Raw genomic sequence first — 57,671 nt, forward strand, 5'->3', positions numbered from 1 at the left:
GCGTGAGCGATATGGCGAGTCCGACCAAGAACTTCTTCGCAATCGTGCTGAAGAAGATCGGTGTCGATCCGGAGCGCGATGTGAACTGGCGCCAGTATCCGGCGAACCTGCTCGGCGAAGCGCTGAAGAAGGGCGAAGTGCAGGCGATCGCGGATGGCGACCCGACCATCTGGTCGATCCGCGAATCCGATCATCTGTATGAAGTGTCGAACAATCTGTGCGGTGAATATCAGACGCGTTCGTGCTGCGTGCTCGGCGTGCGCGGCACGCTGGTGCGAAAAGATCGCGCCACCGCGCAGGCGTTGACGCAGGCGCTGCTCGAAGCGACCGAATGGACTGCGAATCATCCTGCGGATGCCGCCGCGATTTTCTCGGTCTATACGCCGTCCGCCGATGTGGGCCAACTGGCGGCGATGCTCAAGAGCCATACTGATCGCCATCATCCGGTTGGGGATGCGTTCAAGAAGGAGATCTCGCTCTATGCCGACGATCTGAAGGCGGTGGGCGTGCTCAATAGCGGCACCGATTCCAGTCGTCTCGCGGATCGGGTGTTCTCGAACGTGCTGGCCTAACTAACGGCGCGCCGTATCTGCCTGATATGCGGTCTGCGTCGAACGATAGTCGAATTTATCGTTTGGCCATGACAGTCGGCATCGTTACGCTAATCGGCTTGCCTATGATGCGCCGACGCCATGATGAACCCGCACAACTCTCCGCCGTCTCGCGGCCGCCGTCGACTGCTGGGTCGTCTGGCGGCCGGCGGTCTCGCCGTTTCACACGCTGCGGCCGCTAGCGAACTGCTCCGGCCGCTCGAGGTCGCGTCGTCGAGCCGGGTGCCCGGCGCGCCTGTCCTCGAGCATCCGTACGGTGTGCCGTCGCCGTATGAGGCGAATGTCGTGCGGCGGAGTGCGCGCACTTGGCCACTGCCCGGTGCGGCTTCGTCGATGACGCCACTCGCCGATCTGCACGGTACGCTCACACCCAACGGTCTGGTCTACGAACGTCATCACGGCGGCGTGCCGGACATCGACCCCGATCAGCATCAGCTGGCCATTCATGGCCTCGTACGCACGCCCAAACTGTTCACGATGGACGATCTGCTGCGTCTGCCGTCCGAATCGCGGATTCATTTTCTCGAATGCTCCGGTAATACCGGCAATGAATGGAATGGGCCGAGCGGCATGCCGGTGCAACTCACGCATGGTTTGCTGTCGTGCTGTGAATGGACCGGTGTGCGTTTGTCGACTTTGCTGGAAGAGGTGGGTGGTGTCACGGCATCTGGCAATAGAGGTGGCGGCTGGTTGCTGGCGGAAGGCGCGGACGCCGCTGCGATGACCCGCAGTTTGCCACTCGATCGGATACTCGACCGCGCGCTCGTGGTCTACGCGCAAAACGGCGAACGCTTGCGCCCCGAGAACGGCTATCCGTTGCGTCTGATCGTTCCCGGCTTCGAGGGCAATACGAACGTCAAGTGGCTGCGCCGGTTGAAGGTGGTCGATGCGCCGTTGCAAACGCGCGAGGAAACCTCGAAGTACACCAGCCTGCTCGCGAACGGTACCGCGCGTCAGTTTGCGTTCGAGATGGATGCGAAGTCGGTGATCACACGGCCGTCGCCAGGACATCGCCTTACCACGCACGGTTTTTACCCGATCACCGGTCTGGCCTGGTCCGGACGCGGGACGATCCGCAAAGTGGAGATGTCGACCGACGGCGGTGCAACGTGGCGTCCCGCGCGTCTGGACGGTGCGATCCTGGATCGTGCGCTTACGCGTTTCCAGGCGGACTGGCGCTGGGATGGCGGTGCGACTGCGATTCTTTCACGCGCCACCGATTCGACCGGCTACGTGCAACCGACGCGTGCCGAACTCGTCGCCGCGCGCGGCCTGAATTCGCAGTACCACTACAACGCGATCCAGCAATGGCGAGTGGATGCGAGCGGGGAGGTGCGTAATGCGTGATGGCTGCCGTTTGACCGACGTGGGTGCGCGAACGGCACGAACCGCGCTGGCCGCGTTGCTGTCGCTCTCGGCGCTGGCATCGTGCTCATCGATCGCGCCGGGTGACCAGAGCACCAGAGCGGGCCACGATATCGGCACGCCACTCACGGATCAGGACCTGGCGGCCTGGAACATTGACGTCGCGCCGGATGGCCGCGGCCTGCCTGTGGACAGCGGCGACGTCGCCACCGGCGCGCACCTATTCGCCGCGAAATGCGCGGCGTGTCACGGGGCGCAGGGGCAGGGCGGTCTCGGCGATCAACTGATAGGTGGGCAAGGTACGCTGACCAGCGCGAAGCCGAAGCGCACCGTGGGCAGCTACTGGCCCTACGCGACGACGCTGTTCGACTATATTCGCCGCGCGATGCCCTACAACGCGCCCGAATCGCTTTCCGCCGACGAGGTGTACGCGCTCAGCGCATTTCTGCTCAACCAGAACGGCATCGTGCCGGCGAATACGCGGCTCGACGCGGCCTCGTTGCCGCGTGTGGCGATGCCCAATCGCGGCGGTTTTGTGGCTGATCCGCGTCCGGGGCAGCTATGAGGCGCTTGCGTTGATCGGATGGCTCGGGAGCCGGCCCGAAGCGACGCTAACCGACATTGCCGGCTCGCTCATGCAGTCGCTTCATGCGCTGTCTTCAGGCAGCCGGCGCAGCAGGCGCATTCGGCGTGTATTTCCGCAATCGCTGGGAAATCAGATGCGAAGGTTTTTCGATCATCCGGTAAAACGCGTAGCTGATGGCGAACGCCAACGCCACCTGTACGAACCAGGCGAATCGGGACGTCTCGTCGAATCGGGTCATTTCCAGCAGGGCGAGCGCCATCTTGTGGCAAAGATAGAGGCTATAGGACCACGCGCCAAAAGTTGCCAGCCTGGACCAGACGCTGCTTCTGGAAGGCGTGGCTGTCTCGGCCGCGATCCAGACTGCCGCCAGGAACTGAAATAGCGGAAGCGTGATATCAGGCGTAATCAACGGCACAACGGCCGGTTTGAGATTCGATTCGGACAGCAGAATCATAATGGCTGCGCCGGACGCGACAATCACCACTCTCAAGGCAATCAGGTGATTCGCGAGAAAACGGGTGCTGCGATCAAGGCCGCGCTTGATTATCAGGGTAAGCGGCGAATAAGCGCCACAAACGTGAAACTGCTCCGCATTGCGCTGAGTCTCCGCGATCAGGCAGCCGAAAATCCACCCGGCCGCATACAGTAAAGCCGTGCCCGGAACGCCATACGTCTCAATCACGCAGCCATGGCAAACCGGATGCCCGATCAGACGAACCACGGCCACCATCACGCCTGCCGTAACCGCGCAGCCCACGATCATTTCGCCGATATAGCGAAAGCGGGCGCGCAGGAGCGGATAAACGGCGTAATACACCATCTCGCAGTAGAGCGACCACAGCACGGATTCCAGATAGTTCTGCCCCGTCGGCAACGGTTGAACGAGGCACAGCAGGATGACCAGCGGCAAGCCAATGCGGATGAATCTGGACGCGTAATAGTTGATCGGCTTAAGCGTCACATCCTTTTGATATGCGTTGTGGATGCAATAGCCGGAAATGACAAAGAAGACGATAACGGCGGCAGGGCCCGCGAACAGCGCCGTCGAACCTGACCACAATGCGCCGCCGAGGAAGGCGAGTTGGTGAGGCAGAAGCTCTTTAAACGCGGGTGGCTTGAAGTGATACATCAAAACCCAGACAGCCGCGAGGAATCGAATCGCGTCGATCTTTAGCGACTTGTTCAGATTCGTGGACGCTGACAGATTCAAGGTGATCGCCATTTTTTGCCCCTTCTTCTATTCAGGCTGCGGCGATCTTACGTCTGCCGTGACCAACAAAAATCGAAAAAAATGGGGAAATAAATGTCTCGTGAGGCCTCAGTAAAATGCAATGTTGAGCGGCAGTTTTTGTCGGCGGCAGGGGCGGGTTTACAGCAATACCAATGCGGTATTGGCGCTGGTTTTGGCTCGAATAGATTGATGCGGGCACAATTCAAAGCTAGGCTCTGTCGAAACCGAACAATAATTCGAGGCACAAGGATCCAATGACTCCATCGGAAAACATTGACCAGCTGATCGCGGGCATCACGGACTGGCGCGGCAAAACGTTCGCCAGCATTCGCAAAGCCATCCTTGAAGCCGACCCGGAGATCATCGAGGAATGGAAATGGATGGGAAGCCCGGTGTGGTCCCGCGACGGAATGATCGCGGTCGCCAACGCTCATAAAGGAAAGGTGAAGCTGACCTTTGCCCACGGGGCGAATCTCGCCGATCCCGACAAGCTTTTCAACGCGGGCCTCGACGGTAACGCGAGACGGGCGATCGATTTTTTCGAGGGCGATAAGCTCAATGGGCCCGCTTTAAAGAAACTCGTGCGTGCCGCTATCGAGTACAACCAGACCAAGTTGAAGAAAAATGCGCCTGCGAGTACTCGAGCGAAAGCACATAAAGCTAAAGAGACGTGAAGCGATAGCGCTATCTGGGCGAAGCGCGTGGGTCGATCAGGCTGGTTGGAATATCTACGGTTTTCAGCGCGCCAGCAACGAAACGGTCGCGATGCCGAGGATCGTCATGATGAGCGAAGCCGCCACGTGAATGACGATCTCGCCTGCCGCCCAGCCGAGCCGGCCGTCCTGCAAACGCTGCACGACTTCCGCTGAGAACGTCGAGAAGGTCGACAGGCCGCCCATCAAGCCCGTGATGATGAAGAGCCGCCATTCGGGCGCGATCTGCGGAGCCCGTGCAAACCCCGCAACCGCGACGCCGATGACATAGCCGGCGATTACGTTAGCGGCGAAGGTGCCGAGCGGCATGCCCGTGAACAGGCCGTTCAGACGGATACCGAGAAACCAGCGGAACAGCGAACCGAGCGCGCCGCCAATGCCGACCGCGAGAATGGACAAATACATGCAAAAGTACTCTGGCGAAGCCAAAAGGTCGACAAACCGGGCTTAAGCGGAAGGCGTGATGCCGCGTCCGCGGTCGTCCGGGCGAAGCAGGCATCATCAGCCATCGAGGGCGGTTAACAGAAAATGCCGTCGAGAGAATGCCATCGGAGAATGCCATCTCCAGCGCGCCAGTCTAGCATTGGCAGGGCATTGGGGACAGGTGGGCGCCGTCGCGGCGCGCGCGTGCAGTCCGCATGGTCTGGCGCGTGATCTAGAATAAATGGAGGGCCCGCGAGCGTCTGCCGCGGTCCACTGCAACACCGCAACTGCGTGGGAGGCCGACATGATGAAGGGCTACCAGCTAACGTTCTATACCGAGCAGAACCGGCATCACGGCCATCAAACGGTCGTGGAATGTCTGCTGTCGATCGCGAAGCTCGTCGGCATTCACGGCGCGACCGTCATGGCGGCGGCCGAGGGTGTCGGCCACGCGGGGGCGCGGCACGCAGCGCGCTTCTTCGAACTGGCGGATCAGCCGCAGCAGGTGATTTTCGCGGTTACCGAAGGGGAGGCGGAAGCCCTGCTCGAGGCGGTGCGCGCGGGCAACATCCCGGTGTTCTACACGCGTTGCCCGATCGAATTCGGCCTGCTCGGCGAGCACGCGCACGCGAAACATCCGGCGCGCCGCTAAACCTGGTTTGCGGCTAATTTGCAGTTAACCCGTCAGCCGACGCTTTCGCGCTCCGGCGTCGCCGAAATCTTGTGGATCGACAGGTCCGCGCCGTTGTATTCGTCTTCCTGATCGAGCCGCAGGCCGACCGTCAGACGAATGGCCCCATACACAAGCGTGCCGCCGAGCGACGCCACCACGATGCCGCCCAGCGTGCCGATCAGTTGCGCACCGAACGACACGCCGCCGAGGCCTCCGAGCGCATGCAAGCCGAAGATGCCGGCCGCGAGGCCGCCCCACGCACCGCACAGACCGTGTAATGGCCACACGCCGAGCACGTCGTCGATACGCCAGCGGTTCTGCACGCAAGTGAACATGGTGACGAACAGCACGCCCGCAATGCCGCCCGTTACCAGCGCGCCGAGCGGATGCATCACGTCGGAGCCGGCGCATACCGCCACTAGCCCGGCAAGCGGGCCGTTGTACGTGAAGCCGGGGTCGTTGCGGCCCGCGAGCCAGGCGCTCAGCGTGCCGCCGACCATCGCCATCAGCGAATTGACCGCCACGAGGCCGCTGATCTTGTCGACAGTCTGCGCGCTCATCACGTTAAAGCCGAACCAGCCAACCGCGAGCACCCACGCGCCCAGCGCGAGAAACGGAATATTCGACGGCGGATGCGCGGCGATGCCGCCGTCGCGGTGATAGCGGCCATGGCGCGCGCCGAGCAGCAGCACGGCCGGCAATGCAACCCAGCCGCCGAACGCATGCACCACCACCGAGCCGGCGAAGTCGTGAAACGGCACGCCGAACACGTGGGTGAGCCAGTCCTGAATACCGAAGCGGTTGTTCCACGCGATCCCTTCGAAGAACGGATAGACGAAGCCGACCAGCACGAAGGTGGCAAACAGTTGCGGATTGAATTTCGAGCGCTCGGCGATGCCGCCCGATACGATCGCGGGAATCGCCGCCGCGAAGGTCAGCAGGAAGAAGAAGCGCACCAGCGCATAGCCGTTGTGCGCGGCCAGCGACTCGGCGCTGCCGAAGAACTGCACGCCATAGGCGATCGTGTAACCGATGAAGAAATACGCGATGGTCGAGACCGAGAAGTCCACCAGAATCTTGACCAGCGCATTGACCTGATTCTTTTTGCGGACCGTGCCGAGTTCGAGAAACGCGAACCCCGCATGCATGGCCAGCACCATCGCGGCACCCAGCAAAAGGAAGAGGGTGTCGGTGCCGGTTTTCAGACTTTCCATCGATGTGTCCCGCTTATGACAAAAAGCGGGCATGGAATGCAAGAAGCGGGCCAAACTTGTGCCGGTAAGCGTCGAATAGGTGCAAAGCCGCACCGAGATGGGATTCGTACCGATCGCTATCGACCCAGCTATGCACCAGTTTTCGCACCCCGGACGACGATAAAAGCACAACATAAGTGCATAACGGCTTCATATCGGTCGGCGTGATCCAAATCAGGGCGTAATGTTCGATTTGATTTACGTTTCATTCAAAAGCCTGACGTTTTATGCGGATTCGTTGCGCCCGGGTTCGTATTTGGCGGTAGATGCCTGGTTAGTGGCGTGTCCTCTTTGTCTTCCTGCGCAAACGCCGACATAATGTGCCGTCCCGCGCACGATCTGCCGGCCATCGACTTCCAATGCGCACGCATGAGACTGACCACTAAGGGCCTGTTGCTGATCGCAATTCCGGCCGTCCTCGAATTGGCGTTGCTGTCCGGCCTGGTTATGGCGCAGGCCGACGCGACCCAAGCCGAACGGTGGGCCATCCATAGCGAAGACGTGCTGCGCCAGACCACCGCGATTCTCGATCCGGTGCTGGGTGAGTCCGTGGCGCTGCGCGGCGCGGTGCTCGCCAACGACACCCGCTTTACGACGCCTGTCGCCGTGTGGGTGGACGTCGACCGCCGTATCGATCAACTGGCCGAGCTGGTTGCCGACAACCCTGCGCAAGTCGAGCGCGTAGTGCAGGTGCGCCAGGCCGTGCAGGGGTATCGGCAATGGTCCGACCGCGTTCAGGACATGCTGCATTCGGGGCGGCGGCGTGATCTGCTCGATCGCTTCCGCGACCTGGCCTCAGCCGACGTGCTCGATCGTTTCCGTCAGCAGGTGGTGGCTTTCCAGGCGGAGGAGCGGCGCCTCGACACCTTGCGCTCGAATGCCGCCGACGCCGCGCGTGAACGGCAGCAGATGCTGGTCGTCGCGGCCGTGTTCGGCTCCTTGCTTTTCGTTGCGCTGGCCGTGTGGTTGTTCACGCGTGGTGTGCGCGGCCGGCTTGCGCTGCTGTCCGATAATGCCGGGCGCCTTGCGGGCAACGAGCCGCTGGCGCCGATCGGCCCGGGGCGCGATGAAATCGCCCGGCTCGATCTGACCTTGCATGAAACCAGCCGGCGCCTGCTCGAAGCCGAGCGCATCCAGGCGCGTTTCCAGTCCGATCTGGCGCGGCGCACCAGCGAACTGGCGCGCATCAACGAGACCTTGCGGCAACAGACTCAGGAAAACGAAATGTTCATCTACAGCGTGTCGCACGACCTGCGCGCGCCGTTGGTGAATCTGCAAGGTTTCTCGAAAGAACTGATTCGCGCGTGTGACGAACTGCGCGTGATGCTGCGCCAGTCGTCGCTCGCAGCAGAATCGCGGCAGCGCATCGAACGGGTCGTGGACGAGGATATCGGCGAGGCACTGCATTTCCTGCAGACGGCCGTGCTGCGAGCATCTCATATCATCGACGCGCTATTGCGGCTCTCGCGTGTAGGCCGTGTGGAGTACCGGCAGCAAAAGGTCGAAGTGCGCGATATCGTGCCGCGCGTGGTCGATGCGATGCAAGCGTCGATCCGGGGGCGCCGGGCGCATGTCATCGTCGAGGATTTGCCGGCGGTGTGGGGCGACCCGACCGCACTCGAACAGGTGTTCGCGAATCTGATCGGCAATGCGATCAATTATCTGGACCCCTCGCGCGAAGGCCGGGTCGAGATCGGGACGACGCCGGCGCCGCCGGGTGTGCATTCGCTACGGATTTTCTACGTCCGGGACAATGGCCTGGGCATTCCAACCGTCGCGCTGCCGCGGCTTTTCAATGCCTTTCAGCGGCTGCATGGCAATGTGGCGGCGGGTGAGGGCATCGGCCTTGCGCTCGTGCGGCGCGTGGTGGAACGGCACGGCGGGCGCGTGTGGGCGGAGTCGAAAGAGGGCGTCGGCACGACGTTTTATCTGTCGCTGCCCGAAGCCGAGGTGCGGACGGCGCAACCGGCGGTCGAAACGCGGGCCACGCAGGCGGATGGTGTTCAGGCGATTCGTGGTGTGCGCGAAGCACGCGCGGGCCTCGGCGATCGTGACGGCCAAGGCCCGCGCGGCAGCGCACCGGCGCATGCCGCCAATGCCGCCCCCGGTATCAGTACGCGGTAAAGAGCCGGCGCGGCTTGAGGAGTTTGCTGCCGCGTATCGACCAGTAGCAGCCGCAGACGAGCAGAATCGCCACGCCAGTCAGCGCCTCTCGCGGCGCAGGGTGCAGGCCGGGCAGGCCATCCAGCGCGAACAGTCCGCGTGCGGCGATCAACAGCGGCGCCCACAGCGAACATGCGGCTTGCACCAGCATGCGTGTGCCGGCCAGACGCCGCGCGCGGTTTTCTCGCGACCAGTTGGCCGGTGTACGTGCGCAGAAAAAAGCAATCGCCATCAACGTGAAGGCGAGCATGATGATCCAGTCAGTCAGTTCCATCGAAAAGGGTTCCTAAGTCAACCGGCGACTATAGGAAAACCTTGCGTTGCGAACTATCGGACGAGTCTCAAAAGTGGGAGTGTTCTGGCGAGCGCGCAGTGCCGCGAGTGCAAGGCGCTCGCCTGGGGATCAGAGTTCGATCCGGGTGCCGAGCAGCACGAGGAACTGACGCAGCCACTCAGGGTGAGCGGGCCATGCAGGGGCGGTGACGAAATTGGCGTCCGTGATTGCCGCGTCGACCGGAATGTCGGCGTACTCGCCGCCGGCCAGCTTCACTTCGGGGGCGCAGGCCGGGTAGGCGGAAATGCGTTTGCCGCGGATCACGTCGGCGGCGGCCAGCAGTTGCGCGGCGTGGCAGATCGCGGCGATCGGCTTGCCTGCTTCGGCGAACTGCCGCACGAGTTCGATCACCTTGTGGTTGAGTCGCAGGTATTCCGGCGCGCGGCCGCCTGCAATCGCCAGCGCGTCGTATTGGCGTGGATCGGCGTCCTCGAACGTTGCGTTGAGCGTGAATTGATGGCCGGGCTTTTCGGTGTAGGTCTGGTCACCTTCGAAATCATGAATCGCGGTCTTGATCTTGTCGCCCGCTTTCTTGTTCGGGCAGACCGCGTCGACTACGTGGCCGACCGCCTGCAGTGCCTGGAACGGCACCATCGTTTCGTAATCCTCGGCGAAGTCGCCGGTGAGGAACAGAATCTTCTTTGCTGCCATCGCATGCCTCCTATTGATCAACGGAACACATCGAACGCTCAGGCAGTCTACTCCAACACGTTTGACAGAACCGCGACGGAGTGTGCAACGAAGTATTTCGAAGGGCGCGCCGCACGCTGACGATACGTCGGCACCGGTCCAATTGTTTCGAGCCGTAGCCGGGCAGCTTCGGGTCTGCGGGCTTCAAGATGCTCGCCGAGGAGACCGTGCCGCGCAACGGCGTATCATTGGCGCGTTTTCGCATGCGGAAAGCCGTTCAACGCGGCTCACACTTAAATATGACTTTATCCATTCGTTCGCCGCTATTGCGCCGCGTCGCGGTCGTTGCCCTCGTGTTCGGCGGCCTCACGGCTTGTCAGAAGAACGACGCGTCGGCACAGGTTGCAGGCAAGCTCAACGATGCGGCGCAAGCCGCCGGTCAGAAGCTCGATCAGGCGGCCAGCTATGTCGGCCAGCAGGTCGATGCGACCAAGGCCGCCGCGCAGCAGAACCTCTCGTCGGCGTCCGCGCCGTCGATCACGATCGATCCGGCCTCGCTGGCGTCGAGCGCGCAAGCCAACCTGCAAGGCGCAGCGAGCGCGACCAATGCGCAACTCGGCAAGGCGGCGGCGCTGACGGGCCAGGGCCTCGAGACGGCGGGGCGCAAGCTGCAGGAATGGTCGGCGCAGAGTTCGGCGGCGGGTGTTTCGGCTTCGGCGTCGACATCGAGCGATTCCAGCGATGCGCAAAAGCAGATGGACAAGTGAGAGGGCAGGCCGCTCGTTCGTCCATTTGACAGCCGGATTAAATGTAATTACTATGGTTACACATTGTCGTCGCCGGGCAGGTTTGCTGTGAATACGAGTAGCCGGTTTGCATTTGCAGTGCACGTGCTCGCGCTGCTGTCATTGCAGGAGGGCGTGCCGCTCTCGTCGGAGATGATCGCGGGCAGCGTGAATACAAATCCTGCGTTGATCCGGCGTTTGTTGAGCATGCTGGCCGACGCGGGCCTCACGACTTCGCAGCTCGGCGCGGGCGGCGGCGCGCTGCTCGCCCGCGCACCTGACGAGATCACCCTGCTTCAGGTGTATCGTGCGGTAGACGACGCGCAATTGTTCGCCATGCATCGTGAGGAGCCGAATCCGGCGTGCATGGTGGGACGGCATATCCAGGTCGTGCTGCGCGGCATTATCGACGAAGCGCAGCAGGCCATGGAAGCGTCGCTCGGTGCACGCACGCTGGCTGATGCCACTGCCGATCTGATGCGCGCTGAACGGGCGCTGGAACGCAAACGGCGTTCGCATGGGTGATGCGGCAACGAAGGTGACAGAGACGGTAGCAATAAAGCGGTACCGAAGGTCGCGCACGGTGTAGCTGGAACCTGCGCACCTGAGAACGGACGGGGGCTTACGCCCCTCTTTTTTCCACTTGATATGTAATCAACGTAGTTACAGATAAGCTAATCACAGGAGCATTGAAATGAGCAAACAGTTGAAGATCGCGTTGTTCGGCGCCACCGGCACGATTGGTTCGCGGATCGCCGCGGAAGCTGCTCGCCGCGGACATCAGGTGACAGCGCTGGCGCGCAATCCGGCGCGCGTGCCGGCCGACGTGGCGAATCTGAAAGCGGCGCAGGCCGATCTGCTCGACGCCGCGAGCGTCGGCGCCGCGGTGCGTGGCCACGACGTGGTGGCGAGCGCTTATGCGCCGCCGCATGACGATCCCGCGGCGGTGTCCAAGGCGACCCATGCGCTCGTCGAAGGCGTGCGCGCGGCTGGCTTGAAACGCCTCGTGGTGGTGGGCGGCGCGGGTTCGCTCGAAGTGGCGCCGGGCAAGCAGCTGGTCGACACGGATGGTTTCCCTGACGCCTACAAAGCGGTCGCATTGGCCCATCGCGATGCACTCAATTATTACCGCGGCGTCACCGACCTCGACTGGACGTTCTTTTCGCCGGCCGCACTGATCGCGCCGGGCGAGCGCACCGGCACGTTCCGCACGGGCGCGGACACGCTTCTGTCCGACGCCGAGGGCAATAGCCGCATTTCCGCGGAAGACTATGCGATCGCCTTCGTCGACGAACTGGAGCAGGGTCGTTTCGTCCGTCAGATTGCAACCGTGGCTTATTGAGCCTTGACGGAGCGGGGTGGGGGCGCGTGCGGCCGTTGCGTACCCCCTGGCGGCGGTTCGAGGGGATGACGGCAGCCCGTGGTCCCTCGAACTTGCGCAAGCGTCCTAACAATCGGTTACGCATGTTAAGGCGCTGATGCTGCAACTGCGGCTACACTGGCGTCTCCCGTTTTCTTACGGATCGCCATGCAGTCATGCCCGTTGCGGCGTGAGTCCGGGGCCGCGCCGTCTAACGGCGGGCAACCGGCGACTCGCGCCGTCTTTCATTTTCCTTCCAGCGGTATCGGGCGCGGCATTCGCGCTCATGTTGCGGCGTGGTTCGGCGCGTGGGCGGCCGCGGTCTGCCTCGTACTGACCCTCGGCATCGGTTGGATGCCCGTCACGGCCCATGCCGCGGGCGCCGCCACGCCGGTCATTCCGGCCTTGCAAAGCCTGATCAATAGCGCGACGGCAACGGCGACGCCGGCGTCTGCCGCATCGGGCGCCTCGGCTGCGGAAGCGGCCTCGGCGCCGTCGCCCGCGAGCCAGGCGGAACTGGCGCGCTCGCTCGACAGCGTGATCGCCACGCTCGACAACGACAAGCAGCGCACCGCGCTCGTCGCCCAGCTTAAAAAGCTGCGTGACGTGTCGCAAAACGTTGCGCCAGCCGCGCCCCCGTCCGCCCAAACGAGTGCTGGCTTGCTCGGCGCGATCGCGTCGGGCATCGCGTCGTTCGAATCCAATGTGCATCAGGGCCGCACGCCGGTGCGCTATTGGGGCGGGCGCTTCAACGCGGCCGGCAACGAGCTCTACACGATCATTTCGGGTCAGGGGCAGGAGAGCTTCGGGCGCATCGTATTCTCGATGATTGCGATGCTGGCCGGCTGGGGCGCGTGTGCTGGCGCGTTGATCTACGTGCAGCACCGGCTATACCGGCGCTTCGGTATCCTCATGGGGCTCAAACCAAATCCCACCACGCGCGAGCTGCTGATCTTCGCGCTGCGCCGGGTCGGCCCGTGGATCATCGCCTTTCTCGCCGCCTTGCTGTTTGTGCGCGCGATGCCCGATGCGCTCGGCCGCACGCTCGGCCTGGTGGTCGCCTATGCGATCGTTGCGGGTGCGGTGTTCTCGGCGATCTGTCTGATCATGTTTTCGCTGTTCGGCTCAGGGCATCGGCGGGTTGCGGTGCACCTGCTGATCGAACACGCGCGGCGCGTGCTGTTCGTGGTGGGCATATGCGCCGCGCTCGGCGATGCGGCGGTCAACTATGACGTCGAGCATCAACTCGGACCGAATCTTGCCGCGCTGATTTCGACAGCCGCCAACATGACGGCCGCCGTGCTCACCGGCTATTTCGCGCTGGCGTTCCGCCGGCCGGTCGCGCATCTGATTCGCAACCGGCCTTACGAGCAGCGCCACGATCACCGGGCCGCGACCGACGCGTTCGACGTGCTCGCCTCGCTCTGGCATGTGCCGGTGCTGGTGCTTGCCGCCGCGTCGGTAGTGGCCACACTCGGCGGCTCGGGCTCCAGCGAAAACGTGCTGCAGATTTCGGTGGTCACCGCACTATTGCTGGTGTTCGCCTTCTTCCTGTCGGCCGTCGTACTGCGCGTGACGCGCCCGCGCAGCCTGCGCGCGCGGCGCCGCTCACCGTATCTGACGCGCTTGCTGCGCTTTTGCGGCACGCTGCTGACGCTTTTCATCTGGCTGTTCTTCTTCGAACTGGCGGCGCGTTTGTGGGGGGTGTCGCTCGCGGCGGTCGTCGAGGAAAACGTTGCAGCGCGCGGGATTGCGCATGCCGTGACGGCGATTATCGCGACGGTGTTCATTTCATGGCTGCTGTGGATTCTGGTCGACACGGCAATTACCGAGGCCCTCAATCCGGGGGGGCCGCGCAACAAGTCGCGCAATCCGAGCATGCGGGCGCGCACGATGCTGCCGCTGCTGCGCAACGTGCTGCTGGTGACGATCATGACGATTGCCGGCATCGTGACCGCGGCGAACCTGGGCATCAATGTCACGCCGCTCCTGGCCGGCGCCGGGGTGATCGGCCTCGCGATCGGTTTCGGCGCGCAGTCGCTCGTGACCGACCTGATCACGGGGCTGTTCATCATCATCGAAGATACGATTTCGGTCGGCGACTGGATCGACGTGGACGGTGGCCACGCGGGTACTGTCGAGCATCTGTCGATCCGCACCGTCCGTCTGCGCGATGGGCAAGGCGCGATTCACGCCATTCCGTTCTCGCAGATCAAGATCGTCAAGAACCTGTCGCGCGACTTCGCCTATGCGGTGTTCGAAGTGCGCATGTCGTTCTCGACCGATGTCGATCAGATCACGCAACTGATTCGCGAAGTCGGCGCGGATCTGATGGCCGATTTCCGCTACCGGCGTGAAATGCTCGGCCCGATCGAGGTGTGGGGGCTCGACCGCTTTGATCCGAACTGGATGGTCGTGAAAGGGCAGATCAAGACGCGGCCCTTGCAGCAATGGAGCGTGGCGCGCGCCTTCAATCTGAGGCTCAAACGCAAGATGGACGAAGCCGGCATCGAGATTCCGGTGCCGCAGATGCGGGTGTACACATCGTCGAAGGATAGCGAGGGACAGCCTTTGCCGGACGATGAACTGCCTGAGCTTGGCCCGCATGGCCATGGGCAGGCGCATGCCGAGGCGGCGGCTGCCACGCGGAGCGCGCACGCCGCTATGGCGGTGGCGCGCGATGTGTCGCACGAACCGCGTCCGGCGCCGCCGCCGACCGGGCAGACCGCGCCGATTCCGCCGCAGATTCCGACGGCCGGAGAAGCGGGTGGTAAAAGCTGATTGGGCTGGATGCGAGGCTGGCGGACCTTGGTGCGGTTTGTGTCCGTGGTTCGCGTTCGCGTCCGCGGTTTCCGTCCGCAGTTTCCGTCTTTATGTAGGACCTACCCGTTTCAGACGAGCGCCGGCGTGTCGGCGGCGCGCACGATGTCGTTGACGTGCGTGGCGATCTGCTCGCCCGCCACACCATAGATATGCAGCGAGACGGCGGCCGCGTCGCTGCAATTGCCGAGGCGATGAATGCCGCCCTTGCCGCCACGTACAAACGATACAGCTCCGGCCTTGCGCGCCTGGGTACGCGTGGCGCTTGCACAGTGCTGCGCGCCGTTCCATTCGAAGACCGTTTCGCTCAATGTGCCGTCGACTACCGCGTAGCCGCACCATGTGTGGTGCGCATGCACCGGGCTTGCCTGGTGCGGCTGCCACACCAGCGCGGCGATCGCATAACGGCCGTGCGGATCGGCGGCCAGCAGATGGCGCCGGTAGTTTTCAGCGGAGCCTTCGCGTTGCGACGATGTAAGCAAATCGGGATTCGCCGCGGCTTCGGCCAGCGCGATGCGCATGCTGCGCGCAAAGAAGGTCGAATCCGACGGTTCGGGAAATTTCGCGCAGGCTTCGAACATGGCGTCGAGTGCGTCGCACAGGTTCGCGAGCGGCGCGGTGTGGTGCGCGCGCGAGGGTGTTTCAATCGCTCCGGCAAACCGTGCGGCATGGGCTGAGGAACGGGCGATGGGTGTAGAACGGAGGTCTTGGCTCATGATCGCGGTGCAGCGGCATGGCTGCTTATCGGCTATTTTTGGATAGACATATTTATACCGGTTTGCCCGGAGAAAGAGTTTCCATATAATTCCCCTTGAGGTCTTAAAAGTAGAATAATTTCCTATAGGGGTTTGAAGATGGGAATGGATATCATCGATCGGAAGCTGCTTGAGCTGTTGCAGGAAGACGCAACCATGCCGATCGCCGAGCTGGCGCAGCGCGTGAATCTGTCGCAAACGCCGTGCTGGAAGCGGCTGCAGCGTCTGAAAGAGACGGGCGTGATTCGCGCGCAGGTGGCGCTGTGCGATGCGCGCAAGCTCGGCGTGGGTACCACCGTATTCGTCGCGGTGCGCACTAACCAGCACACCGAGGCCTGGGCGCAGACCTTTACACGCGCGGTGCAGGAGATCCCGGAGGTGGTGGAGGTGTACCGGATGAGCGGCGAAACCGACTACCTGCTGCGCGTGGTGGTGTCCGATATCGACGACTACGATCGCGTCTACAAGCTGTTGATCGCCGCCGTGCCGCTGTACGACGTGAGTTCGAGTTTCGCGATGGAACAGATCAAGTATTCGACGGCGCTGCCGGTGCGCCCTTCGGCGGTGGTGGAGGGGCGCTGACTGCAAGCCGTGTGCAAGCTCAGTGGGCGTAGAATGCCGCCTTCCCAGACACTATCCGCGACTGCCTCGCGAACCGAGCCCGCCTCATGAACAAACCGCCGCGCAAGAAGAACCCGACCTTTGGCATTGCTGTTTTCATCGTGGTCGCGGTACTGCTGGTGATCGCCACGCTCTTCTATAACGCCATCACGGAAAAGCGCGAATTCGATCGCCAGAATGCGCCGGCGCCGACGATTTCATCGGACGCGGCGGCTGCAGCGGCTGCGGCTACCGTAGCGAAGCCAGCAAGCGGCGCCGCGCAATAAGACGACCCGAGCGCGTCACTCGTCCGGCAGGCGAATGACGCTCGCATCCTTGCGAATCTGCGCCGACGCCGTCAGCATCTGCTTGCATTGATGGGCGAGCAATTTCATGTCATGCACGGCATCCGCCGGGTGGTCCGGCGATTTCTCCGTCTCGACCACCATCGCATCCAACTCACGCGACAATTGTTTGATCTGCTCGGCCTGATCGGCGGGCAGGGCGCTGCCGGCCTCGGCTTCAGTCAGATTGTCGCGGACGGCACTCAGAGCGCGTTGCAAGGGCTGCAGTGAGACGTTGTCGGCCCGTTGAGCGGACGTGCGCAGCAACGGCGCCGCCACGGTGATCTGTGATGCGAGCACGTGGCTGCGCACCAGCAGGTCGTTCAATTCCGGCACGAACTTCTGCGCGGATTTCGGTTCGAGCATCATGCGCTGGAACGCCTGGCCCAGATTGGCGAACGCCACGTGGACGTTCTTGCGCGCGAGCCGGTAGCGATAGTCGCGATCGAGCGCCGTTGCGGCGGCTGCGGCGGCAGGGGATGCGCCGCCGACCGGCTTGGCGGTCGGGTTGCTGACTGTGGTGGTGCCGGCGGCGCTTGCACTGGTGGTCGCTCCTGCGTTTGCCACCGCGAGCGCCGGCGTGCCGGGGTCGATCGCCGGATCCGCCATCGCCGCGGCGGGCGCAAACGCAGCGGCCTCCGTCACCGTTGCGACCACCGCGGCGGCCGGCTTGCCGCTCCACCACCAGCTCGCTTCCAGGTATTGCCGCGTTGCATTGATCATGTTGTTGACGAGCTTGCCCATCAACCGGTATTCCCAGTAGGGGAACAGGTGGCTCGCCGCAATCGCGATCGCGCAACCCACCACCGTATCGATTGCGCGTTCGCCGATGATGCGCATGCTGCCCGGCGCGAGCAGATGGAACATGAGCAGCACATACGAGGACGTGAACACCACGCTCGCCGTGTAATTGAACAGCAGCAGGCTGTAGCTCATCACCATCGAGGCGAACATCACTACTAGCAGGATGTGCGGTTCCTTGACGAAGATCATCAACGCGATGCTTGCCGCGCAGCCGATCAGCGTGCCGACTATCCGCTGTCCGTTGCGCTGCTTGGTCAGCGAATAGCCGGGCTTCAGGATGATGACGGTCGTCATCACGATCCAGTATGCGTTGGTGAGCGGCAGCAGGCGGCCGAGCCAGAAACCCACGGCGACCGCGATCGTCACGCGCAGCGCATGGCGGAAGCTCGGCGAGGCCATCGTCAGATTCGAGAAGATCTGCCCGAATGGCACGCGGCGGCTCGATACGAAGCGGGAGAGCGCCTTGTCGAGCCGCAGTTCGGTCTCGGTCGCACTTGGATCGCTCGACAGGCTTTGATGCATCCTGTCGATCAGGCGCGTGGCGCTCCAGATGCGCCGGAAGGTGGACGAGACCGCCGAGTAAGCCTCAGGATTTTTGGTAGCCAGATCCTGCTTGCGCATCAGTTCGATTTCGAACTCGATGGCGCGCAATTCGGCCTTTACATTGATGCGCGTACGCGGCGGCTGGTTTTGCAGTACCGCGAGTCCGATTTCTTCGAGATCGGCGGCGGATTTGCGAATCAGATCGCGGTAGAACACCAGCAGGTCGGAGCCGCCAAACGTGCTGCGCACCAGCGAGTAGTCCACGTGCGTGCCGACAAACAGCTCGTGCAGATCGACGGTATTGATGAACAGATTGAACAGCATGGCCCGGCGCGGCTCGAGCCGGCCGGCTTTCAGCTTGGGCAGATTGCGCAGCACGATATCGCGTGCGGCATCCTGACGTTCGACGGCGGTGATCTGCTTGTCGACCAGATTGCGATAGCACTCGTCGAGATCGTTATTTAGATCGTAGAAGGCGGCGCGCGCGAGCAGATAGTCCGCGCACGCGAACACGCTTTCGGCAAGTGCCTGCTGTTCGATGCGATGCATCATCCAGCGGCTCACGAAGGTCGACCAGTACGTGTACCAGAGACCGCCCACCAGAATCCACGACGCATTGACGAGCGCCTGCATCGGCGTGAAATGCTCTTCCAGCGTCATGATCATCATGAACAGCGTGGCGAAGCTGATCTGCGGCCAGCGGTTGCCATACACGACGATCAACGAGAGCACGAACGTGAGCGGCACGACCGTGCACCACAGCGCCACCGGGTTGACCGTGGCGATGCCGGTGGCGAGCGCGGACAGGAAGCCGATCACCGTGCACGCCAGCATCTCGTTGTGCTTGTACTTGAGCGGGCCCGGCATATCGACCACACAGGCGCCGAGTGCGCCGGTCGCGATCGTGAAGCCGAGTTCGCGGTCGTGAAATACGATCAAACACAATATGGCCGGTAATGACACGCCGACTGCGATGCGCAGGCCGCCATAGAAGTACTGGCTGTAGAGGAATTTTTTTATTTCAACCGAATAGCGCATCGACTGCCTGGATTCCATTCACTGAGAAAACGCGGTTGAACAGGCTGACCCGGGCCGACCCAGGGGCCAACCCGGGGCAGCCCCAAACTGCCGTCGAGTCTAACTGATTTTGAGCCTGATCTGACCTCGTCCATTCGGCCAGGTTCTGCCCTGGGAGCGCGTTTGTTATGCTGTCGCTTCAATGTCTGTCGCGGCCTGGGCGTTCCGCTCGCGTCGCCTGCTTTCCCAGGATCCATGCTCCAACTCTTCTACTCGAACCGCTACGAAACCCTTGTCGGCGCGCTGCTCGACGACCTGGCAGAAGCGCCGTCCGATCCCTGGACCGCGCAGCCCGTGATCGTCCCGAGCGCGGCGGTGCGGCGGCGGCTCGAGCTCGACATCGCGGCGCGTCAGGGGATCTGCGCGAATGTCAATTTTGGTTACCTCGCGCAATGGTTGTGGGCGCAAATCGGCGGTGTGATCGAAGTACCCAGGCATTCGCCGTTCGCGCCGGACCGGCTCGTCTGGCGCTGCTACCGGTTGCTGGGGGAGGCGGATGAAGCATTGCCGTGGAATGCCTCGCCGCGTCTGCGGACTTATCTCGATGCGGCGGATGCGTCGATGCGCTACGAACTGGCGCGGCGCGTGGCCACCGTGCTTGACCACTATCTGACCTATCGCCCGGAGTGGTTGCTGCAATGGCAGAAGGGCGGTTCGATTTTTGCGAGCGGCGCGGCGGACGACAAAGGTCCGCGTCTCGTTGGCGCAAGTGAAGCGGCGCGTGAGGACGAGCGTTGGCAAGCCGCTCTGTGGCGTGCCGTGCTGGCAGAAGTGGCGGGTGACGCGCAAACGCCCGCAGCCGCCTTGCCGCCCGCTTATCGCTTTCTTGAGGAAATCGGCACGCTCGATCTCGAAGCCATCTCGAACGCGCAGTGGCCTGAAGCGGTCAGCGTGTTCGCGCTGCCGACCATGCCGCCGCTGCACGTTGCCTTGCTGCGCGCTCTGTCGCGCTGGGTCGACGTGCGTCTGTACGTGATGAACCCATGCCGCGAATTCTGGTTCGACGTTGTCAGTGCGGGCCGCGTCGAAGCGCTCGATGTCGCCGGTCAGCTCGATTATCAGGAAGTGGGTCATCCGCTCCTCGCTGAATGGGGCCGTCAGACGCAGGCGCAACTGCATATGCTGCATGAACTGACCGAGAGCGCTGCATCAGGTGAGACGGGCGACTTCACCGAGAATCCGGAGCCGAGCTGGCTCGCCGCCGTGCAGAACGGCATCCTCGATCTGCGGGCGGAAGTGGGAACAGGTGCGGGAACAGACGCGGACACGGACGAACTGCCGATCGAGAACGGCATTGAGGTCCATGTGTGTCATAGCCTGTCGCGACAGCTCGAAGTGCTGCACGACCGTCTGCTTGGTTGGTTCGATGAGTTCGACGATCTGCAGCCGTCCGACGTGCTGGTTGCCGTGTCTGATCTCGCCGCTGCCGGGCCGTTGATCGATGCGGTATTTGGCACCGCGCCGCCGGGAGACACTCGCCGCATTCCGTATCGGATCACCGGTTTGCCGCCTTCGCAGGCCAATCCGGTCGCGCGTTTGCTGCTCGATTGGCTGGCCTTGCCTGAGCGTAGCGTGGGCGCACCGGATCTGATCGAGTGGCTGCGGGTCGATGCGATCGCCGCGCGTTACGGGATCGATGCGAGCGCGCTCGAAGCCGCGCAGGAATGGCTTGCAGCAGCCGGCGCGCGGCGCGGGCTGGCACCTGGCGAGCCGACGGGCGAGCACGTGCCAGTCGAGCGTCATACGTTTGCCGATGCGCTGACCCGTCTGTACCTTGGCTACGCGATGCCGGATGGCGGCGAGCCGGTCGACGCCTGGTTGCCCGTTGAAGGCGCCGACGGATCGGACGCTGAGCTTCTCGGCCGCCTCTCGCGTTTCGTCGACGATGTTGAAACCTTCGCTCAGCGCTGCTCGGTCGAACAGACGCCTGCCGAATGGACGCAACTCCTGCTCGAAACGCTCGCGCAGTGTTTCGATGGCGGCGTGGCGTTTGCCGATTCGCTGGCGGCAGTGCGCGACGCGATCGACAAGATGGGCGAGGCGATGCAGGCGGGCGCGGAAGACGTCGTGCTGCCGGCCGCCGTAGTGCGCGGCGCGCTGACCGAGGCGCTCGACGACCCGGCGCGCGGCGGCGTGCCTTGGGGCAGCGTGACGTTTTCGTCGCTGACCAGCTTGCGCGGTTTGCCGTATCGCATCGTGTGCCTGCTCGGCATGGATGACGGCGTGTTGCCGAGCCTCGCCCGCGCCGATGAATTCGATCTGATGGCCGCGTTCGGTAAAGCCGGTGACCGGCAGCGCCGCGACGACGAACGCAATCTGTTCCTCGATCTTCTGCTGGCCGCGCGCGACCGGCTGTTTATCGCCTATACGGGCCGCAGCATTCGCGACAATGCGCCGTTGCCGCCGGCGGCGCTGGTCGACGAACTGCTCGATCACCTCGCACAAGTGTCGGCGGGGGAAGGGGCGAGCCCCGCCGAAGTCGAAGCCGCGCGGCATGCGTTCATCGTCGATCATCCGCTGCAGGCGTTCGCGTCGGATTATTTCTCCTCGCAGCGGGACCTCTTCACCTACGACGTGGATCGCGCGGAGCTGGCCAGTTTGCTGGCCGCGCCGCAGCATCCGGCTGCCGCGCCGTTCTTCGATCAACCGCTGCCGCCCGAAGATACGGCCTCCGTCGCGTTCGACGAATTCGTGCGCTTCTGGCGTCATCCGGCGCGTGCGTTGTTGCGCGACCGTTTGGGGATCGTGCTGTCGGATGCGCAGGGCGAATTGCTCGACACGGAACCGTTCGAACTTGATTGGGCCGGACGGGACGCGTTAGCGGAGCGGCTCCTGCCGGTACTGCTGGACAGCGATACCGAAGACGACAGCATGTTCGAGCGCGTGCGCCGCGTTGCCGCGGCCAGTCCCGAACTGCCAGGCGGCGCGACCGGCGCGGTATGGCGCTCGCGCGAACTCGGCGCGCTGCGCCAGCTCGCCGACAGCGTGCGCCGCGAAGTCGCGTCGGGTGTCGAGCGCTTGCCGTTCGTGCTCGATATCGCGCCGCGCTGGCCCGATCGTGCCGACATCGCCGATACGCTCTTCGGCCCTCATGACGCGGCGCTGCGCAAAGCGGCCGAAACACCGCTGCAACTGCATGGCACCTTGAATTTGCTGACCGAAACAGGACAAGTGATCTTCCGCTACGCCAAGCCTACTGCGCGCGACTATCTGTCGGCGTGGCTAGCGCATCTCGTCTATTGCGCGGCGCTGCCGAACGGCCCACGCCGTACGGTTTGGCATGGCAGCGGCGAGAGCTTCGAGCTCACGCCCGTCGCCGCGCCGCTCGATGAACTGGCGCCGCTAGCGGCGTTGTTCAGAGCAGGGCGCATGCTGCCGCTGCGCTTTTTCCCGAAGAGTGCATGGGTGAAAGTCAGCGAGAGCGATTCCGCGGCGCAGGGCGTGTGGATCAATGATCGGGTGCGCGGCGAATCAGATGACCCCGCCTTGCGCATCGCGCTGCGCGGCACGCCGCTTTCGCTCGACGAACCGTTCGGCAGTCTTGCCTCGATCGTGTTCAAGCCGCTCGTTCAGCATCTGCGGAGCGCGTCATGAGCGGCGCCGTTCACCATCACGCGCTGGTCGCTGAAGAGCTCGACGTCTTCGCCTGTTCGCTCGACGGCGTCAACCAGATCGAGGCGTCGGCGGGAACCGGCAAGACCTGGAACATCTGCGCGTTGTACGTGCGGCTGCTGCTCGAAAAGAACCTGAACGCCGATCAGATTCTCGTCGTGACATTTACCAAGGCGGCGACCGCGGAGTTGCACGAGCGGATTCGCGGGCGACTCGCGGAACTGGACCGGGCTATCGATACGGACGACGACGGCGGCGATCCGTTCATCCAGCGTCTCTTTGAAACGACGCTGGCGCCGGAGCGCGGCATCGATCGTGAGACCGCGCTGAAGGTCGTGCGCCGTGCGCTGCGCACGTTCGACCAGGCCGCGATTCACACCATCCACGCGTTCTGTCAGCGTGCGTTGCAGGAGGCGCCGTTCGCCGCAGCCATGCCGTTTGCCTTCGAAATGGAAGCCGACGACGCGGCCTTGCGTTTCGAAATGGCGGCCGATTTCTGGCGTGAGCAGGTGGAACCGGTGGCCTATGCGCATCCTGCTTTCGCTGCCTGGCTGGTGGCCAAACGGGCAGGTCCCGCGTCGCTTGATGAGCAACTCGCGCGGCGCTTGAAGAAGCCGTTGGCGCAGTTGCGCTGGGGCAAGGTCGATGCAGGTGGAAGCGATGCCGATCCGCAAGCGGGTTTCGATGCTGCCTGCGCGATGTGGCAGGCGGAGCGCGACGCGATCGTCGGTCTGCTTGGACAGGCGCAGGACCGTCTGAGCAAGACCTCGCACAAGCCAGAACTCGTGAGCGCCGCGATTGCCGCGTGGACCGAATACTTTGCTCAGGGCGACTGCCATGCGCCGCCGCCCAAGGCTGCCTTGAAGCTGACGGCGTCGGCGCTGAAGAAGGCGACCAAGGTCAAGTTCGAACCACCTGAGCATCCGTTCTTCGAGCACGCCGAAGCGCTGTCCGCCGCCGTGATCGCGGCCGAAGCCTCGCAACGCGCGCGCTGGCTCTCGCTCGTGGAAACCTGGCTCGACTACGCGCCCGCAGAACTGATAGCGCGCAAACGCACGCGCAGGGTGGTGTCGTTCGACGATCTGCTGTCCAACCTGTATCGCGCGCTTGCGGCCAACCCCTGGCTTGCCGATGCTTTGCGCGCGCGTTATCCGGCCGCACTGATCGACGAGTTTCAGGATACCGATCCGTTGCAGTTCGCGATCTTCAGCCGCATTTTCGCGCCGGCCGGTCCGCTGTTTCTGGTTGGCGATCCGAAGCAGGCGATCTACAGTTTCCGCGCGGCGGATCTGCATACCTATCTGGCGGCGCGCGAGGCGGCTTCGGCGTGCTATACGCTCGCGGTCAATCAGCGTTCGACTGCGCCGATCGTCGAGGCCTGCAACCGGCTATTCGAGGCTAATCCGCAGGCGTTCGTGCTCGACGGGCTCGACTATCAGCCGGTGCGGGCTGGTGAGCGGCGTCGTCCGTCGTTCTCAGAACCCGATGCAAACGCGGGGGATTTCCGCATCTGGACTTTGCCGCAAGGCGACGCCGCGTTGACGAAACGCGAAGCGCAGCGCGCGGCGAGCGAAGCCTGCGCCGCTGAGATTGTGCGGCTCCTGCGCGGCGCCCGAGAAGGTTCGGTGACGATCGGTGATGTGCCGCTCGCCCCAGGCAATATCGCAGTGCTTGTGCAAACGCATAAGCAGGGCAGTCTGATCAAGCGCGTGCTGGCGTCGTGGGGCGTGGGCAGCGTAGAACTGGCCCAGGCCTCAGTGTTCGCGACGCTCGACGCCGAGCAGATCGAACGTGTGCTGGCCGCCGTCGATACGCCCGGCGATCTGCGCCGTTTGCGCGCCGCGCTCGCCACCGATTGGCTCGGTCTCGACGCCGCCGCGCTGTGGCGCCTCGAGCAGGTCGCGGACGCACCGGCACCAGCCGACGATCCCGCGCATGCCGCGGACGCGATGGGTTGGGTCGAGCGTTTCTCGCGCTATCGCATGCTGTGGCACGAGCGTGGCTTCGCCTTGATGTGGCGCACGCTGATGCGCGAACTGCGCGTCGCACAGCGCCTGGTGGCCGGGCCGGACGGCGAGCGCCGTCTGACGAATGTGAATCATCTGGCCGAACTCGTGCAGGCGCGTGCCGCCACGCAGCCCGGCATCGCGCCGACCTTGCGCTGGCTCGCCGCGCAACGCACGCAAGGTGGCGGCGAAGATGCGCAGTTGCGGCTCGAGTCGGATCGCAACCTTGTGCAGATCGTCACCGTGCACAAATCGAAAGGGCTGGAATATGCGGTCGTATTCTGTCCGTTTCTGAACGACGGTGCGCTGCGCGAGCCGCCGTCCTCTGGCTTGCCCGATGCACGCGAGTATCACGACGAAACAGGTGATGCGGTGCTGCACTACGGTTGCGATGACGAGGAAGCCGAACGCGCATCACGTTACGCGGCGCGCGAACAGGCCGCGGAACGGGCCCGGCTCGTCTACGTGGCGCTGACGCGCGCGGTGTACCGCTGCTATCTGGTCGCCGGTACTTATGTTTCGTCGCGCTCCACCAAGGAGTCGCGACGCAGCGTGCTGAACTGGCTGGTGGGTGGCAGCGGTCACAGCTTCGACGATTGGCTGACCGACCCACCCGACGAAGCCGCTTTGTCATCATCGTGGCAAGCGCTGGCGGGCGGCCCGATCACGTTGCAGGCATTGCCGAAGGTCGAACGCCGTGTGCCCCTGGAAAGCCTCCAGGACAGCGGTGCGCGGATGCAGGCGCGCGTCAGTCGGCGGCCGTTGCGCGATCAGTGGCGCATGGCCAGCTTCAGCGGCCTGATCGCCGCCGGCAGCAAAGCCGAGGAGGCGCACACGCCGGTGGAAGAGGTGCGTCCCGATCACGACGAGATCGCCGACGCGCTCGCGCCAACGCCGTTAGCGGTGCCGCAAGCGCCGTCCTACGCCGAGGACGACATTCTCGCGTTTCCACGCGGCGCGGCGGCGGGCGAGTGTCTGCACCGCATGTTCGAGCTCGCGGATTTCACCGATCCGCAGACATGGCCGGATGCCATCCGCGGCGCGCTACGCGAGCGCCCGGCGCCGGCAGTGCCCGAACTCGCGGCACGCTTGCCCGCCATGATGCATAACCTGATCGCGGACGTGGTGAGCACCGAGCTCGTGCCCGGCATGGCGCTCGCCAGCTTGAATCCGCGGCATCGGTTGAACGAACTCGAATTTCTGTTTGCCGCGCCTTCGCTCGATTTCCCAGCGCTGCGCGAGCTGCTGATCGAACACGGCTATCCCGACGTTGCACTGGAACCGGGCATGTTGCGTGGTTTCGTCAAAGGATTTATCGACATGATCGTCGAGCATGACGGGCGCTTCTGGATCGTCGACTGGAAGTCGAACCATCTGGGCGACACTGCCGCCGATTACGCCGCGGCGCCGCTCGAAGCGGCCATGGCGAGCCACGCGTATCACCTGCAGGCGCTGCTTTATACGGTGGCGCTGCATCGTTATCTGAAAACGCGGGTGCGCGATTATGCGTACGACACGCACATTGGCGGCTATCTCTACCTGTTCGTGCGCGGGGTTCGTCCGCAGTGGCGCGATGCCGATGGGGCGGCCGGCGTTCACATGCGGCGGCCTGCATTCGAACTGGTGGCGCTGCTCGACGCGGCAATGATTGGAGGTGTCGCATGAGCACGTTCGAGCGGAACTCTTCCGCGCCGCCGGAGCTCGACGACATCGGCGTGAATTTGCCCGCGCCGGCCGATTTCAGCACCGCGCTTGCCGAAGGGTTCGCGCGCCGCATCGGCACGTTGGCGCGGCGCGGCGGCGCGTCGGGCGAGGCGGTGAAGTGGGCCGCACGGGCCGCCTTTGCCGCGAGCCGCGCGACTGCCGAAGGGCACGTGTGCCTGCCGCTTGCCGTGCTGGCGCGACGCTTCGATGCATCGAGCGCGGAAGTGCGCGCGGCGCTGTTTGCAAGCGGCATGGCTAGCGACGGGTCGCAAAGTACGGCGGCGTTGCGGCCGCTCGTGATCGATGGGCAAGGGCGGCTGTATCTTGCGCGCTACTACGACTACGAGCGGCGTCTCGCACGCTCGCTGGTTGCGCATGCGGGTATAAATACAGACGCCAGTGCAGGCTTAAATGCGGACGCTACCGCCCAAACGTTGCATGAACGTCTGTTGCGTTATTTCGGCCCCCCGCAGGACGATGAAATCGATTGGCAACGTGTCGCTGCAGTCATGGCGCTGTCCGGGCGCTTGACTATCGTCAGCGGCGGCCCGGGTACTGGCAAGACAACTACAGTGGTCGGCGTGCTTGCCTGTTTGCTGGATGCGCGGGCCGATCTGCGAATTGCATTGGCGGCGCCCACTGGCAAAGCCGCGCAACGCATGCAGGAAGCCTTGCTCGCCCGTGCCGGCGAATTGCCGCCCGAACTCGCAGCGCGCTTGCCGCAGACCTCGTACACCTTGCATCGGCTGCTTGGTTCAGGGCCGGGTGGGCGCTTCCGGCATCATCGCGACAATCCGCTTCCTTACGACGTCGTCGTGATCGACGAGGCGTCGATGATTGACGTCGCGATGGCGGCGCATCTGCTCGACGCCATCGCGCCCCAGACGCGTCTCGTGATGCTGGGTGACAAGGATCAGCTCGCCGCCGTCGAGGCTGGTGCGGTGTTCGCCGAGCTCAGCGCGCGGCCTGCTTTTACTCAGAGCGGACTGCAGCGGATCGCTGAGGCGCTGGGCATCGAAGCGGCGCGGTTGTCGGAAGCACTGCCGGATGTGTCGAGCGACTTCGACCAGGGGGCTGACGATTTTTTCGCTCAAACGGGTGCGCCGGACGATTCCGATACGCCGCTTGCCGACTGCGTCGTCTGGCTCGAACGCAACTATCGATTCGGCCTCGAATCGCCGATCGGCCGTTTGTCGCTCGCGATTCGCAACGGTGCCGCCGGCGCGGCGCTCGAAGTCCTGCGCATCGATCCGGCCGAACCCTGCGCAGCGGCACTGTACGAAGATACGCATGTGACGCTCGCCGATCGCACAGTCATGCGGCTCGCCGCAGGTTTTGCCCCGTACGCGGATGCGCTCGCCGAGGCACTAGCCGCCGATACACCGGACCCATTGCCGCTCTTCGACGCGCTGAACCGCTTTCGAATTCTGTGCGCGACCCGCTCGGGGCCGCGCGGGGTCGATCAGGTGAATGCCGCGATGGCCGCACAGGTGCGGCGTGCGGCGGGCGTGACGCTGGCTGTAGGCGCGCAATGGTTTGCCGGACGCCCCGTCATGGTGACGCGCAACGATTACGCGCTCGGTCTGTTCAACGGCGACATCGGCATTGCGCTGCCGGGTGCGGGCGGTGCGTTGCGCGTGTATTTCCGTACCGGCGACGGTGGTCTGCGTGCCGTATCGCCCGCTGCACTGCCGCCGCACGACACGGCATTCGCGCTCACGGTTCATAAGTCGCAAGGCTCGGAATTTCAGCATGCGGTGTTGATGTTGCCGTCGGTGTTCAGCCGCGTGCTGTCGCGTGAACTCGTCTACACGGCAATTACCCGCGCACGTGAGCGGGTGGAGGTGATCGGCGCGCGCGCCGTGCTGGCGCAGGCCATCGCGACGCCGACGCAGCGTGATTCAGGTCTGGCCGCGCGAATTGCGGAGGCGTGTCGCGTCGTTTAGATGTTCAGCTTGCGATCCCGCCCGGTTGCACGCGCGCATCAACCCGGCTGCGCATGGTCTTGCGATACCACAGCGTCCACAGCGCCAGGGCGCTGTAAATGCCATAGCCGATGAACGGCGAGACCACCAGAAAGCGTTCGATCGGCCAGGTGAGCGCCATCCAGGCGCGCAACGCCGTTTCACCGGTCAGGCCGACGCCCCACACGAGCGTCATCAGCCGCATCGCGCTGACGAGAGCAGGCCGCTCGCGCCACAAGGTTTCGAAGCGCTCGGCGCCGCCTTCCATTTCACGGGCGACGGTGGCGCGCGCGAGATAGAAGATTAGTGGACGGCGCATCGGCAACGACAGCAGAAACACCACGCCCACCGCGCCGGACACGAGCGACTCCCGCAGCAACAGCATGCGAGGACTGCCGCCCAGCGCCATTGCGGCAACCGACAGCACGATGCCCACCACGACCATGATGCTGAGGGCGTCGACGCGTCGAAAGCGCACCAGTTCGATCAGGCTCCAGACGATCGGCGGCACGGCCGACGCGATCAGCGCGCCGGTCTCGCCCAGGTGCGGCAGCGTGAACCGGTAAGCGAGCCATGGCAGCAGAAAGTTGACGGCCAGTTCCAGCACAAAACCCGGACGGAGTTTCATATGAATTTACGCTGTAAGCGAAAACCGCAGTATCGGCGAACCGGCTGGGTCGATGCAAATAGTTTTTCGCATCGGCAGCCGCGGCCGATAGTCCGTAGTCGGTAATCGACTGTGCTCTGTGTACACTTGCGTCTCCAGCTCAATCCCACCATGACATCCCGTTATCCGATCCCGCCGAACGAAATCGAATTGACCGCAGTGCGCGCGCAAGGAGCGGGCGGCCAGAACGTCAACAAGGTCTCGAGTGCCATCCATCTGCGTTTCGACGTGCACGCTTCGTCGTTACCGGAAGTGCTGAAGATGCGCTTGCTCGCGCTGTCCGATCATCGGCTTACGCGCGACGGCGTGGTGATCATCAAGGCGCAGCAGCATCGCACTCAGGAGATGAACCGGGCGGCGGCGCTGGCGCGGCTCGACGAGCTGATCGAAAGCGTCAGCGTGACGCGCAAGCCGCGGGTCGCGACCCGGCCGACGCGCGCGTCGAACCGGCGTCGGCTCGACAGCAAGGCCAAGCGCAGTGAGATCAAATCCGGCCGTGGGCGGGTGGAGGATTGACGGGATTACGGGCTGCGGGGCCGGGGCGCTAAATTCCGGCTGAGCGGCAGAAGTTCCCGCAGAGGTACGCCAGGAATCTCAAGACGACGCGCGTCAATCTACGGCCGCTCGCATTCAGCGTTTGCCCCCGCGCCGGGCGGAACGCGTATCGGCGGGCGACGTCATCGGGACGAAATCGACGCACAGCACATTCGTGCCGTCACGCTCGAATGCGAGTGCCGCGGTGTAGCAGTCCTGGCCGTCCGCGAGCGAGTAGTGCGGCCCCATCATGGCGACGCGCCCTGGCGCAGCGAGCGCGTGCTTGAAATACGCGCGCCGCGACCAGTTGCTGCGCGTATCGGTGTAGAGCGGCGCGAGCCGCAGCGGAGGCGGCGGCAGCGAGGCGGCCGAGACCGACGCTTGCGTCTGTTCGCCTTGACCGTCGGTGACGAACACACGGCGTGCTTCGGGCAGATGCCACACTTTTTGCGCGGCCTGCCGCAGATCGCCGGTGGCTTTGAAGGTGTCGGCCGCGGCGAGCACGGCTTCGGCGAAGCCTTCGAAACCGAGCCGCTGGTGGCCGGCATGAGCCTGTTCGTAGGCGGCAAATTTGCTCCACATCGACTCGATCAGCGCCGGCACTTTGGCGCACGCCGCCTGCACCGAACCCTTCGGCTGGCCGAGCCAGAAACCTTGCACGAAATCGACGTCGGCCTGCATCAGAATCATCAACTCTTCGTCGGTTTCGACGCCTTCGGCCAGCACCAGCGTACCTGACTGATGCAGCATCGCGATCAGGTGGCTGATCATCGAATCGTCGCCTTCACGCTTGCCCGCGCGCGCAACCAGCGAGCGGTCGAGTTTGACGATGTCGGGGCGAAAGCGCCACACGCGGTCGAAGTTCGAAAAACCGGTGCCGAAGTCGTCGATCGCAATCAGGAAGTCGCGCGGCTGCGACGCCGCGAGCATGCTGGCGACGGCGGATTCATCGTCGGCGGGTTGTTCGAGTACTTCGATGACAATGCGCTCCTGCGGCAAGCCGAAATGCGCCGAGAGCTCATCGATGAAGGTGCGCTGCGGCCAGCCGGTTTCGAATACCTGCGGACGCGTATTCAGAAACAGCCAGCCAGTGCTGATGCCCTGTTCCATGAAATTCGCCACGTGCAGGCAGCGCGCGATGCGATCGAGTTCGCGTGCGTCGGCGGCGGAGCGCGTGCCGGAGAAAAGCACTTCCGGCGATACCGGCAAGCCGACGGGATCGAACGCACGCAGCAGGCCCTCGTAGCCGACCACGCACTGATGCGTGACGGACAGTACCGGCTGGAACACGCTGTGCAGGGTCAGCGCGCGCCACGTCGCAGTCCAGCCGGACTCGTCCCGGACCAGATGCGGGAGCAGGCCGCTGAGGGTCAATTCGCTGACGGTCGGCATAAGGGCAGGCATGAGTGCGGGCATAGTGACATCGCGGCAAGCGGGTGACGGGGCGCGCAGACAGATTTAACGCGCAACGGATGCACTGCCCAGGCGCCGGCAGGGTAAGGCGGGTACAGCCCGGGAACGCGGAGAGCAATGCCAGCCATGCTGGGCTCCGGCGGGATTGGTCAAAACCAGTCTAGCAGTTCGAACTTCGCGTGAATGTGCGGGTTATCACAGACGCGGGATGTGGCCGGGCGCCCGGCAAACCGGCCGTAGCGCGGTGGCCGGCCCCGGTCTCGTGGGCGTTTCGCGTGGGTTTCGCACTCGTTTGCCGCGCGCAGGATCGACCGTTCGAATGCAATCAATCATGCGTATGAAACCGAGGGTAGCAGGGCGGTGAGTGACCGCCCGCCAAACTCCAGGCAAGGACGGTGCTCAGACTTTTGCGTCCGCGAAATGCGCTGCATCAGGGTAATCCCGGCGCGGCTGCAGAAGCTTGCCCGGTGCGTGTGAGCGCCTGCAGGATTGACGGGCGGCGGGTATGCTGCTGCTTTTCCTGAACAAACGGAGTACAGGCATGACGGAAATAGCGGTGGTCGCAATCTCGGTGGCAAAGCCGGGTTATGAAGAGCAATTGCGCGAAGCGGCAGAAGGCATCGTCGGGCCGACGCGCAAAGAGCAGGGTGCGCTTCAATACGATCTGCACCGCGACGTGCAGGAGCCGCGCCGGTTTGTGTTTGTCGAGCGTTGGGAAAGCCAGGAAGCGCTGGCGGCGCATGCAAAATCCGCGCACATTGCGGCTTATAAGAAAGCGGTGGCGGATTGGGTCGAACACGCGGAAATTCGCGTCTTGTCGAAGATCGCGTAAGCGTTTGAAGGGCGAAAAGCGGGGGCGGACGACGGGGACGAACAACGGGGGAACTCGAAGGTCGAACCCCGAAAGTCGAACGACGGCGAGTGAGCTGCCAGGCCGGACACGGCCTGCGCGGCGCTCGCCGTTTATCTTCAGTGCGTGGCTTGCGGGACGTCGAGGATCAGGATGATGGTCCAGTCGGCATCGCCGTCGTGGTGATACTGACGTTCCGCGACAATGAACGGCTGCTGCTTGCCGTCCGGGCCAAGAAACAGCACGTCACCTTCCATCGGCAGGCACTCGACGGGCGGCAGCGCAAGGAACGCTTCCTGACCGCCGCGCGGCATCAGTTTTTCGATTTTGCGAGATGCTGCTTCAGTCCATTCGATGTCTAGCTGGATGTTGCTCATGCTGTCCTCCGCACCAAGGTGCGCACAGGTTAGGGGGAGTCCGGCCGGGCGACGGTCGCAGGGCGCCGGTCGGTGCGCGACTTTAGCATAACGTCGGCCGGCCGCAGCAGGCCTGCAGCAAGTCCATTAGACAACAAAAAAGCCGAAACCGGCGGTGCCGGCTTCGGCTTTTCACCTTCGCGGCGAGGCCGCAGGTGATGCTGTCAAATTGCGCTTACGAACTGGCGGCTTCGGCCTTCGCGGCCTTCTTGTGATGGTGCGGGGCCATCTTGTGATGTTTCTCCGGCATAGGCGCGCTTTCCATTGCTTGCTGGCGGTTTTGCAAATCTTGCGCGCGCTGCTCGACGTCGGCGGCCTTGGCCGGATCGGTGCTCATCATGACGCCGTTGTCCTGCGCATAGGCCGCGCCTGTTACGGCACTGAGGGAAACCAGGATCGCCAGGGACACTTTCTTCATTGTTACCTCCGCAGAGTGGTAATGGACCCGAGTATTTGCCTGTCCAATCGGAAAGACAATGCATTCTAGCCAGCAATATCCGCTCCAGCGGACGTTTTGTAACCACAGTGACAATTGGTTACACCTTGTTACGTTCGGCCCAGAGTCACTGTCGATGACGATCCCACTTCAAGCGCGATAATGCGTTGCCGGCACAAAGAACATTCGCATTTCTAAATAAATTACTACGCCAGGAAGCGCGAGATTCAGAACCATCCAATTGCACGATAGACGTGAAATTGCGCGATTCCAATCAGTTCGTGCAGCGCAGTCTCCGCGTTCACCAGATTGTCATAGCGCGGCAGTACACCGGGATCTGTATGCAGCGCGCTCGAGATCAGCGGCTGCGGCGTGAGGCCGAAACGATGGAAGTCGAGTAATGCGCGCGGCATCTGATAGGCGGACGTGACGAGTATCAGCGAATCGTAATGTGACCGGTCGAGAATAGCCGAGACGTTGCGCGCGTTTTCGTAAGTTGTGCGGCTGCTGTTTTCCAGCACGATGTCCGCACGCGACACCTGACGGCGCAGCAGGTAGGGCAGATAGGTATCGGCTTCAGTTGAGCTATGCCGCTGCGGATTGCCGCCGCTCACGATAACCTGACACGTGGCGGCCGTACGCTTGCAGGCTGCATAGTTTTCCGCGCTCACGGCGATGCGCGCGAGCACGTCACGCGGCGGCACGAGCACGTCGTCATCGTCGTAAATGGTGCCTCCGCCGAGCATGATTATCGCGGTGCGCGGCGCGAAGCGGGCGGGCGTGTCGGTCTGCCGATGCGGCTGCGCCAGTTCCAGCAATGGCGCCGTGAGCCAGCCGGCGGCGAGCAGCCAGAACAGGGCGATCGCACCGATGGCGAGAGGCCGGCGGGCGCGTTTCCAAAGCACGATTGCTGCAAAAAAAAGCGCTAATAAAGTGAATAGAATCAATTTAAATGGGGTAACGTATGACTTTCGGGACAAATCTATGGGCCTGCTATCGCGCCGCAGCGGTTGCATCGTCGGCCCGTAGACAGAACGCTAACATGGTGTTCAGACGGGGGTTCCGAAAACGAGACCAGAGCAGCACCTGGCGGAATTCGACTGCATGAAAGCGGCCAGTTTCCAGCCAAGGGCGGGTGCTATGCGCGTCACTGGTGGCGCGGTGACGTGTTGGGCATAGATGTGTCATAGCTGCACTTTAAGAAAGAAGTGAGATGACCACGTATTCCAACGAAGCGGTACTTGAAGCGCTGCGGCGGGCGCAATATCGCCAGGTCCCATGGGCCAGACGACCGGGTGTCTTCCAATATCTTCGCGCGCTAGGCTTGATGGACACTGTTCGGCAGCGCACCGTCGCACCGGCTCCGGGCTTTCACGCACCGGTCGATATTGCCGTGCTCACCGACCGAGGCAGAGCCGAGTTCGCGAGGCTTGCGCACGACGAACGCCTGTTGAGCTGGACCGCACAGCGAATGAACGACTACGTCGTCGCGACAGCCGAAGCGCGGCCCACAGCCGCTCTCGAAGCCCGGCCTTAAGGGCGCGGGCAAAAGGCGCTGGCGCTGTATTTCCCGGCCGCTCCACGCGGCTGGTGGTGATTTCATTGCTTCGCTTTATTGCCCGGCTGATGCACCTGGTTCAGTGCGCGCCGCCCGCCTGCTCGCGCAAAAAAAAGCCCGTATCGCAAGGATACGGGCGTACCGGAATTACTACTGCCACGCTGTGCTAATGGCGTTGAATCAGACTGGCGCATTGGCTGGTGGTTCCCTGATAGTTCAATTCGCCGTGTAGCGCGTTGCGTTGCCGTTAAGGTGGACGCCCGCTACAGCGAACAATGGCGGCTAACACCGCGGCGATCTCATATGGGTTCACACGTACCGACTCCAGTCGTCGGCGGGTCGGCGCATCTCCAGGTCTAGCGGCGGCGAGCAGGATCTTCGCGCGGCGGTTCAGGACGCGTGCGTACATTGCTCGCGATATCGCCGCGCAGGTCGCCACGGGGCGCAGGCGGCGTGAAGTCGCGGTTGCGTGTTTCGCTTTGCTGCCAGGCTTCGATAGTGGCCGTATGATCCGGCCGCCAGTTCCAGCCTTGTTGGCGCTGCTGTGCGAGCGCCGGTGCGGCCATTGATGAAACGACAATGCCGCACAGAAGCAGTGACATTGGTTTCATGCTGAGCTCCCGTCAAGCCGATCGACTCAAGGCCTGTTTGCATACACATAAGGTATGCCGAGTGGCGAAAGCACGCTGTAAGCAATAGTAAATGGATGTTTCAACAGCAATCATCGGCTCGCTTCAGGCGTCTGAGGCGAGCTGAAAATGACATTGGAGAAACGCAAGGGGACGACACAGCTGGGCGCGCCGAAGAGCGGTGCCCATTGCAGGTCGGGCGGGCGTCGAAAGACGGCGCACGGCGGCCCAGATACACGCCGGGCGCCCGTAGGCGCCCGGAGGCAAAACAATTCGCGTCAGGCCATCTTGACCGGCGCGCGCCACGATTCCGGATTGGTCCAGAATGCGCCACGCAGACGGTCGCGGCTCGGCGGTGCCGGCGGTTTCGCGGCGGTCGCGCCAATGCGGCCGCGCAGCGAAATTTCACGGCCGCTCGTGCCGAGTCGCTTAACTATTTCGGCGAGCGTACCATCGGCTTGCCATTCGTCGAAGCGACGGCGGCAAGTCGGCGGCGACGGATAGCGGCCCGGCAGTTTGGACCAGCCTTCTCCAGTCGACAGCACCCAAAGCACCGCATTGACTACTGCGCGCGCTTCCACGCGTGGTCGACCACGACGTTCGCTCCGTGCTGGCTCCGCACAGAACAACGCCTCGACCAGCGCCCACTCGTTGTCTCTCAAATCGTCGAACAGCATCATGTTTCACCTCAGCGAAGCTAACTCCGGTGCGCTGCCCCGCGCCGCGCACTCTCCATGCACTCGATAGGCGAGTGCCAAGGGGGGTCGGGCTTGCCACGATCTGCTATTCAGTCAGAAGTCATGGCGCCGACCCTGTGTGCATGTAAATGCAGGAAGTGTGCCAAGTTGATCCGACTACCTGAAAGCCCTGTGACAGCGGGCCAGCGCGGGCGCTAGCTAGGGGCGTATAAGAATCCAAAAAACCCATCTCGCAAATCGGGACAATCACCAATCTTGTGCAATCAGGCCCGACCAGCGTGCGTTTGCGCCTTATTGCTGCGCTGCAACGATCGCACTAAATGCGAATGTGGTGCGGCATTTCGCCATACAATGCGCATTAAACTGGGTTATTGATGAGGTTGGTAAATGAATGTGACGCTGCGTCAGCTAAGGGTTTTCATTGAGGTCGCCCGTTTGCAGAGCTTCAGCCGGGCTGGCGATGAAATCGGTCTGACGCAATCGGCGGTCAGCCGCTGTGTACGCGAACTGGAGGGAGAGATCGGTCTGAAGCTGATCGACCGCACCACGCGCGAGGTGCAGCTCACGGACGTTGGCGGCAACCTGGTGTCGAGCGTGTCGCGGTTGCTGACGGATCTGGACGACGCCTTGCGCGAGATCCGCGAAATCGGCGAGCAGCGCCGCGGACGGGTGGTGGTGGCCGCAAGCCCGACGGTCGCCTGCCGGTTGATGCCGGGCGTGGTGGCGTCGTGCGGACGGCAGTTTCCCTACATCACCTTGGGTCTGCGCGACGACGTGCAAAGCGACGTGGTGCGCAAGGTGAAGTCGGGAGAAGTCGATTTCGGCGTAATCATCGGCCCGTTTTCCGCTGACGACCTGCTGAGCGAATCGCTGATGACCGATTCGTTCTGCGTCGTTTCGCGCGACGACCACCCGCTGGCGGCACACAAGCAGGTGGCATGGACAGACCTCGAAGGCCAGCAGCTCGTCATGCTCGATTACGCGTCAGGCAGCCGGCCGATCATCGATGCCGTGATGCAGGAATACGGCGTAAGCGCCACCGTGGTGCAGGAGCTGGGGCATTCCGCGACCGTTTTTGGGCTCGTCGAGGCGGGCGTGGGCGTAAGCGTGCTGCCGTGGCTGGCCTTGCCGCTGCCTGCGGGCGCCTCGCTGGTGGCGCGGCCACTCGTGCCGCGCGCTGAGCGCACCGTCGAACTGGTGCGGCGTCGCGACCGCTCGCTGTCGCCGGCGGCGGAGGCGGTGTGGAGTCTGATTCGCCAATTGCCGGCGCGGGCCGAGGATTTGGGCTGATGACTTTGGCCGCGCCGCTTCACGTGGTGACTTCGCCGTCCCAAAAGCAGGCGCCGCGCTAAACTGTCGCCTCCCTTGGCGTCAGCCTTGACCCATTTATTACCCGTCCATCACTGTCTGGAAGCCTCGATGAGCGAAACGGATCTGCCCGTGCCCTCCGTCCCCAATGCCCGCGACGCCGTGCGCGCACTGCGTCCTTCACAGATCCGGGAAGTCGCGAACGCCGGTTTCGGCGTTGCGGACGTGTTGCCGTTCTGGTTCGGCGAGTCCGATCGGGTTACGCCCACCTTCATCCGCGACGCCGCTAGCGCCGCACTGGCTGCCGGCGCCACCTTCTATACGCATAACCTGGGCATTGCGCCGCTGCGCGCGGCGCTCGCGGATTACGTCAGCGCGTTGCACGGAACAACATCGTCCGATCACATTGCGGTGACGAGCGCCGGCGTCAACGCGCTGATGCTGGCCGCGCAGCTGGTGGTGGGTGCGGGTGATCGCGTTGTCGCGGTCACGCCGCTGTGGCCGAATCTGGTCGAGATTCCCAAGATTCTGGGCGCACATGTGGAAACCGTCGCGCTGGGCTACGGTGAGCACGGCTGGCAGCTCGATCTCGAGCAATTGCTGGCCGCGCTGACGCCGGACACGAAGATGCTGCTGGTCAACTCGCCGAACAATCCGACCGGCTGGGTGATGAGCCGGGAAGAGCAGCGCGCCGTGCTGGCGCATTGCCGCCGCCACGGCATCTGGATCGTCGCCGACGAAGTCTACGAGCGTCTTTATTACGCGCACGCCGAAGCTGACGCCGGCAGCACCCATTCGCGCACGGCGCCGTCGTTTCTCGATCTGGCCACGCGCGACGAGCGCGTGATCTGCGTGAATTCGTTTTCCAAGGCGTGGCTGATGACCGGCTGGCGGCTCGGCTGGATCGTCGCACCGGCCTCGCTGATGGACGATCTTGGCAAACTGGTCGAATACAATACCTCGTGTGCACCGGCTTTCGTCCAGCAGGCGGGCATCGCGGCCGTCCAGCAGGGCGAGCGCTTCACGCAGGACCTGGTGCTCGACCTGAAGGCATCGCGTGACCACCTGGTGCGGGCGCTGTCGGCCGTGCCGGGCGTCGATGTGAAGGCGCCGCCCGGGGCGATGTATGTGTTTTTCTCGATGCCGGGTGCGGCGCGCAGCCTCGAACTATGCAAGGCTATGGTGCGCGAAGTGGGCTTGGGTGTGGCGCCTGGCAGCGCGTTTGGTCCACAAGGCGAGGGTTTCGTGCGCTGGTGCTATGCCTGCGACACGGCGCGGCTGGACGCGGGCGTCGGGCGTCTGAGGCGTTTCCTCGCGCAGCACGGCACGCACTGATGCGCGGCGGAAAGGGCGCCTGGCGAGACTGAAGGGTCTGTAAGGTCGCAATTAAGGCCCCATTTCAGTCCGATTCTTGTGCATTTCCGCCTGGTTTTCCGCGAAAGCACGCGGCTTGGGGTGCTGCTGAAAAATGCGCCGGGGATTTCGTCTTTACGCACTGGTTGTTTTTGCGTAATATGGCGCTCAGTCACGCGATTCCTTTCAGGAATATCGCTGCTCCGTCCGGCTGGGTTTGGCTCGATTGCCTGTTTCGCCTCCCCCCGGTGCGTGCTCCCATCAATATGACCGATCAGAATCGGGCGAGCGCGTCTTCAGTTCCACATCGTCTGTTTGATCCGGTTCTTTGACCACAGGGTCTGACCTAGCTGCATGAATACCCAAGAGGCGAAGATCGTCCTCGAGACTGCCTTGATCTGCGCGCAGGAGCCGTTAAAGCTCGTCGATTTGCGCAAGCTCTTTGCCGACGGCGTGTCGGCAGACACTGTTCGGAATTTGCTCGAAGACCTGAAGCAGGACTGGTCCGGGCGCGGTGTAGAGCTGGTCGGGCTGGCGTCGGGCTGGCGATTTCAAAGCAAGCCCGCGATGCGTTCGTACCTGGATCGTTTGCATCCTGAGAAGCCGCCGAAATATTCGCGCGCGGTGCTCGAGACGCTCGCGATCATTGCGTACAGGCAACCGGTCACGCGCGGCGATATCGAAGAGATTCGCGGCGTCACGGTGAATACGCAGGTCGTCAAGCAACTCGAGGATCGCGGCTGGATTGAAGTGATCGGCCATCGCGATGTGCCGGGGCGTCCGGCGCTGTACGCGACGACGCGGCAATTTCTCGACGACCTCGGTTTGAAGGCGCTCGACGAATTACCGCCGCTCGCGGATCCGTCGGCGCAGCTGAACGCAGATCTGCTCGGTCAGCATGCGATCGAATTTTCCGAGGCCGCGGCCGTGCAGACATTGGCATCGGACGAAGAGAGCCCGCTTGAAGGGCCGTCGGAATCTGCCGTCGGCGAGGCAGGCGCTGAAGCAGGCGAACACGCTGAAGCGCATCAAACGCCGGTCGCTGAGACTCTGCACGCGGAGCCGGCTGAGGCGAGCGGGGCAGTCGAAGCAGGCGAAACTGAACTTGCCGAGGCAAGGCATGATCCGACGGACGCCGCACCGGCGCCTGAGCTCCATCAGGACGCTGCAGTAGCGCCGAATGGGCAAGAGCATGCCGAAGCGGCGAACGTTGAACCGCAGGCCGGCGCCGCCGAGCCCGCACTGAATCACGATCCGGTCTCCCAGGCCGATCCGGCAATACCCGCGCACGACTCGGGCGTACTCCGCAATACGGAGCACGCCGCCGAGCCGAACCCGACCACGGCGGCGCACGGCGATCCTGAGGATCGCCGCGATGCTGCACAGGACGCAGGCATTCTGACCGACGACGAACCCGAGTCGCGCAGCGCCTGACGTAACCGAACTTTTTTTGCCGCGCCCGCAATGGGCGCGCGCGACCTGACATTTTGAGGTTGTTTTGACACATACCCACGACACCGATTCGTCCGAATCCGAGCGCGCCGTGCCGTCGGCACGCGCCGACGAAGCGCGTACCACGCAAGCGTCGGCAGGCGAGGGCGAGCGCCCGGCGCCGGCCACGGAAGCCGACGGTGAAGACCGTCCGCGCCGCGGCCTGCGTCGCGGACCGCGCAGCCTGATCGCGCGGCGCCGCGCCGGAGCGAAGACGAAGGGCGCCGAAGGCGCGCCCGCGCAAGGAGCGCCGGTCGTCACCGAAGCGCCGCCGGACGGCGAGGTGGTCGCGCAGGTGCGCATGCCGCGCAAGGATGGCGGCGCCAAGGGCCAGGGCCCGCGCCGCAATGCGGGCGGCGCGAAGCGCGAGGGTGGTCAACGTGAAGGTGCGCCCCGCGAGGGCGGCCCCCGCGAAGGCGGGCGCGGCGAAGGCGGGCGCGGCGAACGCCAGCCGCGCGAAGGCGGGCAGCGTCAGAATCGCCGTGGCGGCGAAGCGCCGGTGGCAATCGCAGCCGAAGCGAACCCGGACGATCTGTTCTCGTACGTCACCTCGCCCGCATTCGATGCGGACAACAGCGCCACCGGCGGCGTACGCGCCCCGATGCTGCGCCGTGGCAAGCCGGCCGCGCCCAAGCGCGTCCTCGCCGCGGACGACGACGCGCCGAAGCTGCACAAAGTGCTGGCCGAAGCCGGCATGGGTTCGCGCCGGGACATGGAAGAACTGATCGTCGCCGGCCGCGTATCGGTGAACGGCGAGCCGGCTCACATCGGTCAACGCATCATGCCGACCGACCAGGTCCGCATCAACGGCAAGCCGGTCAAGCGCAAGCTGGCCAACAAGCCGCCGCGCGTGCTGCTGTATCACAAACCGACCGGCGAAATCGTCAGTCACGCTGATCCGGAAGGCCGCCCGTCGGTGTTCGACAAGCTGCCGCCCATGAAGACCGCCAAGTGGCTCGCGGTCGGCCGCCTCGACTTCAACACCGAAGGTCTGCTGATGCTGACCACCTCGGGCGATCTGGCGAACCGTTTCATGCATCCGCGTTACAGCGTCGAGCGTGAATATGCGGTGCGCGTGGTCGGCGAGCTGGCGGAAGGCATGCGTCAGAAGCTGCTGCACGGCGTCGAGCTGGAAGACGGCCCGGCGAATTTCCTGCGCATCCGCGATGGCGGCGGCGAAGGCACCAATCATTGGTATCACGTCGCGCTCGCCGAAGGGCGTAATCGGGAAGTGCGCCGCATGTTCGAAGCGGCCGGCTTGATGGTCAGCCGCCTGATCCGCACGCGTCATGGCCCGATCTCGCTGCCGAAGGGCCTGAAGCGCGGTCGCTGGGAAGAGCTCGAAGACAATCAGGTGCGTGCGCTGATGGCGTCGGTTGGCCTGAAGGCGCCGTCGGAAGAAAAGGGCGGCCGCAGAGAGGCGCCGGAGCGCAAGCAGCCGGATCCGATGCAGACGTCGATGGGCTTCATCAGCCGGGAACCGGTGTTGATGTCGCATGGTCGTTTCGACCAGCAGCAGCCGCGCGGTCAAGGCCGTCGCGGTGCGGCAGGCGGCGGCTTCGGCGGTGGCGCGGGTGGTGGTTTTGGCGGCGGCAGCGGCGGCGGTTACGGCAATCGCGGCGCTGGCCGCAGCGCCGGTGGCTTCAGCGGCCCGATGGGCGGCGGTGCGCCGGGCCCGCGTGGCGGCCGTGGTGACGTCGACGGCAATCGCGCGCCGTCGGGCAATGGCAACCGCGCAGCTGGCGGCGGTAAGCGCGCCGGCGGTCCTGGCGGCGGCAATCCGGGCGGCGGCAGCCGCGGGCCGGCCGGCAATCGCGGCGGTAACGCCAACCGCGCCGGTGGCGGTGGCAACCCCAACGCGGGTGGTGCCAATCGTGGCGGTGGCGCACCGCGCGGCCGCTCGCGTGGCCGTTAAACGGCAAGCAACTTAAGCATGACGGTTGGCTGCTGATCGTTCATCAACGATTTACGCTTCGCCACTGTCAGAATTGATCGACGAGCGCCGCGGGTTTCATCTGATGCATAAAACCGCGGCGTGCGCATAAGTAGGGGCAGAGTTTCGTGGTCCCGCTTGTCCGGCGCAGGTTCGAGGCGGCGCAAGCCGCCTTGCAAAAGGCCCGGAGCGCCGCCATATCGTTGAAAGATTCCCATGAAATCAAGCGGAAATGCGCTTCGTACGGCGTTCTGCGGTTTGCGTTTGTCCCGAAAAATGGCTACAATCGCGGAGTCGCTGGGCGTGCGGCTTTTCATGTGCGGCTCAGGTGCGACCACCGGTAATAAGATGATGGGCGTTTAGCCCATTTTTTTTTGCCGCGCAGTTCTAAGTGGTTCGGCATCTCGGGTAGCACGAACGTGCGCCGGCTTGGCGCGCGGCCCGCATTGGTGTTTGCAGACAAACCCGGCAGGTCTCGCCGCGCGAACATCTTAGAGGGCACTGTGCAACTGACGGAACTGATTGAAACCACGGTCGTGGGACTCGGCTACGAGCTCGTCGATCTCGAGCGCACCGGGCGCGGCAGTTTGTGTATTTACATTGACCAGCCGGCCGGCATCGCGATCGAAGACTGCGAGAAAGTCACGCGTCAGCTCCAGCACGTTCTGACGGTCGAAAATATCGATTACGAGCGGCTTGAAGTGTCGTCGCCGGGTCTCGACCGCCCGCTGAAAAAACTGGCGGATTTTGAACGCTTCGCAGGCAGCGAAGTGGTAATCACATTGAAAAAGCCATTGGACGGACGGAAATCGTACCGGGGCATCCTGCATGCTCCGCAAGGCGAGACGATCGGTCTGGAATTTGAAGGGAAGGAAGGCGCCGCGATGCTCGATTTCACCGTCGCGGATATCGATAAGGCACGCCTCGTTCCGAAAGTTGACTTTAGGAGCCGCAAACAATGAGTCGCGAAGTGTTGATGCTGGTGGATGCGCTGGCACGCGAGAAGAACGTCGATAAAGACGTGGTATTTGCCGCGCTCGAGGCGGCCCTCGCTTCGGCCTCCAAGAAACTCTTCGAAGAAGATGCGGATATTCGCGTCCAGATCGACCGTGAAAGCGGCGAGCACGAAACGTTTCGCCGCTGGAAAGTGGTGCCGGACGAAGCTGGCCTGCAAGAGCCGGATCAGGAAATCCTGCTGTTCGAAGCACGTGAACAGAAGCCGGAAATCCAGCTCGACGAATACATCGAAGAACCGGTGCCGTCGATCGAATTCGGCCGTATCGGCGCGCAGGCTGCCAAGCAGGTGATCCTGCAAAAGGTGCGCGACGCGGAACGCGAGCAGATCCTGAACGACTTCCTCGAGCGCGGCGAGCACATCATGACCGGCTCGGTGAAGCGTCTGGATAAGGGCAACTTCATCGTCGAAACCGGCCGTGTCGAAGCGCTGCTGCGTCGCGACCAGCTGATTCCGAAGGAAAATCTGCGCGTGGGTGACCGCGTGCGTGCCTATATCGCCAAGGTCGATCGCACCGCTCGCGGTCCGCAGATCGAACTGTCGCGTACGGCGCCCGAATTCTTGATGAAGCTGTTCGAAATGGAAGTGCCTGAAATCGAACAGGGTCTGCTGGAAATCAAGGCGGCGGCCCGCGATCCGGGCGTGCGCGCCAAGATCGGCGTGATCGCTTATGACAAGCGCATCGACCCGATCGGCACCTGCGTCGGTATCCGCGGTTCGCGTGTCCAGGCCGTGCGTAACGAGCTTGGTGGCGAAAACGTCGACATCGTGCTATGGTCGGAAGATCCCGCACAGTTTGTGATCGGCGCGCTCGCGCCGGCAGCCGTCCAGTCGATCGTCGTCGATGAAGAAAAGCATTCGATGGACGTCGTCGTAGACGAAAACGAACTGGCGGTCGCGATCGGCCGCAGCGGCCAGAACGTGCGTCTTGCCAGCGAACTCACCGGCTGGCAGATCAACATCATGACGCCGGACGAATCTGCGCAAAAGCAGAATCAGGAACGCGGTGTACTGCGTGACCTGTTCATGGCGCGTCTCGATGTCGACGAAGAAGTTGCCGACATCCTGATCGACGAAGGCTTTACGAGCCTCGAAGAGATCGCTTATGTGCCGCTCAACGAGATGCTCGAAATCGAAGCATTCGACGAAGACACCGTTCACGAACTGCGTAATCGCTCGCGCGATGCGTTGTTGACGTTGGCGATCGCGAATGAAGAAAAGGTCGAGAATGTTGCACTCGACCTGAAGAGCCTGGACGGCATGGATGCCGACCTGCTCGCCAAGCTTGCTGAACACCAGATCCAGACGCGCGACGAACTCGCCGAACTGGCTGTGGATGAACTGGTCGAGATGACCGGAATGGAAGAGGATGCCGCTAAGGCGTTGATCATGAAAGCACGTGAACATTGGTTCCAGTGAGAAATGACCATGGCGCACTAAATTGAACGCGGCCGTTAGGCCGCATGACAAGATGCTAACCGCAAGGAATCGGTCCTTGCATTAAGAGGAATGAATGGCGAGTAACAACGTAGCCCAATTTGCCGCGGAACTGAAAATGCCTGCAGGCGTGCTCCTTGAGCAGCTTCAGGCAGCAGGCGTCACGAAAGCGAGCGAAGACGACAGCTTGTCCGAAACGGACAAGGCGCGTCTGCTCGACCACTTGCGCAAGTCTCACGGCTCGACTGATGCGGACAAGCGCAAGATCACGCTGACGAAACGGCATACGTCGGAGATCAAGCAATCCGACGCGACGGGCAAAGCTCGCACCATTCAGGTCGAGGTGCGTAAGAAGCGCACTTTCGTCCGCCGCGACGAATCCGCCGCTGAAGGCGGGGATGCATCGAATCATGTGGCCGAAGCTGATGTAGACGATCTGGAACTCCAGCGTCGTGAAGAGGAGGCTCGTCACGAAGCCGAGCTGCTCGAAAAGCAGGCTCAGGAGTTGAAGGCGCGTCAGGAACAGCTCGAACGCGAAGAAGCCGAACGTCAGGCGCGCGAACAGGCTGCTGAAGCCGAGCGCCGTCGTGCGGAAGAAGAAGCAGCGAAGAAGCGCGCTGCGGCTGCGGCCGAAGCGGCGGCTCGCGAACAGGCTCAGGCTGCACAGCCGGCGCAGGCCGCCAAGGCGGCGAAGGCTGAACCGGTTGCGGCCAAGGCTGCGGAACCGGCGGCTGCCAAGGAAAGCGAGCAGGACGACGAGCGCGCTGCGGCAGAACGCGCGGCACAACGCGAAGCAGCGAAGAAAGCGGAAGACGCAGCGCGTCAGGCCGCTGAGAAAACGCGCGCCGAGCAGGAAGAAGTCAGCAAGCGCCGTGCGGCGGCAGAAGCCGAAGCACGTGCGATTCGCGAAATGATGAACACGCCGCGCAAGGCGCAGGTCAAGGCGCCGGAACCGGCACCGAAGCCCGCTGAGCCGGCCAAGCCCGTGGAAGCCAAGGGCACGCTGCACAAGCCGGCGCGTCCGGCGGGTGAAGCACCGGCACGTCCGGCAGCCAAGAAGCCGGCCGCTGCGGCTCCGGCTGCAACGACCACGCCGTCGGCTGGCGACAAGAAGAAGCCGGGCGGTGGCAAGGGCGGCTGGCAGGACGACGCAGCGAAGCGCCGCGGTATCAAGACGCGTGGCGATTCGAGCGGCGGTGTCGATCGCGGCTGGCGCGGCGGCCCGAAGGGTCGCGGCAAGCATCAGGATCAGAACACCACGTTCCAGGCGCCGACCGAACCGATCGTGCGTGAAGTACACGTGCCGGAAACCATCACGGTCGCCGATCTGGCGCACAAGATGGCGGTGAAGGCATCGGAAGTCATCAAGTCGATGATGAAGCTCGGCCAGATGGTCACGATCAACCAGATGCTGGACCAGGAAACGGCGATGATCATCGTCGAGGAACTGGGCCACCACGCGGTTGCGGCCAAGCTGGACGATCCGGAAGCCATGCTGGTCGAAGGCGAAATCACGGACGCAGAAGCACTGCCGCGTCCGCCGGTCGTCACGGTCATGGGTCACGTCGACCACGGCAAGACCTCGCTGCTCGACTACATCCGCCGCGCCAAGGTTGCAGCGGGTGAAGCGGGCGGGATTACGCAGCATATCGGCGCGTATCACGTCGAAACGCCGCGCGGCGTCATCACGTTCCTCGATACGCCGGGCCACGAAGCATTTACGGCCATGCGTGCTCGTGGTGCGAAGGCAACCGACATCGTGATTCTGGTGGTCGCAGCCGACGACGGCGTGATGCCGCAAACGAAGGAAGCGATTGCCCACGCGAAGGCAGGCGGCGTGCCGCTCGTCGTCGCGATCAACAAGATCGACAAGCCGGATGCGAATCCGGAGCGCGTCAAGCAGGAACTCGTCGCGGAAGGCGTCGTGCCGGAAGAGTACGGTGGCGATTCGCCGTTCGTGTCGGTGTCGGCTAAGACCGGCGCGGGCATCGACGACCTGCTCGAAAACGTGCTGCTGCAAGCCGAAGTGCTGGAACTGAAGGCACCGGTCGAAGCGCCCGCCAAGGGTCTCGTTATTGAAGCGAAGCTCGATAAGGGTAAGGGTCCGGTTGCAACGATCCTGGTCCAGTCGGGTACGCTGAACCGCGGCGACGTGGTGCTGGCAGGTAGCGCTTACGGTCGTGTGCGAGCCATGCTCGACGAAACCGGTAAGCCGACCAAGTCGGCAGGCCCGTCGATCCCGGTCGAGATTCAAGGTCTGTCGGAAGTCCCGCAAGCTGGCGAAGAAGTCATCGTCATGCCGGACGACCGCAAGGCGCGTGAAGTCGCGTTGTTCCGTCAAGGCAAGTTCCGCGACGTCAAGCTGGCCAAGCAACAGGCCGCGAAGCTCGAGAACATGCTGGAACAGATGGGCGAAGGCGAAGTGGCGTACATGCCGCTTATCGTCAAGGCCGACGTGCAAGGTTCGCAGGAAGCTCTGGTGCAGTCGCTGCTCAAGCTGTCGACCGACGAAGTTCGTGTGCAGATCGTGCACGGCGCAGTGGGCGGCATCAGCGAGTCGGACGTCAACCTGGCTACGGCTTCGAAGGCGGTCATCATCGGCTTCAACACCCGTGCGGATGCACAGGCGCGCAAGCTGGCGGAAACCAACGGCGTCGATATTCGCTACTACAACATCATCTATGACGCAGTGGATGAAGTGAAGGCTGCGATGTCGGGCATGCTGGCACCGGAGAAGCGCGAAGTCGTGACGGGTACCGTCGAAGTGCGTCAGGTCTTCAAGGTACCGAAGATCGGTGCGGTGGCCGGCTGTATGGTCACGGACGGTTTCGTCAAGCGCTCGTCGTCGGTGCGCGTGCTGCGCAACAACGTCGTCATCTTCACGGGCGAGCTCGATTCGCTCAAGCGCTTCAAGGACGACGTCAAGGAAGTCCGTCAGGGCTTCGAGTGCGGTATGTCGATCAAGAACTTCAACGATATCGTCGAAGGCGATCAGTTCGAAGTCTTCGAAGTTACCGAAGTCGCGCGTACGCTGTAATTCACGCGGCATTGGCTCAACGGGCGGAGCGGGCTTAAGCGCCCGCTCCGCCCGTTGTCTTTGGGCCCGCGCATTTTGTCGCGTATCGCGCCCCGCGGTGGCTTGCAGTCGCTATCAGGCCGCTCATTGCCGTCCGGGCAATCACCACCTCGGTTCGCGCGAACAACTTTATTTGCATCCGTCAGAACGGAGCACACAAACACCATGCCTAAAAAACGTTCTTCCCCCAATCGCAACGTGCAGATCGCCGATCAGATCCAGCGCGACCTGTCCGAGCTGCTGCGCGAGGTCAAGGATCCGCGCATCGGCCTCGTCACGATTCAAAGCGTCGAGCTGACGCCCGACTACGCGCACGCGAAGGTCTACTTCACGACGCTAACCGGCGATCCGCAACAGACGCTCGAAGCGCTCAACCACGCGGCCGGCCATCTGCACAATCAGCTGTTCAAGCGCCTGCACATTCATACCGTGCCGACGCTGCATTTCCATTACGACCAGACGATCGAACGAGCCGTTGAAATGTCCCGTCTGATCGACGAGGCGAACGCCAATCGCGCGAAAGAAGACTGAGCGCGCGGGTTGAACGTTGTTATCCGCGTTCCGGGCCGCACTGCGCCAGTTGTAGCTCATTTAGCGCTGTTTCCGACCACTTCGAAGACCTTGTCTTTCTGACATGACCGCACCTCAACGCCCCCGCGTGCCGCGTCGCGCGCTCGACGGCGTACTGCTGCTCGACAAGCCGCTCGGCCTGTCGAGCAACGACGCGCTGATTCGCGCGAAGCGTCTCTATCTGGCAAAAAAGGCGGGCCACACCGGCACGCTCGATCCACTCGCCACAGGTCTGTTGCCGCTGTGTTTTGGCGAGGCGACCAAGTTTTCGCAAGACCTGCTCGAAGCTGACAAGACCTATGAGGCGACCATGCGCCTCGGTATCCGCACGACCACCGGCGACGCCGAAGGCGAAGCCATCGACACGCGCGACGTGGCATGCGATCCGGCCGCGGTAGAGGCGGCCATGGAGAAATTTATCGGCGACATCGTCCAGATCCCGCCGATGTATTCGGCGCTCAAGCGCGATGGTAAGCCGCTATACGAATACGCGCGCGCCGGGCAGACGGTGGAGCGGGAAGGGCGTCAAGTGACGATTCACGCGCTCAAGATGCTTGCCTGTGCGTTGCCCGACGTGACGTTTCGCGTGACGTGCAGCAAAGGCACGTATGTGCGCACGCTCGCCGAGGATATCGGCGAAGCGCTCGGCTGTGGTGCGCATCTGGTTGCGCTGCGGCGTACCGGTGTCGGCGCGCTGACACTGGAGAATTCGGTGACGCTCGACGCGTTGTCCGATGCGACGGAGAGCGAGCGCGATACGTGGCTGCAACCGGTTGATGCATTGCTGTCCACGTTCCCGCTTGTCACACTGGACGAAGACGCGACTCGTCGCTTCCTGCATGGGCAGCGGCTGAAGCTCTCCGAGTTGACCATCGCCGCCGATGCGGTGAATGCGCCCCGCGTACGCGTGTATGCAGCGGACGGGCGTCTGCTCGGCGTAGCGAAGCAAGGCGAGGGTGTGCTGGCGCCGGAACGGCTCGTGGTTACCGCAGCGAGCTAACGCGGAAGTTCAGCGCCGCGTCGTCCGCAGCAGCAACAAAAAAGGCGGGACCGCTCACCAGCGGTCCCGCCTTTTTGCATACATGCAGCGCGCGTCGCGGACTAATAAAACCAGAACCTCAATGCGCCGCCGCAGCCGCCGCACCCGCATCACCGCCGGCACGCTCCGGCTTGGCCATCCAGATCAGCGCGATCAGCGCGACAAAGATCCCCGCCGATACAAAGAACAGATCGTTCACGCCCAACTGCGCGGCCTGCTGCGTCGCCATCGTATTAAACAGACCATACGCCTGCGGCTGACTGTAGCCGGCCGCACCCATCTGCCGGATCGACTGATCGAACACCGGGTTGTACATACTTGCCTGTTCGGCCAGTTGCGCATGATGCATGATGGTGCGGTGATCCCACGCGGTCTGGAAAATCGACGTGCCAATACCGCCGCACATGATCCGCACGAAATTCGACAAGCCCGATGCAGCGGGAATCCGGTTGCCCGGCAAACCCGACAACGTGATCGACACCAGCGGGATGAAGAACCCTGCCATGCCGATCCCTTGAATCAACGTGGGCATGAGCAGCGAATACGTATCGACGCCGGTCGTATAACGCGAGCGCATCCAGAAACACAGCGCAAACACGAGGAACGACAAGGTCGCGATATAGCGCGGATCGGTACGCGGCAACACCTTGCCGGTGATCGGCGAGAGCAGCACGGCGAACAGGCCGACCGGCGCCATCACAAGGCCCGCTTCGGTGGCGGTGTAGCCGATATCGGTTTGCAGCCACAACGGCAACAGCACGAGGTTGCCGAAGTAGAGCCCGTAGCCGATCGACAACGCAATCGTGCCGCTCGTGAAATTGCGCCGGCTGAAGAGCGACAGATCGACCACCGGATGCTCGGCCGTCAATTCCCACACGATGAAGAACGCCAGCGAAATCACCGCGACCAGCGCCAGCACGACGATGGTGGTCGACGAGAACCAGTCGAGGTCCTTGCCCTTATCGAGCATCACCTGCAACGAGCCGACCCAGAGGATCAGCAGGCCGAGGCCGACGCCGTCGATCGGCGCCTTTTTGATGACCGAATCGCGGTTACGGAAGATCGTCCACGTCGCCACCGCGGCGATCGCGCCGACCGGAATGTTGACGTAGAAAATCCACGGCCACGAGATGTTATCCGAGATCCAGCCGCCGAGAATCGGCCCGGCCACCGGCGCGATCAGCGTGGTCATCGCCCACATCGACAAGGCCATTGGCGCCTTGGCGCGGGGGTAGCTCGCGAGCAGCAGCGTTTGTGACAGCGGAATCATCGGGCCGGCCACGGCGCCTTGCAGCACGCGCGAGGCAAGCAGGAACGGCAGGGTGGGCGCGAGGCCGCACATCCACGACGAGATCACGAACAGAATGATCGACGCCATGAACAGGCGCACCTGCCCGACGCGTTCGGTGAGCCAGCCGGTCAGCGGCACGGAGATCGCGTTCGCCACCGCGAACGACGTGATCACCCATGTGCCCTGGTCGGACGACACACCGAGGTCGCCCGAAATGGACGGGATCGACACGTTCGCAATCGACGTGTCGAGCACGTTCATGAACACGGCGAGCGACACCGCGATGGTGCCGATCACCAGTTGCGCGCCCTCGAGCGGCGGATGAGGGACTTGCGCCTGAGCCTGAGCCATTAAAAAAGCCTTCTATGAATCGTCGCGCCGCTTACATCAGCTTCGCGGCGGGCTTGGCAGCGCCACCGGCTTGAGCCGACTTCTGCGAGCCGCCGTTCGGACCTGCATTCTCCGAAATGATGCGGGCGATTTCCGCGTCCGCCTCATCGCCGTATTTGTCGAACACATTGGTCTGATAAACCGTGTTCGGCGCCTGGCCGAGCTGGCCGCCCTGGTCGTCCTTGATGCTCACGTCGGCTTGCATCGACAGGCCGATACGCAGCGGATGCTTTTCAAGTTCCTGCGGATCGAGCGCGATCCGCACCGGCAGACGCTGAACCACCTTGATCCAGTTGCCGGTTGCGTTCTGCGCCGGCAGCAGCGAGAACGCCGAACCCGTACCCGCCGAGAAGCCGACCACCTTGCCGTGGTACACCACCGACGAACCGTACACGTCGGCCGTCAACTCGACCGGCTGGCCGATACGCATGTGCTTCAGTTGCACTTCCTTGAAGTTCGCATCGACCCACACGCCGCCCAACGGCACGATGGCCATCAACGGGGTGCCCGGCGAGACGCGCTGGCCGACCTGCACCGAGCGCTTCGCGACGTAGCCTGTGACCGGCGCCGGCAGGTTGTTACGCGCGTTGGCCAGATACGCGTCGCGCACCTTTGCAGCGGCAGCCTGCACGTTCGGGTGGTTGGCGATCGTAGTGTTTGCCGTCAGCGCGCGGTTCGACGCCAGTTGTTGCTGGGCGGCGTCGACTGAGGCTTGCGCGCTTTTCACGGCATCGCGGGCGTGCGAGATTTCTTCCGCCGACACAGCGCCGGTTTGCGCGACCGTCAGGCGGCGCTTCAGGTCGTCCTGCGCGCGCGACAGATCGGACTGGCGCTGGGCAACTTGCGCCTGGTACTGGTTGTCGTCGGCGAACAGGCCGCGCACCTGACGCACCGTCTGCGCGAGATTCGCTTCGGCTTGTTCAAGCGCGACGCGCGCGTCGGCCGGATCGAGCACGACGAGCGGGTCGCCGACCTTCACGGTCTGCGTGTCGTCCGCGTTCACGGCGACAACCGTGCCGGTGACCTGCGGCGTGATCTGCACGACATTGCCGTTCACGTACGCGTCGTCGGTGTCTTCATGGAAGCGTGCGTCGAGGAAGTAGTACAGGCCGTAGGCGACCGCGGCAATCAGGATCACGATGACGAGCAGCGTCATCATGCGCTTGCGTTTGCCGTTGTTCGCCGGCGGTTGGGCCGGTTGCGTGGGCTGCGGGGCCGGCTGCTGAGTCGGCTGTGTAGTAGCCGCGGGCTGTTGGGTGGTGCTCATTGATGTGCTCCGGGTTCTCTCAAGCGTCGTCGTTTATTCGGATGTTTATGCGAGTGTGGGTCGCGTCGATGTGGCTTCAGTTTGCAGCGGCGGTCGCAGCGGTCGCCGATGCTGGAGCATCGGTCGGCACCACGAGGCCCGTTTGCGTTGCGTCGAAACCGCCGCCGAGCGCCTTGATGAGGCCGATCTGCAAATCGCGGCGGCGCATCTTCAAGCCCGTTAGCGTCTGTTCGGCGGCAAGGCGGTTCTGGTCGGCAGTCAGCACCTGCAATTGCGGCGACAAACCGGCCTTGTAGCGGATCACCGCGAGCTGATAGGCCTTGGTCGACGCGTCGAGCGCGCGCTGTGCGTCGCCCGATTGCTGGTCGATCGAACGGATCGACGACACTTGCGTCGCGACATCCGAGAGCGCATTGATCAGCGTCTGGTTGTAGTCCGCCACATCGAGATCGAAGTCCGCGTAGCGACCCTTCAACTGTGAGCGCAGCGCGCCGGCGTCGAAGATCGGCAGGTGAATCGCCGGCCCGAATTGCATCTGACGGCTGCCCGACTTGAGGAAACGGCCCCAGCCGAACGCATCGAAACCGAAACCGGCGGCGAGGTTGACGTCAGGGAAGAATTCGGCCTTCGCTTCCTTCACATCGTGCATCGCGGCTTCGACCTGCCAGCGTGCAGCGACGATATCCGCGCGGCGCGCCACGAGGTCGGCCGGCAGATTGTTCGGCAGCGCTACCGTGTCGCCGGTGGTCAGGGCCGGCTTGGCGATCTGCAGGCCACGATCCGGACCTTTGCCGAGCAGTGCACCCAGCTGATAGCGCGCCACGGTGATCTGGCCGTCGAGATCGGTCAGGTTCGCCTGGCTGGTCGCGATGTTGCCGTTCGCGGTTTCCCGTTCGACGTTGGTGTCGAGCCCTGCGGTGACGCGGCCGTTGGTGATGCGGCTGATGTCCTGGCGGTTGGCGATTTCGCGCGCGGCGATGTCGCGGAATGCATACAGCTGGGCGAGCTGGTTATAGGTGCTCGCCACGGAGGAGGCAAGCGTTACGCGCGCCTGCTGCATGTCGGCTTCAGCGGCTTTTTCCTGCGACACGGCCTGGCCCAGACGCTGGCGGTTCTTGCCCCACAGGTCCAGATCCCACGACGCACTCGCCAGCACGTTGTTCTCGCTATACCACGTGCCGCCGTACGGAGGCGGGTAGAGCGCGTTCGCCGAGAACAGTTCGCGGGTCCACGAGTAGCTGCCGTTGACCTTCGGGTACAGCGCCGAGCGCGAGCTTTCAATGTAGGACGAAGCCTTGGCGAGGCGAGCCTGCGCCTGCGCGATCGAGGGGCTGCCTTCCAGCGCTTCCGCGATCAGCTTCGGCAGTTGGGGGTCGCCGAACTGGTTGGCCCAGTCGAGCGACGGCCACTGGCCGCCCTGACCGGGCAGGCTCTGGGTGGACTCGTACTGGGCCGGCGACGAGATCTGCTTGTCGCTTTTCATGCCGAAGTAGTTCGCGCACCCCGTGAGGGCGAGCGCCGTCACCGCGGCGGCGACAGCAGCCCGGCTCGAAAGTGCGGGCGCGGACAGGGAAAGGGATTTCATCGCTCGACTCTTTGAGTGGAATGTAATGATGGACACTGCAAGCAATTTATTACGATTTGCTGTCAAAATTGCTTGCTGCATCACGGGTTAGTCCCGTTTGTTCGCCGGAATTGATCAGTACGCGGCGCAGCATGCTTTTCAGAAAACCCACTTCTTCGGGGGTAAAGCCGCCCAGCAGGTTGTCCAGTACGCCGTTGAAAATGGCCGGCATTTTGGCCGCGATTGCGTGGCCTTCCGGGGTCAGCGCGAGCCGCACGACCCGCCGGTCTTCGTTGCTGCGCACTCTGGTCAGCAGGCCGCGTTTTTCCAGGCGGTCGACCAGACGTGTGACGGCGCTTGCGTCGATACCGTATTCGCGCGCCAGTTCGGCCGCCAGCAGGCACTTGCCGCTTGCCACCATGAACAGGATGCTGCCTTGCTGGCTGGTGATGCCCAACTCGGCCATGCTGCGCTGGGTGACCAGGTTCGACATGGTCGATTTCACCCGCGAGAGCAGATAGCCGACGCTTTCGCCCAGCTGATACGCGCTGATCTCTGGACTGGGTGTTGAGGACGGATCCGTCATGATTCTCGTGCGAATGCAATGGTTGACTATGCAGGATTATAGATAGCGGATGATTGACGCGGCAAGCGTTATTACAGCTTAGGCAAGGAACTTTTCCGGCTCAAGGCAGAATGCGCGTGGATTTGCGTAGGATTTCGCCGGAACAGTGCGGGTCTGTTTCCTACGCGCCGCTGCATGAAAGACGGCGGACCCATCAGGGAATACCAGAAAGCTTCATTTGGGCGTGCTATAATGTTGGGTTCCCAAAAGTGCGCTTTGGGCTTTGTTGGCTTCGTACACAATGCTGCTGCTGGCGCACTCAACTGTCTCCAGGTTCCTATGACTCGCGCCCTACGCAACATCGCCATCATCGCCCACGTCGACCACGGCAAGACCACGCTCGTCGACCAGCTCCTCCGCCAGACGGCCACGTTCCGCGACAACCAGCAGGTTGTCGAGCGCGTGATGGACTCGAACGACATCGAAAAAGAACGTGGCATCACGATTCTTTCGAAGAACTGCGCGGTCGAGTATGAAGGCACGCACATCAACATCGTCGACACGCCGGGCCACGCCGACTTCGGCGGTGAAGTGGAGCGCGTGCTGTCGATGGTCGACTCGGTGCTGCTGCTGGTCGACGCGGTCGAAGGCCCGATGCCGCAAACGCGCTTCGTGACCAAGAAGGCGCTGGCGCTTGGCCTCAAGCCGATCGTCGTGATCAACAAGGTCGACCGCCCGGGCGCGCGGATCGACTGGGTGATCAACCAGACCTTCGACCTGTTCGACAAGCTGGGTGCAACTGACGAGCAACTCGATTTCCCGATCGTCTACGCGTCGGGTCTGAATGGCTACGCCGGCCTGACGCCGGACGTGCGCGAAGGCGACATGCGTCCGCTGTTCGAAGCCGTGCTGCAACACGTGCCGGTTCGCCCGGCTGATCCGTCGGCGCCGCTGCAACTGCAGATCACATCGCTGGATTATTCGTCGTACGTCGGCCGTATCGGCGTTGGCCGCATTACGCGCGGCACGATCAAGCCGGGCATGGCCGTCGCCGTGCGTTCGGGTCCCGACGGCGCGATCCTGAACCGCAAGATCAATCAGGTCCTGTCGTTCAAGGGTCTTGAGCGCGTGCAGGTCGATTCGGCTGAAGCCGGCGACATCGTGCTGATCAACGGTATCGAAGAAATCGGTATCGGCGTGACCATCTGCGCACCGGAACAACCGGAAGCGCTGCCGATGATCACCGTCGACGAACCGACCCTGACGATGAACTTCCTCGTCAATTCGTCGCCGCTGGCCGGCCGCGAAGGTAAGTTCGTCACGAGCCGTCAGATTCGCGACCGCCTGATGAAGGAACTGAACCACAACGTGGCGCTGCGCGTGAAAGAAACGGGCGACGAAACCACGTTCGAAGTGGCGGGCCGCGGCGAGCTGCACTTGACCATTCTGGTTGAAAACATGCGCCGTGAAGGCTACGAGCTGGCCGTGTCGCGTCCGCGCGTGGTGATGACGGAAGTCGACGGCGTGAAGCACGAGCCGTACGAAAACCTGACGGTCGACATGGAAGACGGCCACCAGGGTGGCGTGATGGAAGAGCTGGGCCGCCGCAAGGGCGAAATGCTCGACATGGCGTCGGACGGCCGTGGCCGTACGCGTCTCGAGTATCGTATCTCGGCGCGTGGTCTGATCGGTTTCCAGGGTGAATTCCTGACGCTGACGCGCGGCACGGGTCTGATGAGCCACACGTTCGACTCGTACCAGCCGGTCCGGGAGGGTGGTGTCGGCGAGCGTCGCAACGGCGTGCTGATTTCGCAGGACGACGGCGCGGCAGTGGCGTACGCACTGTGGAAGCTGCAGGATCGCGGCCGTATGTTCGTGTCGCCGGGCGAGCCGCTGTACGAAGGCATGATCATCGGCATTCACAGCCGTGACAACGACCTGGTCGTGAACCCGATCAAGGGCAAGCAACTGACTAACGTGCGTTCGTCGGGTACGGACGAAGCGGTGCGCCTCGTTCCGCCGATCCAGATGTCGCTGGAATACGCGGTTGAATTCATCGACGACGACGAGCTGGTCGAAGTGACGCCGAAATCCATTCGTCTGCGCAAGCGTTACCTGAAGGAACATGAGCGCCGCAGCGCGAGCCGTAAGGGCGCAGTGGACTAAATCAGCATCGGCCTTAACTGGGCATGCTGTCAGGCAAAAAGCCACCTTCGGGTGGCTTTTGCCGTTTCTGGCCTGGTGGCATTCGCGGAGTGGTAGGCGGTAGTTTGCGTCCGGCCGGTCCGTAGGATCGCCCGCCGCTGTTGGATGCAGTTGTTCGCAGTTGGCGTTCTGTTTGTTCCCGTTTGTCCCCATTTCTCGCAGAAGACTGTTGCTAGAGCTGGGTAATGCGGCTGAAAGCCCGCCGTGACGGGCTCGAGCGGCAATCCGTCTGCTATCTGCACTATCCGTTCTGTGATATGCTCCCCGGGTGCAAAGTTTTAGGTCCTTCCAAGCAAGACTTGATTCGCGCAATCCGCTAAACGGTCAGGCCGTGTCGCGGAAGGTTCTGTAACCCGCTATTTCTCGAGAAACTCGAAGAAAGGTGAGCGTAAAAATGATGAAGCAATTCCAGTCGAACTCTTATCTGTTCGGCGGCAATGCTCCGTACGTAGAAGAAATGTACGAAGCGTATCTCGATAATCCGGCGTCAGTGCCCGAGAACTGGCGCAGCTATTTCGACGCGTTGCAGAACGTCCCTGCATCGGATGGCAGCAATGCCAACGACGTGGCCCATGGCCCGATCGTCGAATCGTTTGCGCAACGGGCCAAGGCTAATGCCTTTATCCCGCGCACGGCGGCCGGCGGCGAAGACCTCGCTACCTCCCGCAAGCAAGTCTATGTGCAGTCCCTCATCGGCGCATATCGCTTCCTCGGCTCGCAATGGGCCAATCTCGATCCCCTGAAGCGCCGCGAACGTCCCGCAATCCCCGAACTCGAACCCGCGTTCTACGACTTCACCGAAGCCGACATGGACCAGGAGTTCAGCGCCACGAATCTGTATTTCGGGTTCGAGCGTGCTTCGCTGCGCGAGATCGTCAAGGCCCTGCGTGACACGTACTGCGGCACGATCGGCGCCGAGTACATGTACATCAGCGATCCGGAACAGAAGCGCTGGTGGAAAGAGAAGCTCGAGTCGATCCGTTCGACGCCGAACTTCTCGAACGAAAAGAAAAAGCACATCCTGAATCGCCTGACGGCCGCTGAAGGCCTCGAGCGCTTCCTGCACACCAAGTACGTTGGCCAGAAACGCTTCTCGCTCGAAGGCGGCGAAAGCTTCATCGCCTCGATGGACGAAGTCGTGCGTCACGGCGGCGCCAACGGCGTTCAGGAAATCGTCATCGGCATGGCCCACCGTGGCCGTCTGAACGTGCTGGTCAATACGCTGGGCAAGATGCCGGCTGACCTGTTTGCCGAATTCGAAGGCAAGCACCACGACGACCTGCCGGCTGGCGACGTGAAGTACCACAAGGGTTTCTCGTCGGACGTTTCGACCGAAGGCGGCCCGGTTCACCTGTCGCTCGCGTTCAACCCGTCGCACCTCGAAATCGTCAACCCGGTGGTCGAAGGTTCGGCGAAGGCGCGTATGGATCGCCGCGGCGACGACAGCGGCCTGCAAGTGCTGCCGGTGCAGATCCACGGCGACGCGGCCTTCGCAGGTCAGGGCGTCGTGATGGAAACGCTGAACCTCGCGCAAACGCGCGGTTACGGCACGCACGGCACGCTGCACATCGTCATCAACAACCAGATCGGCTTCACGACGTCGGACCCGC

General features: G+C 63.2%; 47 protein-coding genes, 1 pseudogene and 1 riboswitch (2 of these 49 only partly in view). Of the genes and pseudogenes, 29 read left to right on the top strand and 19 right to left on the bottom strand.

From position 1 onward, the window contains the following. The 3 genes from R8871_RS28110 to R8871_RS28120 all read left to right on the top strand — a co-directional run. A protein-coding gene (locus R8871_RS28110) for an ABC transporter substrate-binding protein (RefSeq protein ID WP_175053400.1) crosses the window boundary here: on the top strand, positions 1–572 show its 3' portion. The gene continues 466 nt to the left of window position 1, outside the view; only the last 572 of its 1,038 coding nucleotides appear in the window; its start codon lies off the left edge, out of view; its stop codon occupies positions 570–572. Positions 573–692: 120 nt separating this feature from the next. After that, positions 693–1,958, top strand: coding sequence for a sulfite dehydrogenase (gene soxC / locus R8871_RS28115; protein ID WP_175053401.1), 1,266 nt, complete (start codon positions 693–695; stop codon positions 1,956–1,958). Further along, a complete protein-coding gene (locus R8871_RS28120) occupies positions 1,951–2,541 on the top strand; it encodes a c-type cytochrome (RefSeq protein WP_175053402.1) in 591 nt (196 codons plus the stop codon). Before soxC ends, R8871_RS28120 begins: the two co-directional genes overlap by 8 nt. Positions 2,542–2,635: 94 nt before the next feature. On the opposite strand, the gene R8871_RS28125 is transcribed toward R8871_RS28120, so the two are convergent. Further along, complete coding sequence (locus R8871_RS28125; protein WP_175053403.1) at positions 2,636–3,784, bottom strand: acyltransferase family protein; 1,149 nt, start codon at positions 3,782–3,784, stop codon at positions 2,636–2,638. Positions 3,785–4,047: 263 nt separating this feature from the next. On the opposite strand from R8871_RS28125, the gene R8871_RS28130 reads away from it, so the two are divergent. Next, positions 4,048–4,467, top strand: coding sequence for a DUF1801 domain-containing protein (locus tag R8871_RS28130; RefSeq protein ID WP_175053404.1), 420 nt, complete (start codon positions 4,048–4,050; stop codon positions 4,465–4,467). 63 nt (positions 4,468–4,530) lie between these two features. Here the strand turns inward: R8871_RS28130 and crcB are convergent, their stop codons facing one another. Continuing rightward, positions 4,531–4,911 carry a fluoride efflux transporter CrcB gene (gene crcB, locus R8871_RS28135; protein WP_175053405.1) on the bottom strand — a complete coding sequence of 127 codons (381 nt, stop codon included), beginning with the start codon at positions 4,909–4,911 and terminating at the stop codon, positions 4,531–4,533. A gap of 80 nt (positions 4,912–4,991) precedes the next feature. Next, positions 4,992–5,081, bottom strand: a riboswitch (Fluoride riboswitch). Positions 5,082–5,233: 152 nt separating this feature from the next. Here crcB and R8871_RS28140 point away from each other — a divergent pair. Continuing rightward, on the top strand, positions 5,234–5,581 hold the full coding sequence (locus R8871_RS28140; RefSeq protein ID WP_246287792.1) for a DUF190 domain-containing protein: 348 nt from the start codon (positions 5,234–5,236) through the stop codon (positions 5,579–5,581). Positions 5,582–5,613: 32 nt separating this feature from the next. Here the strand turns inward: R8871_RS28140 and R8871_RS28145 are convergent, their stop codons facing one another. Beyond that, positions 5,614–6,816 (bottom strand): ammonium transporter, encoded by a 1,203-nt coding sequence (locus R8871_RS28145; protein WP_175053406.1) that lies wholly within the window; start codon positions 6,814–6,816, stop codon positions 5,614–5,616. Positions 6,817–7,224: 408 nt separating this feature from the next. Here R8871_RS28145 and R8871_RS28150 point away from each other — a divergent pair, with 408 nt between their 5' ends. Then, positions 7,225–8,979, top strand: coding sequence for a sensor histidine kinase (locus R8871_RS28150; RefSeq protein ID WP_175053407.1), 1,755 nt, complete (start codon positions 7,225–7,227; stop codon positions 8,977–8,979). Here the strand turns inward: R8871_RS28150 and R8871_RS28155 are convergent. Together R8871_RS28155 and R8871_RS28160 are read right to left on the bottom strand one after the other, a co-directional pair. Beyond that, positions 8,966–9,292 carry a hypothetical protein gene (locus R8871_RS28155; RefSeq protein WP_175053408.1) on the bottom strand — a complete coding sequence of 109 codons (327 nt, stop codon included), beginning with the start codon at positions 9,290–9,292 and terminating at the stop codon, positions 8,966–8,968. The two genes, R8871_RS28150 and R8871_RS28155, sit on opposite strands and share 14 nt — an antisense overlap. Before the next feature lie 129 nt (positions 9,293–9,421). Next, complete coding sequence (locus tag R8871_RS28160; protein WP_054034667.1) at positions 9,422–10,003, bottom strand: DJ-1/PfpI family protein; 582 nt, start codon at positions 10,001–10,003, stop codon at positions 9,422–9,424. Between the two features lie 278 nt (positions 10,004–10,281). On the opposite strand from R8871_RS28160, the gene R8871_RS28165 reads away from it, so the two are divergent. The 4 genes from R8871_RS28165 (at position 10,282) to R8871_RS28180 (ending at position 14,908) form a co-directional block, all read left to right on the top strand. Then, positions 10,282–10,749, top strand: coding sequence for a hypothetical protein (locus R8871_RS28165; RefSeq protein ID WP_175053409.1), 468 nt, complete (start codon positions 10,282–10,284; stop codon positions 10,747–10,749). Positions 10,750–10,836: 87 nt separating this feature from the next. Beyond that, on the top strand, positions 10,837–11,292 hold the full coding sequence (locus tag R8871_RS28170; RefSeq protein WP_175053410.1) for an Rrf2 family transcriptional regulator: 456 nt from the start codon (positions 10,837–10,839) through the stop codon (positions 11,290–11,292). A gap of 169 nt (positions 11,293–11,461) precedes the next feature. After that, entirely contained in the window at positions 11,462–12,109 is a 648-nt protein-coding gene (locus R8871_RS28175; protein ID WP_175053411.1) for an NAD(P)-dependent oxidoreductase, read from the top strand. 186 nt (positions 12,110–12,295) lie between these two features. Further along, on the top strand, positions 12,296–14,908 hold the full coding sequence (locus R8871_RS28180) for a mechanosensitive ion channel domain-containing protein (protein ID WP_175053412.1): 2,613 nt from the start codon (positions 12,296–12,298) through the stop codon (positions 14,906–14,908). A gap of 110 nt (positions 14,909–15,018) precedes the next feature. Here R8871_RS28180 and R8871_RS28185 read toward each other — a convergent pair whose 3' ends face one another. Beyond that, the gene (locus R8871_RS28185) at positions 15,019–15,528 is read right to left on the bottom strand and encodes a cysteine dioxygenase family protein (protein WP_246287811.1); all 510 of its coding nucleotides are present in this window, start codon (positions 15,526–15,528) and stop codon (positions 15,019–15,021) included. Positions 15,529–15,801: 273 nt separating this feature from the next. Between R8871_RS28185 and R8871_RS28190 the strand changes: the two genes are divergently transcribed. Both R8871_RS28190 and R8871_RS28195 read left to right on the top strand, forming a co-directional pair. Beyond that, complete coding sequence (locus tag R8871_RS28190; protein ID WP_120305114.1) at positions 15,802–16,284, top strand: Lrp/AsnC family transcriptional regulator; 483 nt, start codon at positions 15,802–15,804, stop codon at positions 16,282–16,284. Positions 16,285–16,370: 86 nt separating this feature from the next. After that, positions 16,371–16,589, top strand: coding sequence for a hypothetical protein (locus tag R8871_RS28195; RefSeq protein ID WP_175053414.1), 219 nt, complete (start codon positions 16,371–16,373; stop codon positions 16,587–16,589). Between the two features lie 15 nt (positions 16,590–16,604). Here the strand turns inward: R8871_RS28195 and R8871_RS28200 are convergent, their stop codons facing one another. Next, on the bottom strand, positions 16,605–19,031 hold the full coding sequence (locus R8871_RS28200) for an FUSC family protein (protein ID WP_175053551.1): 2,427 nt from the start codon (positions 19,029–19,031) through the stop codon (positions 16,605–16,607). Between the two features lie 234 nt (positions 19,032–19,265). On the opposite strand from R8871_RS28200, the gene recC reads away from it, so the two are divergent. Genes recC through recD form a run of 3 tightly spaced genes read left to right on the top strand, consistent with a single transcriptional unit; the run spans position 19,266 to position 28,338 of the window. Then, positions 19,266–22,664 (top strand): exodeoxyribonuclease V subunit gamma, encoded by a 3,399-nt coding sequence (gene recC / locus R8871_RS28205; RefSeq protein ID WP_175053415.1) that lies wholly within the window; start codon positions 19,266–19,268, stop codon positions 22,662–22,664. Beyond that, positions 22,661–26,353, top strand: coding sequence for an exodeoxyribonuclease V subunit beta (recB, locus tag R8871_RS28210; RefSeq protein WP_175053416.1), 3,693 nt, complete (start codon positions 22,661–22,663; stop codon positions 26,351–26,353). The genes recC and recB overlap by 4 nt, the downstream gene beginning before the upstream one ends. Then, the gene (gene recD / locus R8871_RS28215; protein WP_175053417.1) at positions 26,350–28,338 is read left to right on the top strand and encodes an exodeoxyribonuclease V subunit alpha; all 1,989 of its coding nucleotides are present in this window, start codon (positions 26,350–26,352) and stop codon (positions 28,336–28,338) included. The genes recB and recD overlap by 4 nt, the downstream gene beginning before the upstream one ends. Before the next feature lie 4 nt (positions 28,339–28,342). On the opposite strand, the gene R8871_RS28220 is transcribed toward recD, so the two are convergent. Further along, the gene (locus R8871_RS28220; protein WP_175053418.1) at positions 28,343–28,984 is read right to left on the bottom strand and encodes a VC0807 family protein; all 642 of its coding nucleotides are present in this window, start codon (positions 28,982–28,984) and stop codon (positions 28,343–28,345) included. A 150-nt stretch (positions 28,985–29,134) separates the two neighbouring features. Here R8871_RS28220 and arfB point away from each other — a divergent pair, with 150 nt between their 5' ends. Then, a complete protein-coding gene (gene arfB / locus R8871_RS28225; RefSeq protein ID WP_054034662.1) occupies positions 29,135–29,539 on the top strand; it encodes an alternative ribosome rescue aminoacyl-tRNA hydrolase ArfB in 405 nt (134 codons plus the stop codon). A 114-nt stretch (positions 29,540–29,653) separates the two neighbouring features. On the opposite strand, the gene R8871_RS28230 is transcribed toward arfB, so the two are convergent. Further along, entirely contained in the window at positions 29,654–30,949 is a 1,296-nt protein-coding gene (locus R8871_RS28230; protein WP_175053552.1) for a sensor domain-containing phosphodiesterase, read from the bottom strand. A gap of 562 nt (positions 30,950–31,511) precedes the next feature. Between R8871_RS28230 and R8871_RS28235 the strand changes: the two genes are divergently transcribed. Beyond that, a complete protein-coding gene (locus R8871_RS28235; RefSeq protein WP_175053419.1) occupies positions 31,512–31,802 on the top strand; it encodes a putative quinol monooxygenase in 291 nt (96 codons plus the stop codon). 137 nt (positions 31,803–31,939) lie between these two features. Here the strand turns inward: R8871_RS28235 and R8871_RS28240 are convergent, their stop codons facing one another. The 3 genes from R8871_RS28240 to R8871_RS28250 form a co-directional block, all read right to left on the bottom strand. Next, positions 31,940–32,197, bottom strand: coding sequence for a hypothetical protein (locus tag R8871_RS28240; protein WP_007182306.1), 258 nt, complete (start codon positions 32,195–32,197; stop codon positions 31,940–31,942). A 214-nt stretch (positions 32,198–32,411) separates the two neighbouring features. Further along, entirely contained in the window at positions 32,412–32,654 is a 243-nt protein-coding gene (locus tag R8871_RS28245; RefSeq protein ID WP_093632441.1) for a hypothetical protein, read from the bottom strand. Positions 32,655–32,899: 245 nt separating this feature from the next. Then, positions 32,900–33,619 (bottom strand): YdcF family protein, encoded by a 720-nt coding sequence (locus R8871_RS28250; protein WP_246287795.1) that lies wholly within the window; start codon positions 33,617–33,619, stop codon positions 32,900–32,902. 266 nt (positions 33,620–33,885) lie between these two features. Here R8871_RS28250 and R8871_RS28255 point away from each other — a divergent pair, with 266 nt between their 5' ends. Beyond that, on the top strand, positions 33,886–34,209 hold the full coding sequence (locus R8871_RS28255; protein WP_054034659.1) for a hypothetical protein: 324 nt from the start codon (positions 33,886–33,888) through the stop codon (positions 34,207–34,209). A gap of 377 nt (positions 34,210–34,586) precedes the next feature. Here R8871_RS28255 and R8871_RS28260 read toward each other — a convergent pair whose 3' ends face one another. Together R8871_RS28260 and R8871_RS28265 are read right to left on the bottom strand one after the other, a co-directional pair. Further along, on the bottom strand, positions 34,587–34,841 hold the full coding sequence (locus R8871_RS28260; protein ID WP_175053421.1) for a hypothetical protein: 255 nt from the start codon (positions 34,839–34,841) through the stop codon (positions 34,587–34,589). Between the two features lie 299 nt (positions 34,842–35,140). After that, a pseudogene (locus R8871_RS28265) lies at positions 35,141–35,536 on the bottom strand (transposase); the annotation flags it as partial. Between the two features lie 408 nt (positions 35,537–35,944). Between R8871_RS28265 and R8871_RS28270 the strand changes: the two are divergent. The 4 genes from R8871_RS28270 (at position 35,945) to rluB (ending at position 41,624) form a co-directional block, all read left to right on the top strand. Then, positions 35,945–36,847 (top strand): LysR family transcriptional regulator, encoded by a 903-nt coding sequence (locus tag R8871_RS28270; RefSeq protein WP_175053422.1) that lies wholly within the window; start codon positions 35,945–35,947, stop codon positions 36,845–36,847. Between the two features lie 129 nt (positions 36,848–36,976). Further along, positions 36,977–38,200, top strand: a complete 1,224-nt coding sequence (locus tag R8871_RS28275) for a pyridoxal phosphate-dependent aminotransferase (protein ID WP_175053423.1) — start codon at positions 36,977–36,979, stop codon at positions 38,198–38,200. A 372-nt stretch (positions 38,201–38,572) separates the two neighbouring features. Further along, positions 38,573–39,652 carry an SMC-Scp complex subunit ScpB gene (gene scpB / locus R8871_RS28280; RefSeq protein ID WP_175053424.1) on the top strand — a complete coding sequence of 360 codons (1,080 nt, stop codon included), beginning with the start codon at positions 38,573–38,575 and terminating at the stop codon, positions 39,650–39,652. Between the two features lie 64 nt (positions 39,653–39,716). Further along, complete coding sequence (rluB, locus tag R8871_RS28285) at positions 39,717–41,624, top strand: 23S rRNA pseudouridine(2605) synthase RluB (RefSeq protein ID WP_175053425.1); 1,908 nt, start codon at positions 39,717–39,719, stop codon at positions 41,622–41,624. Here the strand turns inward: rluB and R8871_RS28290 are convergent. Beyond that, positions 41,621–41,959: a hypothetical protein gene (locus R8871_RS28290; protein ID WP_175053426.1), complete on the bottom strand. Its 339-nt coding sequence runs from the start codon at positions 41,957–41,959 to the stop codon at positions 41,621–41,623. The two genes, rluB and R8871_RS28290, sit on opposite strands and share 4 nt — an antisense overlap. Before the next feature lie 186 nt (positions 41,960–42,145). On the opposite strand from R8871_RS28290, the gene rimP reads away from it, so the two are divergent. The 5 genes from rimP to truB all read left to right on the top strand — a co-directional run bounded on the left by rimP (position 42,146) and on the right by truB (position 48,740). Continuing rightward, positions 42,146–42,604: a ribosome maturation factor RimP gene (gene rimP, locus R8871_RS28295; protein WP_074286020.1), complete on the top strand. Its 459-nt coding sequence runs from the start codon at positions 42,146–42,148 to the stop codon at positions 42,602–42,604. Beyond that, on the top strand, positions 42,601–44,076 hold the full coding sequence (gene nusA / locus R8871_RS28300; RefSeq protein WP_054034655.1) for a transcription termination factor NusA: 1,476 nt from the start codon (positions 42,601–42,603) through the stop codon (positions 44,074–44,076). The genes rimP and nusA overlap by 4 nt, the downstream gene beginning before the upstream one ends. A gap of 94 nt (positions 44,077–44,170) precedes the next feature. Next, positions 44,171–47,131, top strand: a complete 2,961-nt coding sequence (gene infB, locus R8871_RS28305; protein ID WP_175053427.1) for a translation initiation factor IF-2 — start codon at positions 44,171–44,173, stop codon at positions 47,129–47,131. A gap of 204 nt (positions 47,132–47,335) precedes the next feature. Next, positions 47,336–47,701: a 30S ribosome-binding factor RbfA gene (rbfA, locus tag R8871_RS28310; RefSeq protein WP_054034654.1), complete on the top strand. Its 366-nt coding sequence runs from the start codon at positions 47,336–47,338 to the stop codon at positions 47,699–47,701. 103 nt (positions 47,702–47,804) lie between these two features. Further along, complete coding sequence (gene truB, locus R8871_RS28315) at positions 47,805–48,740, top strand: tRNA pseudouridine(55) synthase TruB (RefSeq protein ID WP_175053428.1); 936 nt, start codon at positions 47,805–47,807, stop codon at positions 48,738–48,740. 118 nt (positions 48,741–48,858) lie between these two features. Here truB and R8871_RS28320 read toward each other — a convergent pair whose 3' ends face one another. From R8871_RS28320 to R8871_RS28335, 4 genes are all read right to left on the bottom strand, one after another. Then, on the bottom strand, positions 48,859–50,421 hold the full coding sequence (locus R8871_RS28320) for a DHA2 family efflux MFS transporter permease subunit (protein ID WP_175053429.1): 1,563 nt from the start codon (positions 50,419–50,421) through the stop codon (positions 48,859–48,861). A gap of 31 nt (positions 50,422–50,452) precedes the next feature. Next, entirely contained in the window at positions 50,453–51,727 is a 1,275-nt protein-coding gene (locus tag R8871_RS28325) for an EmrA/EmrK family multidrug efflux transporter periplasmic adaptor subunit (protein WP_175053430.1), read from the bottom strand. A 76-nt stretch (positions 51,728–51,803) separates the two neighbouring features. Next, complete coding sequence (locus R8871_RS28330) at positions 51,804–53,312, bottom strand: efflux transporter outer membrane subunit (protein ID WP_175053431.1); 1,509 nt, start codon at positions 53,310–53,312, stop codon at positions 51,804–51,806. A gap of 49 nt (positions 53,313–53,361) precedes the next feature. Next, a complete protein-coding gene (locus R8871_RS28335) occupies positions 53,362–53,877 on the bottom strand; it encodes a MarR family winged helix-turn-helix transcriptional regulator (RefSeq protein ID WP_175053432.1) in 516 nt (171 codons plus the stop codon). Between the two features lie 318 nt (positions 53,878–54,195). Between R8871_RS28335 and typA the strand changes: the two genes are divergently transcribed. Then, positions 54,196–56,022 carry a translational GTPase TypA gene (gene typA / locus R8871_RS28340; protein ID WP_175053433.1) on the top strand — a complete coding sequence of 609 codons (1,827 nt, stop codon included), beginning with the start codon at positions 54,196–54,198 and terminating at the stop codon, positions 56,020–56,022. A gap of 433 nt (positions 56,023–56,455) precedes the next feature. Further along, on the top strand, positions 56,456–57,671 hold the beginning of the coding sequence (locus tag R8871_RS28345; RefSeq protein ID WP_175053434.1) for a 2-oxoglutarate dehydrogenase E1 component. 1,646 nt of this gene lie beyond the right edge of the window; 1,216 of the gene's 2,862 nt are visible here — the first part of the coding sequence; the start codon lies at positions 56,456–56,458; its stop codon lies off the right edge, out of view.

This window comes from Paraburkholderia sediminicola (assembly GCF_902859805.1).
Classification (GTDB): Bacteria; Pseudomonadota; Gammaproteobacteria; order Burkholderiales; family Burkholderiaceae; genus Paraburkholderia; species Paraburkholderia sediminicola.

Coding starts and splice junctions, on each gene's coding strand:
- soxC (WP_175053401.1), top strand. CDS start 693: ATGATGAACCCGCACAACTCTCCGCCGTCTCGCGGCCGCCGTCGACTG.
- R8871_RS28120 (WP_175053402.1), top strand. CDS start 1,951: ATGCGTGATGGCTGCCGTTTGACCGACGTGGGTGCGCGAACGGCACGA.
- R8871_RS28125 (WP_175053403.1), bottom strand. CDS start 3,784: ATGGCGATCACCTTGAATCTGTCAGCGTCCACGAATCTGAACAAGTCG.
- R8871_RS28130 (WP_175053404.1), top strand. CDS start 4,048: ATGACTCCATCGGAAAACATTGACCAGCTGATCGCGGGCATCACGGAC.
- crcB (WP_175053405.1), bottom strand. CDS start 4,911: ATGTATTTGTCCATTCTCGCGGTCGGCATTGGCGGCGCGCTCGGTTCG.
- R8871_RS28140 (WP_246287792.1), top strand. CDS start 5,234: ATGATGAAGGGCTACCAGCTAACGTTCTATACCGAGCAGAACCGGCAT.
- R8871_RS28145 (WP_175053406.1), bottom strand. CDS start 6,816: ATGGAAAGTCTGAAAACCGGCACCGACACCCTCTTCCTTTTGCTGGGT.
- R8871_RS28150 (WP_175053407.1), top strand. CDS start 7,225: ATGAGACTGACCACTAAGGGCCTGTTGCTGATCGCAATTCCGGCCGTC.
- R8871_RS28155 (WP_175053408.1), bottom strand. CDS start 9,292: ATGGAACTGACTGACTGGATCATCATGCTCGCCTTCACGTTGATGGCG.
- R8871_RS28160 (WP_054034667.1), bottom strand. CDS start 10,003: ATGGCAGCAAAGAAGATTCTGTTCCTCACCGGCGACTTCGCCGAGGAT.
- R8871_RS28165 (WP_175053409.1), top strand. CDS start 10,282: ATGACTTTATCCATTCGTTCGCCGCTATTGCGCCGCGTCGCGGTCGTT.
- R8871_RS28175 (WP_175053411.1), top strand. CDS start 11,462: ATGAGCAAACAGTTGAAGATCGCGTTGTTCGGCGCCACCGGCACGATT.
- R8871_RS28180 (WP_175053412.1), top strand. CDS start 12,296: ATGCAGTCATGCCCGTTGCGGCGTGAGTCCGGGGCCGCGCCGTCTAAC.
- R8871_RS28185 (WP_246287811.1), bottom strand. CDS start 15,528: ATGTTCGAAGCCTGCGCGAAATTTCCCGAACCGTCGGATTCGACCTTC.
- R8871_RS28190 (WP_120305114.1), top strand. CDS start 15,802: ATGGGAATGGATATCATCGATCGGAAGCTGCTTGAGCTGTTGCAGGAA.
- R8871_RS28195 (WP_175053414.1), top strand. CDS start 16,371: ATGAACAAACCGCCGCGCAAGAAGAACCCGACCTTTGGCATTGCTGTT.
- R8871_RS28200 (WP_175053551.1), bottom strand. CDS start 19,031: ATGCGCTATTCGGTTGAAATAAAAAAATTCCTCTACAGCCAGTACTTC.
- recC (WP_175053415.1), top strand. CDS start 19,266: ATGCTCCAACTCTTCTACTCGAACCGCTACGAAACCCTTGTCGGCGCG.
- recB (WP_175053416.1), top strand. CDS start 22,661: ATGAGCGGCGCCGTTCACCATCACGCGCTGGTCGCTGAAGAGCTCGAC.
- recD (WP_175053417.1), top strand. CDS start 26,350: ATGAGCACGTTCGAGCGGAACTCTTCCGCGCCGCCGGAGCTCGACGAC.
- R8871_RS28220 (WP_175053418.1), bottom strand. CDS start 28,984: ATGAAACTCCGTCCGGGTTTTGTGCTGGAACTGGCCGTCAACTTTCTG.
- arfB (WP_054034662.1), top strand. CDS start 29,135: ATGACATCCCGTTATCCGATCCCGCCGAACGAAATCGAATTGACCGCA.
- R8871_RS28230 (WP_175053552.1), bottom strand. CDS start 30,949: ATGCCGACCGTCAGCGAATTGACCCTCAGCGGCCTGCTCCCGCATCTG.
- R8871_RS28235 (WP_175053419.1), top strand. CDS start 31,512: ATGACGGAAATAGCGGTGGTCGCAATCTCGGTGGCAAAGCCGGGTTAT.
- R8871_RS28240 (WP_007182306.1), bottom strand. CDS start 32,197: ATGAGCAACATCCAGCTAGACATCGAATGGACTGAAGCAGCATCTCGC.
- R8871_RS28245 (WP_093632441.1), bottom strand. CDS start 32,654: ATGAAGAAAGTGTCCCTGGCGATCCTGGTTTCCCTCAGTGCCGTAACA.
- R8871_RS28255 (WP_054034659.1), top strand. CDS start 33,886: ATGACCACGTATTCCAACGAAGCGGTACTTGAAGCGCTGCGGCGGGCG.
- R8871_RS28260 (WP_175053421.1), bottom strand. CDS start 34,841: ATGAAACCAATGTCACTGCTTCTGTGCGGCATTGTCGTTTCATCAATG.
- R8871_RS28270 (WP_175053422.1), top strand. CDS start 35,945: ATGAATGTGACGCTGCGTCAGCTAAGGGTTTTCATTGAGGTCGCCCGT.
- R8871_RS28275 (WP_175053423.1), top strand. CDS start 36,977: ATGAGCGAAACGGATCTGCCCGTGCCCTCCGTCCCCAATGCCCGCGAC.
- scpB (WP_175053424.1), top strand. CDS start 38,573: ATGAATACCCAAGAGGCGAAGATCGTCCTCGAGACTGCCTTGATCTGC.
- R8871_RS28290 (WP_175053426.1), bottom strand. CDS start 41,959: ATGAAAAGCCGCACGCCCAGCGACTCCGCGATTGTAGCCATTTTTCGG.
- nusA (WP_054034655.1), top strand. CDS start 42,601: ATGAGTCGCGAAGTGTTGATGCTGGTGGATGCGCTGGCACGCGAGAAG.
- infB (WP_175053427.1), top strand. CDS start 44,171: ATGGCGAGTAACAACGTAGCCCAATTTGCCGCGGAACTGAAAATGCCT.
- rbfA (WP_054034654.1), top strand. CDS start 47,336: ATGCCTAAAAAACGTTCTTCCCCCAATCGCAACGTGCAGATCGCCGAT.
- truB (WP_175053428.1), top strand. CDS start 47,805: ATGACCGCACCTCAACGCCCCCGCGTGCCGCGTCGCGCGCTCGACGGC.
- R8871_RS28320 (WP_175053429.1), bottom strand. CDS start 50,421: ATGGCTCAGGCTCAGGCGCAAGTCCCTCATCCGCCGCTCGAGGGCGCG.
- R8871_RS28325 (WP_175053430.1), bottom strand. CDS start 51,727: ATGAGCACCACCCAACAGCCCGCGGCTACTACACAGCCGACTCAGCAG.
- R8871_RS28330 (WP_175053431.1), bottom strand. CDS start 53,312: ATGAAATCCCTTTCCCTGTCCGCGCCCGCACTTTCGAGCCGGGCTGCT.
- R8871_RS28335 (WP_175053432.1), bottom strand. CDS start 53,877: ATGACGGATCCGTCCTCAACACCCAGTCCAGAGATCAGCGCGTATCAG.
- typA (WP_175053433.1), top strand. CDS start 54,196: ATGACTCGCGCCCTACGCAACATCGCCATCATCGCCCACGTCGACCAC.